Source organism: Amycolatopsis sp. (assembly GCF_035276945.1).
In the GTDB taxonomy this organism is placed as follows: domain Bacteria; phylum Actinomycetota; class Actinomycetes; order Mycobacteriales; family Pseudonocardiaceae; genus Amycolatopsis_E.
Genome location: NZ_DATELF010000153.1, coordinates 1 through 57,671 on the forward strand (window position 1 = coordinate 1; position 57,671 = coordinate 57,671).

The 57,671-nt window shown below is 67.3% G+C and carries 56 protein-coding genes and 2 tRNA genes (1 of these 58 running past the window's edge); 27 read left to right on the forward strand and 31 right to left on the reverse strand.

The annotated features are described in order from the left end of the window. Nucleotides 1-493: 493 nt before the first annotated feature. Both VJT49_RS27295 and VJT49_RS27300 read right to left on the reverse strand, forming a co-directional pair. Nucleotides 494-569, reverse strand: a tRNA-Ala gene (locus tag VJT49_RS27295). A gap of 25 nt (nt 570-594) precedes the next feature. Continuing rightward, nucleotides 595-780 carry a DLW-39 family protein gene (locus VJT49_RS27300; protein WP_324167793.1) on the reverse strand — a complete coding sequence of 62 codons (186 nt, stop codon included), beginning with the start codon at nt 778-780 and terminating at the stop codon, nt 595-597. Between the two features lie 139 nt (nt 781-919). Here VJT49_RS27300 and VJT49_RS27305 point away from each other — a divergent pair, with 139 nt between their 5' ends. The 3 genes from VJT49_RS27305 to VJT49_RS27315 all read left to right on the forward strand — a co-directional run bounded on the left by VJT49_RS27305 (nt 920) and on the right by VJT49_RS27315 (nt 2,343). After that, nucleotides 920-1,153, forward strand: coding sequence for a CsbD family protein (locus VJT49_RS27305; RefSeq protein WP_324167794.1), 234 nt, complete (start codon nt 920-922; stop codon nt 1,151-1,153). A 146-nt stretch (nt 1,154-1,299) separates the two neighbouring features. Next, a complete protein-coding gene (locus tag VJT49_RS27310) occupies nt 1,300-1,965 on the forward strand; it encodes a helix-turn-helix domain-containing protein (protein WP_324167795.1) in 666 nt (221 codons plus the stop codon). Between the two features lie 252 nt (nt 1,966-2,217). Then, entirely contained in the window at nt 2,218-2,343 is a 126-nt protein-coding gene (locus VJT49_RS27315; protein ID WP_324167796.1) for a hypothetical protein, read from the forward strand. On the opposite strand, the gene VJT49_RS27320 is transcribed toward VJT49_RS27315, so the two are convergent. The 5 genes from VJT49_RS27320 to VJT49_RS27340 all read right to left on the reverse strand — a co-directional run bounded on the left by VJT49_RS27320 (nt 2,340) and on the right by VJT49_RS27340 (nt 6,924). Next, on the reverse strand, nt 2,340-3,188 hold the full coding sequence (locus VJT49_RS27320; RefSeq protein ID WP_324167797.1) for a YceI family protein: 849 nt from the start codon (nt 3,186-3,188) through the stop codon (nt 2,340-2,342). The two genes, VJT49_RS27315 and VJT49_RS27320, sit on opposite strands and share 4 nt — an antisense overlap. Nucleotides 3,189-3,464: 276 nt before the next feature. Beyond that, on the reverse strand, nt 3,465-3,734 hold the full coding sequence (locus tag VJT49_RS27325) for a hypothetical protein (protein WP_324167798.1): 270 nt from the start codon (nt 3,732-3,734) through the stop codon (nt 3,465-3,467). Nucleotides 3,735-4,406: 672 nt separating this feature from the next. Next, nucleotides 4,407-5,063: a hypothetical protein gene (locus VJT49_RS27330; RefSeq protein WP_324167799.1), complete on the reverse strand. Its 657-nt coding sequence runs from the start codon at nt 5,061-5,063 to the stop codon at nt 4,407-4,409. Between the two features lie 102 nt (nt 5,064-5,165). After that, a complete protein-coding gene (locus VJT49_RS27335; RefSeq protein ID WP_324167800.1) occupies nt 5,166-6,395 on the reverse strand; it encodes a helix-turn-helix domain-containing protein in 1,230 nt (409 codons plus the stop codon). 40 nt (nt 6,396-6,435) lie between these two features. Then, a complete protein-coding gene (locus tag VJT49_RS27340; protein WP_324167801.1) occupies nt 6,436-6,924 on the reverse strand; it encodes an NUDIX domain-containing protein in 489 nt (162 codons plus the stop codon). A 183-nt stretch (nt 6,925-7,107) separates the two neighbouring features. Here VJT49_RS27340 and VJT49_RS27345 point away from each other — a divergent pair, with 183 nt between their 5' ends. The 4 genes from VJT49_RS27345 (at nt 7,108) to VJT49_RS27360 (ending at nt 9,045) form a co-directional block, all read left to right on the forward strand. Continuing rightward, the gene (locus VJT49_RS27345; RefSeq protein ID WP_324167802.1) at nt 7,108-7,350 is read left to right on the forward strand and encodes a hypothetical protein; all 243 of its coding nucleotides are present in this window, start codon (nt 7,108-7,110) and stop codon (nt 7,348-7,350) included. 80 nt (nt 7,351-7,430) lie between these two features. Continuing rightward, complete coding sequence (locus VJT49_RS27350) at nt 7,431-7,766, forward strand: winged helix-turn-helix domain-containing protein (protein WP_324167803.1); 336 nt, start codon at nt 7,431-7,433, stop codon at nt 7,764-7,766. A gap of 22 nt (nt 7,767-7,788) precedes the next feature. Then, the gene (locus tag VJT49_RS27355; RefSeq protein ID WP_324167804.1) at nt 7,789-8,112 is read left to right on the forward strand and encodes a hypothetical protein; all 324 of its coding nucleotides are present in this window, start codon (nt 7,789-7,791) and stop codon (nt 8,110-8,112) included. A gap of 33 nt (nt 8,113-8,145) precedes the next feature. Further along, on the forward strand, nt 8,146-9,045 hold the full coding sequence (locus tag VJT49_RS27360; RefSeq protein ID WP_324167805.1) for an aminoglycoside phosphotransferase family protein: 900 nt from the start codon (nt 8,146-8,148) through the stop codon (nt 9,043-9,045). Here VJT49_RS27360 and VJT49_RS27365 read toward each other — a convergent pair. Next, on the reverse strand, nt 9,004-10,434 hold the full coding sequence (locus VJT49_RS27365) for a hypothetical protein (RefSeq protein ID WP_324167806.1): 1,431 nt from the start codon (nt 10,432-10,434) through the stop codon (nt 9,004-9,006). The two genes, VJT49_RS27360 and VJT49_RS27365, sit on opposite strands and share 42 nt — an antisense overlap. Before the next feature lie 162 nt (nt 10,435-10,596). On the opposite strand from VJT49_RS27365, the gene VJT49_RS27370 reads away from it, so the two are divergent. Next, nucleotides 10,597-10,785, forward strand: a complete 189-nt coding sequence (locus VJT49_RS27370) for a hypothetical protein (RefSeq protein ID WP_324167807.1) — start codon at nt 10,597-10,599, stop codon at nt 10,783-10,785. Here the strand turns inward: VJT49_RS27370 and VJT49_RS27375 are convergent. After that, a complete protein-coding gene (locus VJT49_RS27375; RefSeq protein ID WP_324167808.1) occupies nt 10,782-11,132 on the reverse strand; it encodes a winged helix-turn-helix domain-containing protein in 351 nt (116 codons plus the stop codon). The genes VJT49_RS27370 and VJT49_RS27375 overlap by 4 nt on opposite strands. Nucleotides 11,133-11,278: 146 nt before the next feature. Between VJT49_RS27375 and VJT49_RS27380 the strand changes: the two genes are divergently transcribed. From VJT49_RS27380 to VJT49_RS27415, 8 genes are all read left to right on the forward strand, one after another. Continuing rightward, on the forward strand, nt 11,279-11,518 hold the full coding sequence (locus VJT49_RS27380) for a hypothetical protein (protein ID WP_324167809.1): 240 nt from the start codon (nt 11,279-11,281) through the stop codon (nt 11,516-11,518). Nucleotides 11,519-11,609: 91 nt separating this feature from the next. Next, entirely contained in the window at nt 11,610-12,395 is a 786-nt protein-coding gene (locus VJT49_RS27385) for an ABC transporter permease (RefSeq protein ID WP_324167810.1), read from the forward strand. Next, nucleotides 12,395-14,599 carry a cell division protein FtsK gene (locus VJT49_RS27390; protein WP_324167811.1) on the forward strand — a complete coding sequence of 735 codons (2,205 nt, stop codon included), beginning with the start codon at nt 12,395-12,397 and terminating at the stop codon, nt 14,597-14,599. Before VJT49_RS27385 ends, VJT49_RS27390 begins: the two co-directional genes overlap by 1 nt. Nucleotides 14,600-14,720: 121 nt before the next feature. Next, nucleotides 14,721-15,002 (forward strand): hypothetical protein, encoded by a 282-nt coding sequence (locus tag VJT49_RS27395; RefSeq protein WP_324167812.1) that lies wholly within the window; start codon nt 14,721-14,723, stop codon nt 15,000-15,002. A 33-nt stretch (nt 15,003-15,035) separates the two neighbouring features. Further along, nucleotides 15,036-15,548: a hypothetical protein gene (locus VJT49_RS27400; RefSeq protein ID WP_324167813.1), complete on the forward strand. Its 513-nt coding sequence runs from the start codon at nt 15,036-15,038 to the stop codon at nt 15,546-15,548. Beyond that, entirely contained in the window at nt 15,548-17,125 is a 1,578-nt protein-coding gene (locus VJT49_RS27405) for a DUF3631 domain-containing protein (protein ID WP_324167814.1), read from the forward strand. The genes VJT49_RS27400 and VJT49_RS27405 overlap by 1 nt, the downstream gene beginning before the upstream one ends. Beyond that, a complete protein-coding gene (locus VJT49_RS27410; RefSeq protein WP_324167815.1) occupies nt 17,122-17,355 on the forward strand; it encodes a helix-turn-helix domain-containing protein in 234 nt (77 codons plus the stop codon). The genes VJT49_RS27405 and VJT49_RS27410 overlap by 4 nt, the downstream gene beginning before the upstream one ends. Nucleotides 17,356-17,644: 289 nt before the next feature. Next, complete coding sequence (locus VJT49_RS27415) at nt 17,645-18,511, forward strand: site-specific integrase (protein WP_324167816.1); 867 nt, start codon at nt 17,645-17,647, stop codon at nt 18,509-18,511. A gap of 61 nt (nt 18,512-18,572) precedes the next feature. Here the strand turns inward: VJT49_RS27415 and VJT49_RS27420 are convergent. From VJT49_RS27420 to dnaN, 8 genes are all read right to left on the reverse strand, one after another. Beyond that, a tRNA-Ile gene (locus tag VJT49_RS27420) sits at nt 18,573-18,646 on the reverse strand. 30 nt (nt 18,647-18,676) lie between these two features. Further along, nucleotides 18,677-19,381 carry a DUF3566 domain-containing protein gene (locus tag VJT49_RS27425; RefSeq protein ID WP_324167817.1) on the reverse strand — a complete coding sequence of 235 codons (705 nt, stop codon included), beginning with the start codon at nt 19,379-19,381 and terminating at the stop codon, nt 18,677-18,679. Between the two features lie 86 nt (nt 19,382-19,467). Continuing rightward, complete coding sequence (gene gyrA / locus VJT49_RS27430; RefSeq protein ID WP_324167818.1) at nt 19,468-23,184, reverse strand: intein-containing DNA gyrase subunit A; 3,717 nt, start codon at nt 23,182-23,184, stop codon at nt 19,468-19,470. A gap of 44 nt (nt 23,185-23,228) precedes the next feature. Further along, nucleotides 23,229-25,196: a DNA topoisomerase (ATP-hydrolyzing) subunit B gene (gyrB, locus tag VJT49_RS27435; protein ID WP_324167819.1), complete on the reverse strand. Its 1,968-nt coding sequence runs from the start codon at nt 25,194-25,196 to the stop codon at nt 23,229-23,231. A gap of 189 nt (nt 25,197-25,385) precedes the next feature. Further along, nucleotides 25,386-25,880: a DciA family protein gene (locus tag VJT49_RS27440; RefSeq protein ID WP_324167875.1), complete on the reverse strand. Its 495-nt coding sequence runs from the start codon at nt 25,878-25,880 to the stop codon at nt 25,386-25,388. Between the two features lie 247 nt (nt 25,881-26,127). Next, nucleotides 26,128-27,285, reverse strand: coding sequence for a DNA replication/repair protein RecF (gene recF / locus VJT49_RS27445; protein WP_324167820.1), 1,158 nt, complete (start codon nt 27,283-27,285; stop codon nt 26,128-26,130). A gap of 3 nt (nt 27,286-27,288) precedes the next feature. Beyond that, complete coding sequence (gene gnd, locus VJT49_RS27450; protein ID WP_324167821.1) at nt 27,289-28,179, reverse strand: phosphogluconate dehydrogenase (NAD(+)-dependent, decarboxylating); 891 nt, start codon at nt 28,177-28,179, stop codon at nt 27,289-27,291. 57 nt (nt 28,180-28,236) lie between these two features. Then, complete coding sequence (gene dnaN, locus VJT49_RS27455; RefSeq protein ID WP_324167822.1) at nt 28,237-29,370, reverse strand: DNA polymerase III subunit beta; 1,134 nt, start codon at nt 29,368-29,370, stop codon at nt 28,237-28,239. Between the two features lie 1,235 nt (nt 29,371-30,605). Here dnaN and VJT49_RS35480 point away from each other — a divergent pair. Further along, on the forward strand, nt 30,606-30,764 hold the full coding sequence (locus VJT49_RS35480) for a hypothetical protein (protein WP_414636101.1): 159 nt from the start codon (nt 30,606-30,608) through the stop codon (nt 30,762-30,764). A gap of 59 nt (nt 30,765-30,823) precedes the next feature. Here VJT49_RS35480 and dnaA read toward each other — a convergent pair whose 3' ends face one another. Then, nucleotides 30,824-32,419, reverse strand: a complete 1,596-nt coding sequence (gene dnaA, locus VJT49_RS27465; protein ID WP_324167823.1) for a chromosomal replication initiator protein DnaA — start codon at nt 32,417-32,419, stop codon at nt 30,824-30,826. A 512-nt stretch (nt 32,420-32,931) separates the two neighbouring features. Between dnaA and rpmH the strand changes: the two genes are divergently transcribed. The 8 genes from rpmH to VJT49_RS27505 all read left to right on the forward strand — a co-directional run bounded on the left by rpmH (nt 32,932) and on the right by VJT49_RS27505 (nt 38,200). Further along, nucleotides 32,932-33,075 (forward strand): 50S ribosomal protein L34, encoded by a 144-nt coding sequence (rpmH, locus tag VJT49_RS27470; RefSeq protein WP_324167824.1) that lies wholly within the window; start codon nt 32,932-32,934, stop codon nt 33,073-33,075. Between the two features lie 24 nt (nt 33,076-33,099). Continuing rightward, a complete protein-coding gene (rnpA, locus tag VJT49_RS27475; RefSeq protein ID WP_324167825.1) occupies nt 33,100-33,492 on the forward strand; it encodes a ribonuclease P protein component in 393 nt (130 codons plus the stop codon). Further along, nucleotides 33,489-33,794 carry a membrane protein insertion efficiency factor YidD gene (yidD, locus tag VJT49_RS27480; protein WP_324167826.1) on the forward strand — a complete coding sequence of 102 codons (306 nt, stop codon included), beginning with the start codon at nt 33,489-33,491 and terminating at the stop codon, nt 33,792-33,794. The genes rnpA and yidD overlap by 4 nt, the downstream gene beginning before the upstream one ends. Before the next feature lie 4 nt (nt 33,795-33,798). Continuing rightward, on the forward strand, nt 33,799-34,881 hold the full coding sequence (gene yidC, locus VJT49_RS27485) for a membrane protein insertase YidC (protein ID WP_324167827.1): 1,083 nt from the start codon (nt 33,799-33,801) through the stop codon (nt 34,879-34,881). A 30-nt stretch (nt 34,882-34,911) separates the two neighbouring features. Beyond that, nucleotides 34,912-35,457 carry a protein jag gene (locus VJT49_RS27490; RefSeq protein ID WP_324167828.1) on the forward strand — a complete coding sequence of 182 codons (546 nt, stop codon included), beginning with the start codon at nt 34,912-34,914 and terminating at the stop codon, nt 35,455-35,457. Between the two features lie 165 nt (nt 35,458-35,622). Then, on the forward strand, nt 35,623-36,309 hold the full coding sequence (rsmG, locus tag VJT49_RS27495; protein WP_414636102.1) for a 16S rRNA (guanine(527)-N(7))-methyltransferase RsmG: 687 nt from the start codon (nt 35,623-35,625) through the stop codon (nt 36,307-36,309). Next, nucleotides 36,306-37,208, forward strand: a complete 903-nt coding sequence (locus VJT49_RS27500; RefSeq protein WP_324167829.1) for a ParA family protein — start codon at nt 36,306-36,308, stop codon at nt 37,206-37,208. The genes rsmG and VJT49_RS27500 overlap by 4 nt, the downstream gene beginning before the upstream one ends. Further along, nucleotides 37,205-38,200, forward strand: coding sequence for a ParB/RepB/Spo0J family partition protein (locus tag VJT49_RS27505; RefSeq protein WP_324167830.1), 996 nt, complete (start codon nt 37,205-37,207; stop codon nt 38,198-38,200). Before VJT49_RS27500 ends, VJT49_RS27505 begins: the two co-directional genes overlap by 4 nt. Nucleotides 38,201-38,284: 84 nt before the next feature. On the opposite strand, the gene VJT49_RS27510 is transcribed toward VJT49_RS27505, so the two are convergent. Together VJT49_RS27510 and VJT49_RS27515 are read right to left on the reverse strand one after the other, a co-directional pair. After that, entirely contained in the window at nt 38,285-39,235 is a 951-nt protein-coding gene (locus VJT49_RS27510) for a D-alanine--D-alanine ligase (RefSeq protein WP_324167831.1), read from the reverse strand. A 34-nt stretch (nt 39,236-39,269) separates the two neighbouring features. Beyond that, complete coding sequence (locus VJT49_RS27515) at nt 39,270-40,583, reverse strand: PLP-dependent aminotransferase family protein (protein ID WP_324167832.1); 1,314 nt, start codon at nt 40,581-40,583, stop codon at nt 39,270-39,272. 184 nt (nt 40,584-40,767) lie between these two features. On the opposite strand from VJT49_RS27515, the gene VJT49_RS27520 reads away from it, so the two are divergent. Then, a complete protein-coding gene (locus VJT49_RS27520) occupies nt 40,768-41,415 on the forward strand; it encodes a GNAT family N-acetyltransferase (protein ID WP_324167833.1) in 648 nt (215 codons plus the stop codon). A gap of 168 nt (nt 41,416-41,583) precedes the next feature. Here the strand turns inward: VJT49_RS27520 and VJT49_RS27525 are convergent, their stop codons facing one another. From VJT49_RS27525 to VJT49_RS27565, 9 genes are all read right to left on the reverse strand, one after another. Beyond that, on the reverse strand, nt 41,584-42,729 hold the full coding sequence (locus VJT49_RS27525; protein ID WP_324167834.1) for an N-acetylmuramoyl-L-alanine amidase: 1,146 nt from the start codon (nt 42,727-42,729) through the stop codon (nt 41,584-41,586). 215 nt (nt 42,730-42,944) lie between these two features. Beyond that, on the reverse strand, nt 42,945-43,268 hold the full coding sequence (gene trxA, locus VJT49_RS27530) for a thioredoxin (RefSeq protein ID WP_324167835.1): 324 nt from the start codon (nt 43,266-43,268) through the stop codon (nt 42,945-42,947). Between the two features lie 37 nt (nt 43,269-43,305). Beyond that, the gene (gene trxB, locus VJT49_RS27535; protein WP_324167836.1) at nt 43,306-44,304 is read right to left on the reverse strand and encodes a thioredoxin-disulfide reductase; all 999 of its coding nucleotides are present in this window, start codon (nt 44,302-44,304) and stop codon (nt 43,306-43,308) included. Nucleotides 44,305-44,393: 89 nt separating this feature from the next. After that, complete coding sequence (locus tag VJT49_RS27540; RefSeq protein ID WP_324167837.1) at nt 44,394-45,173, reverse strand: hypothetical protein; 780 nt, start codon at nt 45,171-45,173, stop codon at nt 44,394-44,396. Continuing rightward, nucleotides 45,170-45,796: an RNA polymerase sigma factor SigM gene (sigM, locus tag VJT49_RS27545; protein ID WP_324167838.1), complete on the reverse strand. Its 627-nt coding sequence runs from the start codon at nt 45,794-45,796 to the stop codon at nt 45,170-45,172. Before sigM ends, VJT49_RS27540 begins: the two co-directional genes overlap by 4 nt. A gap of 100 nt (nt 45,797-45,896) precedes the next feature. Further along, the gene (locus tag VJT49_RS27550; protein WP_324167839.1) at nt 45,897-47,507 is read right to left on the reverse strand and encodes a protein kinase family protein; all 1,611 of its coding nucleotides are present in this window, start codon (nt 47,505-47,507) and stop codon (nt 45,897-45,899) included. Nucleotides 47,508-47,586: 79 nt separating this feature from the next. Next, on the reverse strand, nt 47,587-49,419 hold the full coding sequence (gene murJ / locus VJT49_RS27555) for a murein biosynthesis integral membrane protein MurJ (protein ID WP_324167877.1): 1,833 nt from the start codon (nt 49,417-49,419) through the stop codon (nt 47,587-47,589). 367 nt (nt 49,420-49,786) lie between these two features. Next, nucleotides 49,787-51,913: a DUF6049 family protein gene (locus VJT49_RS27560; RefSeq protein ID WP_324167840.1), complete on the reverse strand. Its 2,127-nt coding sequence runs from the start codon at nt 51,911-51,913 to the stop codon at nt 49,787-49,789. A gap of 80 nt (nt 51,914-51,993) precedes the next feature. Beyond that, nucleotides 51,994-52,509: an NUDIX hydrolase gene (locus VJT49_RS27565; RefSeq protein WP_324167841.1), complete on the reverse strand. Its 516-nt coding sequence runs from the start codon at nt 52,507-52,509 to the stop codon at nt 51,994-51,996. A gap of 131 nt (nt 52,510-52,640) precedes the next feature. Between VJT49_RS27565 and VJT49_RS27570 the strand changes: the two genes are divergently transcribed. After that, nucleotides 52,641-54,083 (forward strand): CCA tRNA nucleotidyltransferase, encoded by a 1,443-nt coding sequence (locus tag VJT49_RS27570; RefSeq protein WP_324167842.1) that lies wholly within the window; start codon nt 52,641-52,643, stop codon nt 54,081-54,083. A gap of 437 nt (nt 54,084-54,520) precedes the next feature. Here VJT49_RS27570 and VJT49_RS27575 read toward each other — a convergent pair whose 3' ends face one another. Beyond that, nucleotides 54,521-56,365 carry a TNT domain-containing protein gene (locus VJT49_RS27575; RefSeq protein ID WP_324167843.1) on the reverse strand — a complete coding sequence of 615 codons (1,845 nt, stop codon included), beginning with the start codon at nt 56,363-56,365 and terminating at the stop codon, nt 54,521-54,523. An 85-nt stretch (nt 56,366-56,450) separates the two neighbouring features. Then, nucleotides 56,451-57,671, reverse strand: the 3' portion of a protein-coding gene (locus VJT49_RS27580; protein ID WP_324167878.1) for a TNT domain-containing protein. The gene runs 300 nt beyond the window's last position; only the last 1,221 of its 1,521 coding nucleotides appear in the window; its start codon lies off the right edge, out of view — the gene reads right to left on this strand; the stop codon is at nt 56,451-56,453.

The window sequence follows — 57,671 nt, forward strand, 5'->3', positions numbered from 1 at the left end:
GAGCTGCATGCGTTGGACGCCAAGGAAAACAACCTGCTCGACCTGGGCTTCGGCGACCTGACAGCCAGCGCCAAGGCGAAGATCAAGGCCAAACTGCATGAGATCGAGATCCAGCGCGAACGTCTCACCGAACGGCTCGGCCAGACCAAGGACGACCTCACCTACAGCGTCGAGCTGATCAAAACGTGTCTCACGCTGCTGGAGAATCCACAGGAGCTCTACCTCCGTTGCGACGACGAACAGCGACGCCTACTCAACCAGGCGTTGTTCACCAGCCTCTACCTTGAAGACGACCACGTCACCGACAGCGACCTGGTCAGCCCCTTCGCGCAGCTCCATGCGCTCCAAGACGCCGAACACGATCCAGGCGTCAGAGATCCCCAAGACGCAGATCGGGCCGCTCCCCGCGAAGGGAACGGCCCGACTGTGTCGAATAACCTGGAAGACCTGCTATGGGGCATTGCTTTGGCCCCGTGTTCTAGTAAGCCTTCCGTGGTGGAGCTGAGGGGAATCGAACCCCTGACCTCTGCCTTGCAAAAGCAGCGCTCTACCAATTGAGCTACAGCCCCCGCCGGGCGTTGCCGCCCGGAAGTCTCAGTTGTTCTGGCCCGCTTCGGCGGTCTTCGCCGGCGCGCTGCCGTTGGCCGAGGCGCTGCCGAACTTCTCCGTCGGAGCGGTGGCCTCGCGCCACAGGTCGGCTTCGGCCTTCGCGTCCTTGTTGCGCTTGATCACGAACAGCACCCCACCCGCGACAACTGCGAGCGCCAGCAGCTTCTTCACCTTGAGCCCCTCCTCGACGGTCCGGCTTGATTTCCTGATGTTACTGCACGGCGTTCGGACCGATTCGGGCGGAGCGCGATTATTCGTGGTCGCACCGGGTACGCGAATGGTGACGCCGAACCGACAAGGAGGGGCGACAGTGAGCGACAAGGAAGATCGCCAGGAAGGCCTCAAGGGTGCCGTCGAGGACCTCAAGGGCCGGGTCAAGGAGGCCGCCGGCACGGTGGTCGGGCATGACGCGACGCAGCGTGAAGGCAGGGCCCAGCAGGCGAAGGGCACCGCGCAGCAGGAAGTAGCCGAGCGGGAACAGGAGGCCGACCGGGCTCGTGAGCGGGCGGCAGCCGAGGAGGCGCGCCAGCGCTCCCAGCAGTAACCCCAGGCCAGGCCAGGGTCGGCGCGGCGGAGTTCCCCGCCGGCTCTGGCCGTTCCACGTGGAACAACGTCGACTTGACCTTGCCGTTGGGGGAAGCCGCAGAGTAGCCCCTGCCGGGTGAGTGACCCGGCATGAGGAGGGCAAAGGTGCTGACGATCGGGGCGTTCGCCCGGGCATCGCACTTGTCGCCGAAGGCGCTGCGGTTGTACGACGAACTTGGTTTGCTCAGGCCGGCCGCGGTGGATCCGGTGTCCGGTTACCGGTACTACGAAGCTGAGCAGCTCGAGCGGGCAAGGCTCGTGGCGTGGTTGCGCCGGATCGGGATGCCGCTGGCCAGGATCAAGGTGGTCTGCGAACTCGGCGGCGTGGCGGCCGCTCGAGAAGTCGATGCGTACTGGCGCCGGATCGAGGCGGAAACCGAGGTTCGTGGAAAGCTCGCCGCCTTCCTCATCGACCATCTGTCGAGGAAGGAAGTCGACATGTCCACGCTGGCCCGTCGCTACGCCGTCCGGTCCGATCGAGGACTCGTCCGCGAGTCGAACCAGGACATCGCCTACGCCGATGCACGCCTGTTGACGGTCGCCGACGGGTTCGGGGCGGCCGCGAACACTCGCCCCGCCAGTGCCGCCGCGATCGACGCGCTCAAGGCCGTCGATACGGCCGTCCCCGTCGGAGATCTGCTCAATGTGCTGGACGGTGCCGTGCACCGCGCAAGCACAGCGGTCGGTGAACTGGCCGAAGAAGGCATCGGCACCACGTTTGACCGCCATGCTGTGGTCGGGTTCGCAACTCGCGCTCGTGCACATCGGTGATTCGCGGGCCTATCTGCTCCGCGGCAATGAGCTGTTCCAGATAACCCACGACCACACGCTGGTGCAATCGATGATCGACGAAGGCAGGCTCACGCCGGAAGAAGGCGAGTCACACCCGCAACGAGCGCTGCTACGAAGGCGCTGCATCCGGGCGGGAAAGCCGAACCGGACATCGAGCTGCGCCAAGCCGAAGCGGGCGACCGCTACCTCCTCTGCTCCGACGGCCTGTACACGTCGGTCACTCCGGAAGAGTTGCGAGCCGCACTGGCCACGATCGACGAGCTCGCGGACGCAGTGCGTGAGCTCGTCGATCTCGCCAACGGCCAGGGTGGCCCGGACAACATCGCCTGCGTCGTCGCCGACGTGACGGCCGGTTAGGCGCGAATCGCCTGGACGTCGAGCTGGATCTCGACCGTCGAGCCGACCACGACCAGGCCCTTGGCCAGAGTCTGCTGCCAGTTGATGGTGAAGTCCTCACGGTGCAGCTGAGTCGTGGCGACGGCACCGAGCCGGTCGCCGTTCCAGGTCCGCAGCCCAAGATAGCCGACGTCCAGTTGAACCCCGCGGCTCGCGCCGTGGAGGTTCAGCGTGCCGTCGATGACCCAGCGGTCACCGGCCGTCCGGCGAAACCTGTTGCTGAAGAAGTGGAGCTGGGGAAAGCGGGCCACATTGAGGAAGTCGTCCGACCGGAGGTGGTCGTCGCGCTTGGCGACCCCGGTGTCGATGCTCGCGGCGTCGATGACCACCTCCACCGTCGAGTTCTCGATCGGCTCGGCGATCCGGATGCTTCCCCGGAACCTGGTGAATCGCCCGTGCACCTGGGAAAGCGCGATGTGCCGGGCGACGAACCGGATCGAGGTGTGGTCGGCGTCGAGCACCCATTCGCCGGGTTCCGGCAGGTGCAGGGTGGTATCGGGCTGGAGCCGGATCTCGCCGAGCGCCGTGTGATCCCCGCTGGACACCTCGACGGTACGGCTCACCTCGCGATAGGCTCCCGCCTTCACGGTCACCAAGTACGTGCCCGCCACAACTGTGCTGACCGCCAGCCCGAATTCGTCGGCCGTGACGCGTGCCTGCCGCTGCATCCGCTTGTGCCGCATCACCATTTCCGCGCCGGCCAGTGGGCGGCCCTTCTCGTCACGCACGCGGGCGCTGAGCAGTCCGGCGTTGGCCTCGAACGTGACAGGCTCACCGTGGCGGCCGCCCCTTCGTACGCCGAACATGTTCTCTCCATTCTCGTTGCCGGTTTCTCCGAAGAGATTAAGCAGAACGTCACGGCGAACAGCGCCTGCGTAACGTACCTCACGTCGCACCGATGACCAGCGTAAGCACCCGTAGCCCGGGCAAAAACAAGTGCGCCCGAGATTATTTGAAACTTGTTTTCAACACATGCTGGTACACAAAAACCAACAGCGGAAAAAACATGCGTGTGAATTTTGCCAGACCCGCTCAGAAAGCGGAGACCGGCTGTGCGCGCTCGACGCGGGTCAACGTACGGATCAGCGCGGGCTGGCCGTGCCGGCGCAGGCCAGCCGTACCAGGAGGTCGCGTACGGGTGCGAACACCTCGGGCGGGAATTCCGGCGTGGGCACGCCGACGCTGACCGCGAGATCGTCCGTGTGGACGACGATCTCGAGCGCGCGGGTGTGCAAAAAGTCATCGCGGCGCAGGGACCAGCCCTGCCAGGGAATCAGCACGACCTCATGGGCACTGCCGACCGCGAGCAGGCCGCGCACCATATCCGCTGCGCGGGCGGTCCGGTCGAGCAATGCCCCTACGCCAAGCGCCGCCAGCCCTGATCTTTGGTGGGCCCAGGAGGACTTGAACCTCCGACCTCTTCGTTATCAGGCCAAGATCACGATTTCCTGATCTTGGGTTGTACCTGGTCACCTTCGGCTTTGCTGTCCGTGGACGTCCACGGAGGTCTCCGGCAGTACGGGGCGACTGTCAGGCTGTTCGTCAGGCTCGGCTCAAGCTTGGCCAGGGGAAACGTGCTGCAACGCGGGTTCCGCATCGGGTCCCGGTCTCGACGGGTTGTCACAAAGATCGACGCTCGCAAGCCCCCCTGGGTATAGCCCCAGTGGGGCTTGCTTCGCGGTTGCTTCGTGGATACAAAGCGGAGCGGGCCCCGAAGGTTCTGCCTCACCTGATCTTTCAAGGTGAGGAGTGTGCAATGTGGGCCTGGATCATCCTCGGCGGCTACGCCATGTTCGTCGCCGTCCTGGTCTCCTGCGTCGCGCACGCCGCACTGTCCCGAGACAGCACCCCCAAGCGCCGCGAGACGGCCTACAAAGATGTTCCGAATCATCTGGCCTACCAGCCTGACCGGCCTAGCCGCAGCACTGGTCAACCTCCACACGGCCGGACTGCTGGGCCAGGGATCATGCCCAGGCTCAGTCACCAGTGGCGCCGTCCGTCCACACGAAACCCCTCGCCGCGCATCACGTCCAGTGCTTTGGATCGTGCAGGTCATACGGGCGCACGAAGGAGTGGTGGTTTTCGAAGCCGTCCGGCTCGAAGCTGAACGTTGTGCCAGCACGAAGTTGGGGCCACACGACGGCGTCCATGTCCTTCTCCCGTTGGGTCCAGAATTGGACAGTCCGCCACCTTCCGCCGTTCATGCGCAGTTGAAGGTCCCACCGAACGTGCTCAAGCCGAGCCTCATGATCCCACCGCGTGCTGAACATCAGCAGCTTGCTGACTGTGTCTTTAGGGAGCACGACGAACGGAATGCCAGCGTCGACGTACGCCTCGGAGAACAAGTCCCTGCGCGACTTCAGCCTGTGATACTTACTGGGGTCGAGTTCGCCGACGAGGAAGAAGGTCTCGTGCGCACCCTCCACCGGGTGGTCGGGGTAGTGGGCGACCACCCGCGCATCGGTGACCACCCCGGCGCGGGCGCCAGCGTTGGTGACGTTCACGGTGACAACGACCCGCGCCACGTACCACCACTCGCTCTTACTCGTGATCTGCTCGACGAACAGGGTCAGCCGGCCAATGGCGGGGATCGGCGAGAACGGCGCTAAGTGGGTGCGCCACAACGACGCAACCGCGACGATCAGCGCGGCCACTGAGACGAGTGCTGTCGCAATCTGCACAGGATCCCCCCTCCTCCGAATCATCTAGCCCACCAGCCTCACTGGCCTAGCCGCGGCACCGCTCAAGCTCCACACCGCCGGACTGCTGTGAGAGCTGCCCCGCTATGGCTGTGGCGGCATGTCGACTACACCGAAGTGGGCCGCCAAGTGGGCGAACTCGGCACCTCGTCGGCGGGGGGCGCGATCAACGAGCCTCTGCATCGTGGCCTTGCCCAACGGCTGGTAGCGCACCCAGTCCGGCGCGAGGTCCTTAGCCTCGACCAGGTAGCCGAGTGCACGTTCGTAGGAACGCAGTTCGAAGGACGCAGCGGCCAGCCGCAACCGGTGACCCGCTTCCCAGAAGGCAGGCACTTCGCCCTGAGCGGGAGGCATGGCCTCAGCGAGTCGCAACGCCGTTTCGGGGTCGCCCGCTCGCGCCGCGTGGTCGACCTGCTGAAGTGCGGCAACGCGCGGACCGAAGATCGCCGCTTCGGTTGCGCTGTCTCCTCGTGACCGCATGGCGGCCGCTTGCGCCTCTGCCAGCAGGTCTTCCGCCCGATCCGGACGGCCGGCGGATAGGGCGGCAGAGGCCGCGTTGAACAGCAGGTTTCCGAAAACTCCGGCGCGGGCAGGGTCGCGGTCAAGCATCGGGGGCTGTACCTGTTCGGCGGCCGTCACGGCAACCCGCTCGGCGTCATCGAGTCGCCCCTGTCGGACCAGCGTCCAGGCGAGATAGCGCAGAGAGATCGCGGTCTCCAAGTCTGGCGCGTCAGACTGCCGAGCTGCGTCGAGTGCGCGTTCTGCCGAGGTCCACGCGAGATCATCGAACCCGGCCCGGCCGGCCATCCCGGCGCCGAGCCGGTATGCCGTCGAGAGTGCGCGCTGTGCTCCCGCCTGCTCTGCTCCGGTTGCCGTGCGGACGAGCCGACGAGCGTCGATCAGTACGGCAGGCAGCCCATGGAGCAGTTCGGCGTGTCGACCGTCGACGTAAGCACGCCACGCCCAATGGGCAGCGCGGTTCAGCTCGTCCAGCCGAATCAACTCGTGGGGTTCGGCGAAGTCTTCCAGACCGGGAACGTGTTCCCCCGCCGTGATCGCCTGGCGCAGCGTCCCTACGTCGATCTCTGTCGGTTGGCCTGCGGAAACTTGGCCGAGCAGACGTTCAACGGTGACGCCGAGGGCAGCGGCAAGCTTGCGCAAGGTCGCCGGTCGGCTGGTCTGCCGGATGCCTTGCTCTATCCGCGCGACCGTGTCCACACCCACCCCGGCAGCGTGCGCAAGTTCGTACTGCGACATGTCTCGAGCCTTGCGGAACCGAGCAAGGTTCTCGGCCAGGCTGCCCCCAGCCCTCATAGTGCCCTCCTCAGCGGCGCATGCGCTGTATCCAGGGTATCTATCCGTTCATGCGCTTGCCGTTCTCACAAAGAGCGAGTTCACCCGTTTGAACGACGTCCAGCGCAACGGCTAGTCTCCGAGCCAATGAAGGCTTCAGCATCTCGCCAGCTTCCTCCAGGACGACGAGGCGAGCCGCGACGATCTCAGGATCGGTGAGCTCCAGGTCCGCTACTTCCTGCTCGCTGATCAACCCGCCGTCGAAGACGAACGCGATGCCTTCCGGCATTCGCCCCTCATCCGGTTGGTAGTCGATCACCAGCATGGGACCCAGCGGCCGATCAATGCCGATCTCCTCGCCCACTTCGCGGGCCGCCGTCGTCCACGGTGGCTCTCCCGCATCGACGGCGCCACCAGGGATGTCCCAGTGTGGCTTGTACGACGGCTTTACCAGGAGAACACGTCCAGTTGGGTCACGGAACAGCACTCCAGCAGACATGCGCTTGCGATCAAGCGACCGTACGTACTCGTCGAACGGGAGTAGATCCACGTCCAAGAGGCTACCGGCCAGTGCTGAAGATCTCGTGTTCTCTGCTCAAGAGGCATAGAACCAGCAAGCGCCGACGCCGAGAACATTGATCAACGCTCTGTTTTTCCTGCTCAGATAGCCCGAGTATCGCGTCATGGCACGCCATGGCGGCAACGGCTACTCCCCGACTGACCCAGGAGCGATATGACGACTTCTCACCAGGTGTGCGGCAGTGCACCCACGCCGCAAGACGATGAGCAAACCCGCGCGCTCATCACGGCTCTGGCCAGTGTGAACGGACATATTCCGCTGGTCATGGCGAAGCTGATCAAGGACGAGTTGCCTCGGGCGAAGCAGCGGGAATTCGCCGAGCTGCTGATCAGCCTGGGCGAGTTGCTCAGCGAACATGCCGGGAGCCGCGTCGAGACGCGGCCTGATCGGCAGTAGGTCTCACGACGAGATATAAGAGAGTTAGCTTTCTCGCAAGTAACGCCGATTCATCCAACGACAAACAAAGGAAACATATCGTGTCCGCGAGGTACCAGCTCGACGATTCGCTCGGCTACGTTTACAAGAAGATGGCGGAGCATCTTGAGTTGCGCATCGATTCCGGCGAACTGCAACCCCAATCGCCCTTGCCAGCCGAGCGGCGCTTGGCCCTGGAGTACGGCGTTTCCCTCGGTACCGCTCGGCGGGCAACCGAATTGCTTCGCGAACGAAAGCTGGTGGTCACACTGCGCTCGAAAGGCACGTTCATCGTGGACCGCAGGAAAACGACCGCGCAACCAGTCAAAGCTAACGCGGATAACCGCGGAGTCACAGCTGAGAGTTTGGATCACCGTGATGTTTCCGACAACAGCTAATCAGGTGGAAGACTCGACATTCTTGACCGAAGCGTACGAGGAACAATGCGAGCGCGTGGGACGACTACTGGCGCAGTTCGAGCCGGTCTATGACCGGCTCGACGCAGTCACCGACACCGCCGAAGAGACGATTCAGACCGAGGATGTCACATTCGGCGAGTTCGGCGAGCTCGCCGAATCGGAGAAGCGCGACCTTCGACGGCATCTCGACCAGGCCGCCGAGTCTCTTCGGTCCGCTGAACGAGTCGCTCGGATATACCTCTCCGCACTGCACTCAACCCTGAACAGGTTCGCAATCACACAACCCCCTGAGGCAGCCGAAGTGCCGCCCTGCTCGGCTCCGTAACCTGGCAACAGAGTCGAGCAGAGGGAGAGGTGCATGACCGAGGGACCTGCGACCTTCACGCCAGAGCGAACGCAGGCCGTCCTTGAGGCGGCCTGCCAGGCGCAAGGTCTAGACGCATCGGATGCGGCCTTGCTCCGGTTCGGTGAGAACGCGATCTACCGGCTCCGTCAGGAGCCGGTAGTTGTTCGCGTGGGTCGTTCTGTGGAGGCGGCCAGCAAGGAGGTTCACGTGGCCAGGTGGCTTGACCTGCACGGCTTCCCTGCTGCACGCTTGGCCCTGGATCAGGATCCGGTTGTGGTCGGCGGCATACCGGTGACCTTCTGGGAGTACATACCTGAGAACCCGACGCCGATCACGCCAGCGGAGTTCGGGAAGCTGCTTCACGACCTTCACGCACTACCCGCACCTACCGATTTCCGCTTGCCCGATTTCCAACCGATGCCGAAGACTAAGGATCGCCTGGAAAACATCCCGACCGGCTACCTGTCCGAATCTGATCTGGCTTTCTTTCAAAGCAGATATGACGAGATATCAGCAGAGTTCGAGAAGCTCGATTTCGTGTTGCCACCTGGGCCGATCCATTGCGACGCGCATCCCGGCAACCTTCTGCGCGGACCAGATGGGACGCTAAATCTGATCGACTTCGAGGACTTCGCTTACGGCCCAAGAGAGTGGGACGCGGCCGTGTTGTCTGTCCGGCACCAGGCTTTCGGTTGGGCTTCCGAAGCGGAGTACCGCGCGTACGTGGACGCGTATGGTTTTGACCCGATTTCCTGGCCCGGCTTTCCTGTGATCAGGGCGGCACGTGAGCTGAACATGACCACGTGGCTTGCGCAGATGGTGGGCGATTCGCCGGAGATTGAAGCCGAGGTGCGCAAGCGCGTCGCCGATCTACGCGACGAGCAGGGTCCTCGAAACTGGCGCGCCTTTTGAGGGTAGATGCAGCGTGGCGAAGTCGAGGAAGTCTCGCACGAGTGGATCGTTTGAAAACGCGCCAAGTCGTGAGCGGAACTCGTCTAGGTAGGAGACAACGCGCAGTGACTTCAGGCTCGCGGCTGTCTTGACCACGGACCGTGCGACGTACAGTGCCTCGTCCAGGTTTCCGTCTTGCAGGTGGGAGGTTGCGAGCACGGTCCGCACGAACGACAGGCTACGAACGTAGGTTGATTCTGACTCCCGGATCGAGGCGGCCGCGTGGTGGTTGGCCAGCTCGGCGTTGCCGAGGTCGCGGAAGCAGTGCGCGAACTCGGCGTGCAGCTCGGCGCGGTCGAAGTAGCGAATCCACTCCGGGTCGTTCTCGCGGTTCCCTTGACCATGCCATCGCTCGGCGGTGAGCAGAGCCGCGGTTGCCTCTTCCTCCCGGCCCAGCGACGCCAGGGCTCGCGCTTCCATCGCCGAGAAGAGAGCCATCGTTGTGGGGGTGGCGTAGCCGTTCGCGCCCTTGGACGCGGCGCGCGCCAAGTCGACGGCGCGCTGGTAGTGGCCAAGAAAGTTCGCCTGGTGCGACATGCCGGCCAGGATGCGGCCGCATAGAGGCTTGTCCCCTGCTGCCTTGGCCAGCCGAAACGCCTGAGTCAGATACCTTTGCGCGAGTCCGTGTGCCCCGGTGTCGTAGGCGGTCCATCCGGCGAGTCGGGTCAAAGCGGCGACTTCCCGGAAGTACTCGCGCCCGATCGGGTCGTGCGGTGACACGTGCGGGATGTTCGGCAAGACCTCCTGGTCGAGAAACGACGCGACCAACATCTTTGGCCGTCCGCCGCCGTACTTGTAGTCGAAGCTGCTGAACATGGCGGTTGCCTCGCGGACCGCTTCGACATCGACAAAAGTGATCCGCCGTGGTTCGGCTGGCGGCCGCGACCGGTCGCTGTCGGAGTCCGTGAGCCACCGGACCACGAGATCGCTCCATGCCTGTGGAACCACGGTCAGTGGTTCCGCCTTCTTCGGTGTTCTCAGCTCAAGGTCGGTGATCGCGCCCAGCGTCGCGACGGTTTGGGCGACTTCTTCGGGGTAGTCCAGCCCGATGTCTCCGCCGTCGTTGTCGTCCTCGCCGGCCGTTTCCGCGTAGCCGATCTCGGCAAGGGTCACGGTCCGGCCGAGCATCTCCCCCAGGACGCGGGCGATCAACTGGCAGGTTCGGGGGTGCGGTTGCCGGGTGGTTCCGTCCAGCCAGCGCTTAACGGAGACGTGGTCACAGCGGACCGGTTCTCCCCCGTCCTGCTCACTGAGCAGGCGCACCCGGCGCGCCAGGCCCTTGTTCGTCGCTCCCGCCTGCTTCATTACCCCAGCTAGGAGCGTGTTCGGCTGCTTCCCCGTGTCGATCACGCATACCTCCGTGATCGATTAAAGCACCCCCATGCACCCCCCGGTGCACAAATGCACCCCCCGCCGCACCCTGATGCACCCCCGCCCCTGGCCGGTTTCCTTGGCTCATCAACGAAAACACCGGATCGGAACCCGAACCGGAAGCCAGAAAAGGAGACGGCAATGGCGAAGAACCCCTACCCCATGATGAACGGCGGCGGCGGACTGATGTCCAAGGTGATCGGCACGCTGGTCCTGATCGCGATCCTCGTGCTGGTCATCAAGTACCCGGCCGACGCCGCGCGGTGGGTCCATGGCTTGGGCAGCGTGATCGACGGCGTGGTGAACTTCTTCCGGGCCCTGTTCGGCTAGCGCTGGTCCAGACGCCGCTCAATGTCGGTAAGGCGCCGGCGAATCTCGGCAATGGCCTGCCACACGCGCTCATCCCCACCGCCGTCGCGGCTCGGAGACTCGCCATCGGCAGGTTGGGTGCGCACGAACGACCCCTTGCCATGCCGAGTGACCACCAGGCCCTCATCGCGCAGCAGCGTCACGGCCGCCTTGGCCGTGTTGATCGCCACCCCCCAGGAGTCGGCAAGTTCCTGGTACGTCGGCAACTGCGCGCCGGGGCTGTACTCCCCCGACCGAATCGCGGCACGCAAACCGCCCGCCACTTGCAGGTAGGGCGCGCGCGGGTCGTCTGGGTCCAGGGAGGCCATACAGACAAGGGTAGGCGAAGCAACTCAGTTAAGTCAGTTCCAGCAACTCTATTGACAGAGTTGATAGATAGGTTCTACGTTCGTTCTCGGCCCCAACGGGGCCGCCTCCCGAACGGGAGACCTACCAACACCAGGGAGTTTCAGTCATGGATGACCTCATTCCCCCGTTCAGTTACGCGCCCGATGGTCTGTACGAGTCGGACGTTGACGCGCTGATCGCCGAGTACTTCCCCGCTGACGAGTTCGACGCCAAGCGGCATGCGGTCACGGATCGGGTTGCCGAGTATCGGCACGTCCGGCGCCTGGACTGTCAGACGATCAACGCCGCTCTCCGGTCCGTCCGCACAGACCCGGCCAGCACGGACGAGGACGGCGCGGCGGCTTGAGTTCGCCCCGGCCCGGCGCACGGAACCGCCAAGAACCAGTCGCCGGACCGGGTTTCTCCCAACCTTCACCTAGCCAGTCAGGAGAGTCCCAATGGTAGGGCTGAACATGCCCAAGAACACCGGGAGCGCGTATCCCGCGTCGGTGGATGCGCTGCTGCCCCGAGTCCGTACCTGGGTCGCGGACCTGGGCGCCATGCCATCGCGGAATCGGATCATGGCCGAGTTCCGGGTGGGTGCCCCGAAGGCGCGCGCCATCTTGGCCGCGCTCAAGAACGAGACCGAGACTGGACCGGTCCGGGCGCTGCACGCTGTCCCGGAGGCCTGTACAGACGCGGACTCGGAACCGGGTTCGGACACGCCGAGCGAACCGGAGCGTTTCGAGACGGACGAGCAGGTCACGGCGGTCACGGGCTCAGGTCCGGAACCGTCGCGGTCGCGGCCGGTGAAGTCGTGGCCGCTGCTGCTTCTGGCGTTGCCCGCGTTCGTCGCGATCTGGGGCGGCTGGGTCGGTCTGGGCCGGTTGACCGGGTTCGGGCCGATCGAACTGCTCCCCGGGATCTGGGACGGCCTGTCGATCAACTCGGCGATCACGTTGCCGATCGGGGTCGAGACCTACGCCGCGTTCGCTCTGCGGGTCTGGCTGTCCGACTTCACCCCGAAGCGGGTGCGCGAGTTCGCGAAGTGGTCCGCATTCGGCTCCCTCGGCTTGGGCATGGCCGGTCAGGTCGCCTACCACCTGATGTCCGCCGCCGGGGTCACCCGCGCCCCGTGGCCGATCACCACGCTCGTGTCGTGCCTGCCAGTGGTCGTGCTCGGCTGCGGCGCGGCCCTGGCTCACCTGCTGCACACCGCCCGCCACCAGGAGGTGAACGACTGATGCCCATCACCGAAGACTTCCGCGGCGACGACCCCGAGTCCGGCAAGGTGATCGCCTTCCCGACCGCTCCCGCCCCGAATGCGCCGGAGATCCTCGACACGGAGGTAGTCGAGGAGTCGGGGGAAAGCGCGCCGGCCGTTGCGGTCGACACCCGCGCAACCGATGATTCGTCCTGGTTGGACCGGTTGCGGTCCCAGCAGCGACAGCCGATCCTCCCGGCTTACATCAAGTCCCTGGCGGAGGCCAGGGAGGCGGCGAGGTGGGTGGGCAAGCACTACGCCCACAAGACCAGCTATCACCTGGCCCGCTCCCCGCTCTACGCGCTGCGGTTGGCCGCGCGGTCCCCGCGCGGGCTGCTGCTCCTGCTGGTGGCCACCGGCCGCTACGTCACCGACGCGGAGGGACGTCCGGCCCGGTCGGAGACCGCGACCGGCGACAAGGCCGAGCTGTACCTGAAGCTGTCCCAGCAGCGGGACCGGCGCGTGGTGCTGCGCTGGATCCAGCTCGGCTTGGCCGCCACGCTCGGCCTGGTCATCATGCTGGTGCTGCCGAACGCCCTGCCGGAGTGGGTGATCTGGGCGTGCGGTGCGCTGGCGGTCGCCCTGCTCGGCAGGCTCGGCACAACACGGGACAACCCGGTGATCTCGACCCGTGCCGTGATGTCGGCCCAGGTACAGAAGCTCACCAGTGACAACGTCGTCCAGGCGCTCACGGTGCTGGGTATTGCCGGGATCAACCAGGCATTGGCCAAGAACCCGGACGCCATCGGCTTCACCGCCCCGATTCAACGGGACGGCCCCGGCTGGCGGGCGGATGTCGACCTGCCGCCCGGCGTGACGGTCGGGGAGGTGATCGAACGGCGCCCGAAGCTCGCCTCCGCGCTGGGCCGCCCGCTGGGGTGCGTGTGGCCGGAAGGCAACGCCGAGGTACACCCCGGTCGGATGGTGCTGTGGGTGGGGGATGAGGACATGTCCAAGTCGCGTCAGCCGGTGTGGCCGCTGCGCAAGACCGGCACCGTGGACCTGTTCAAGCCGCAACCGTTCGCCACCGACCAGCGCGGCCGGTGGGCCGAGATCACCCTGATGTTCGTCTCCATGGTCATCGGCTCGATTCCCAGGATGGGCAAGACGTTCACCCTGCGCGAGTTGCTGCTGATCGCGGCCATGGACCCCAGGGCCGAGCTGCATTGCTTCGACCTCAAGGGAACCGGTGACCTCTCGCCCCTGGCGCCGGTCTCGCACCGCTACCGCGCCGGGGAGGAACCGGACGACATCGCCTATGCCGTGGCCGACCTGCGCGCCTTAGCGGCGGAGTTGCGGCGGCGGGCGAAGGTGATCCGCGACCTGCCCAAGGATCTGTGCCCGGAGAACAAGGTCACCCCGGAACTGGCATCCAAGAAGTCGCTCGGCTTGCATCCGATCGTGATCGGGGTGGACGAGTGCCAGAAGTGGTTTGAACACCCCGAGTACGGCGCGGAGATCGAGGAGATCTGCACCGACATCGTCAAGCGCGGTCCCGCGCTCGGGTTCGTGATCATCCTCGCCACGCAGCGGCCGGACGCCAAGAGCATCCCGACCGGGATCAACGATAACGCCGTCATCCGGTTCTGCCTCAAGGTCCGGGGACAGCCGGCCAACGACATGGTGCTCGGTACGTCGTCCTACCGCAACGGCATCCGCGCCACCACGCTGTCCTTCCGGGACAAGGGAATCGGCATCCTGCTCGGCGAGGGCGACGAACCACGCATCACGCGCGGCGTCTACATCGACGGCCCGGACGCCGAACAACTCGCCGCGCGGGCCCGCACCGCGCGGATCGCGGCCGGACGGCTCACCGGCTACGCGGCCGGACTGGACCTCACCCCCGAGCAGGACGAGGAGGACGGCGGCACGCTGTTCGCGGACGTCCTGACCGCGATCGGGGACGCGGACAAGGCGTGGTCCGAGACGATCGTGGATCGCCTTGCCGAGTTGCGCCCGGCCGCCTACGGCCCGTGGGCCGAGCTGCCAACCGGCACGGCCAAGGCCACCCAGTTGTCCTCCGCGCTCAAGCCGTTCGGCATCTCCACCAAACAGGTATGGGCCACCGACCCGGCCACCGGCAAGGGGGCCAACCGCATGGGCATCAAACGCGACTGGATCGCCGATGCTCTCACCAAGCGTGACCAAAGCAAAGGTCGCGGCAAGCCCGCCGTGAGGCTCTAGGTCAAGGGCCTGCTCCCTCTAGACCTAGAGCCTCCCCTAGACACCCAAACACCCGCTGATCAGCGCCCTAGCCCCTAGAGGCGCTACCCCAAGACACCCAAAACAGCCCAGGAGACACCCTGTGAACCCCCTCGACACCCTGACCGCGCCACTCGTCTTGACCCTCATCGTTGTCACGCTCGGTTACACCTTCTCGTGCGCGGTCTACCCCTACAAGCCGTGCCGATCCTGTCGCGGCATCGGCCACTTCCGGTCGCCGTTCCTGCACGCCATCCGGCTCTGCCGCCGCTGCGGCGGCACCGGCCGCACCCTCCGTGCCGGACGCCGCGCCTACAACGCCGCCGTCCGCACCCACCGCGCCGTTCGCAAAACCCAGGACCGCGACCGCCTCGACGACCACTGACCCCTCCCGCTCCGTTCGCTCGAAAGGTGATCGATGACTTCCCCTGTCCTGAACACGGAACGGCAGTTCCTCGGCTGTCTGATGCGCTTGCCCACCGACCCGGCCCGGCGCGTGCTCGCCGGGATGCGTCCCACCGACCTCGCCAACCCCACGGCCGCGTTCGTGCTGCACCTGGCCATCCGCGCCCTCGCCGACAACGTGCCACCAGCCCCGGCCGTGCTGTTCGAGCACGCCCACGAGATCGCCGAACGGCCCCGCACCGCGCGGTTGCAGCAGGTGGGCTTGTGGATCGTCGACACATACCAACAGGCGCCGCTCGCGCCCGAACAGCACACGCTCTACCTCAAGGCCGCCGTACTCAAGGCCGCGTGGCGACGCGCCGTCGCCGAACACGCACAACGGCTGCTCCAGGCCGCCGCCGAATCCTCCACCGACGAGCTGCGCGAGCTGACCGACGACACCAGCACGGCAGACGAACTGTGGAGCCGCTACCAAGCCGCACGCAACCACAACAGCGTCTCGGCACGACTGGAGGTGGCCGCCTGATGCCCGACTTCACCGACGCCCTGTCCGCCATCGACGCGGCCATCGCCGACGAACCCGCCGCCAACTGCCTAGAGTGCGGACGCCCGCGCGGCGACTCCCCTTCCGCCGACTTCTGCTCGGAGAACTGCCAGGGCATCTGGACCACCCGGCAAGCGGCAGCCAAGGAAGTGGAAGACCGGGGGATCACGCCGAACCGGGATCTGCCGGAGGTTGCGCCGGTCCGGCCGCTGACGTGGCTTGGTCCTGCCCCGGCCGGCGCGTACCTCAAGCCTGGTCATGAGGTGTTGGACGCGGTCGTGGCGTTCGTGTCGCGGTTCTCGGCGTTCCCGAACGAGCATTGCGCCCCAACGCTGGCGATGTGGTACGCGCACAGCCACATTGCCGACCGGCTCTACGTCACGCCCCGGCTCATCCTGGACTCCGCCGAACCGGGCAGCGGCAAGACGCGGGTGCTGGAAGTCGGTCAGTACCTGGTCGCCAAGCCCGAGATGACGATCAGCATCACCCCGGCCGCGATCTTCCGGATGCTCGTCGAGGGCCCGATCACGCTGCTCTTTGACGAGATCGACGCCGTGTTCAACCCCAAGACCGGCGGCAACAACGAAGACCTCCGCGCGCTACTCAACGCCGGGTACAAGCGCACCGCCACCGTCGCCCGGTGCGTCGGGGACGCCAAGAGCATGAACGTCACCCGGTTCCCGGTCTATGCGCCGGTCGCCCTGGCGGGGATCGCCGGGGGCATGCCGGACACGATCACCACCCGCGCCATCACGATCCACATGCGCAAACGCCGCTACGACGAAACGGTCGAAGAGTTCATCGAGGAAGACGTAGAGCGCGAAGCCGCGCCTGTGCGCGGGGACCTGGAGGCATGGACGCGCCGGGTGGCCGATGACATCGCGCGGGCACGGCCCGACAGGCCGGACGGGGTGCGGGATCGGGCGGCGGAGATCTGGCGGCCGCTGCTGGCCATCGCGGACGCGGCGGGCGGCCAGTGGCCAGAGACCGCGCGCAAGGCATGCCGTCACTTCGTGGTCGACGCCGGACCGCAGAACGTCTCAACCGGTGTCCGGCTCCTGTCCGACATCCGCGAGATCTTCACCACCCACGGCACCGACCGCATGGTGACCGCCGAGTTGATCCGCGAGCTGCACGCCGTCGAGGACGGACCGTGGACCGACCTCCAGGGTAAGCCCCTCGATAGTCGGCGGCTGGCCAAGGAACTGGAGCGCTACTCGGTCCGGCCCAGGGACGTGAAGGTCAACGGCAAGACGCTCAAGGGCTACCGCGTGGACGGAGACGGCGGGCTCGCCGATGCATGGAGCCGCTACCTCCCACCCATCGAAACAGCCGCGACCTCCGCGACCAACGCGACCGGGGAGGTCAACGACACGTCCGACACCGAATCGGTCGCGCGACCATCCGCGACCAACGCGACCCACACCCGCGACCCGGTCGCGGAAGTCGCGGACAGTCGCGGCACCCAAAACCCGGCCGCAACCCTTCTGACCAGCACGGTCGCGCAGGTCGCGGCAGTCGCGGACGAGACACCCGACACCCCTGGGGAGGCACGATGACGAACCCGATACCCATGCCGGTCGCGGTGCCCGAACGGCACCTGTACCGGATCACGGAGGCCATGCGCCTGCTGTCCATGAGCCGGTCATTCATCTACGAGCAGATTCGCGCCGGACGACTGCGCTCGGTCAAGCAGGGACGCGCCCGGCTCATCCCGGCAACCGCCATCCAGGAGTACGTCCAACTGCTCATCGACGAATCGGAGGTCAGCCTTGACGAAACGGCGTAGCAAGGGTGACGGCGGCATCCGTTGGTCGGAGCCCCGTCAGCGCTGGCTTGCAGAGGTCACGGTCGGCTACACCGCAGCGGGGAAGCGCATCGTGCGCTCCGCGAACTGCAAGACCAAGACCGAAGCACAGCGACGGCTAAAGGAGATGCTTCGCGACCTGGACGACGGTTTGCCGACGGAGGACCGGCTGTACACCGTTGCCCAAGCCGTCAGGGACTTCCTCAAGTACGGCCTGCCCCGGCGCTCTGAGTCGACGGTCGAGAAGCTGACGACCCTCGCGAACCAGCACGTGATCCCGGACCTCGGCGCGCGCAAGGTGCGCGAGTTGAGCGCGGATGATGTCGACAAGTGGTTGGCCAGCAAAGCAAAGATCCTCTCCACCCGGACACTCCGCGACCTGCACTCAATCCTTCGAAGGGCGGTAGCTCGGGCGCAGAAACGGGATAAGGTGAAGCGGAACGTCGTGTTGCTGTGCGAGATCCCGGAAGGTAAGCCGGGACGGCCGTCGAAGTCGCTCACGTTCGAGCAGGCGGAGGCCGTCCTGACGGCGGCCGAGGGGACACCCATGCGCGCCTACATCGTGGTGTCCCTGCTGACCGGCGCGCGGACAGAAGAGATGCGCGCACTCACCTGGTCGCATGTTGATCTGGTCGGCAAGCCGGACGCGGATCCTCCGGTAAAGCCGCACATCATGGTGTGGCGGTCAGTGCGGGAGGGTGGCGACACGAAGACCCGGAAGTCCCGCCGGTCCCTCGCTCTCCCGCAGCGCTGCATTGACGCTCTCCGAGCACACCAGACAAAGCAGGCGTTCGCGCGACGGCTTGCCGGGAGCCGGTGGCAGGAAACTGACCTTGTGTTCTCGTCGGCGGTCGGGACCGAGCTGGACGCGGCCAACGTCCGGCGCGCGTTCCGAAAGGTCGCCGAAAAGGCGGGGCTGGTCGCGAAGGACTGGACGCCACGCGAGCTTCGGCACAGCTTCGTGTCCCTGCTCTCCGACAACGGAATGCCGATCGAACAGATCTCACGCCTGATGGGTCACAACGGCACGGCCGTAACAGAATTGGTCTACCGCCATCAATTGCGGCCGGTCATCGAACACGGCGCTGAAGCAATGGATCAGATCTTCAGGGGCCCGGACGAGGACCGAGCAGCATAGTCAGGCTGATAGTCAGGCTGGGCCCGTTTCCCACTATCGGGAGACGGGCTCTGACCTTGGGTGGGCCCAGGAGGACTTGAACCTCCGACCTCTTCGTTATCAGCGAAGCGCTCTAACCGCCTGAGCTATGGGCCCCGGGAACGGAAGAAGACTACACGATGCCCTCTACTCGCGTTCGGAGAGGGTGACTTCCAGCCCTCCGGCCAGGTCGGCGGACACGTTGTAGATGAACGCGCTCACCGTCGCCAGCGCCGAGAGCAGCACGATGTTGATCGCGCCGAGGATCGCGGCGATGCCGAACACCCGGCCGGCGCTGATCAGCGGCGACGCGGGCGCGTTGCCGCCCTCGCCCGAGACCAGCGACGAGTAGGTCCCGTTCAGCTTGTCCCACACCCCCATGCCGTCCAGCACGGTGTAGAGCACGCCCACGGCGACCAGCCAGACGAAGAACATGGCGACGCCGAGGACGAGTGAGAGTTTCAACACCGACCACGGGTCGAAGCGCTTGACCTGCAGGCTGGCGCGGCGCGGCCCACGGCCAGGCCGGCGCAGGGCACTGGGCGTGCCCCGGGTCTTGGTGGCCGCCGGACTCGCCAGGTTCACCGTCGGGTGCTCCGACGACTTCGCGTCGCCGGCGGGTGGCTGGACCGGATTGCCGAACAACCCCTGCGCCGCGCTCCCGGTGACGACGGGTTTTTCACCGCCGTCGCCGTCCGAGTTCGGCGCCTTCTCGGTGCTCTCGCCGCTTGGAAACCACCCTTCGGGCGAAGACTCGGTGGTGCCGTTACGGGAGGCGTCCTTGCCCAGCCGCTGCCACGGTGGGGCCGCTTGGTCGCCAGTAGGCCGTTCTGGGTTTTCGGGTGAAGTCACCACTCAATCCTTACCGCGCCTTGCCCGCGAACGAGCGTGGCCGACGGTTCTGCCGCCGCGCCACGTGTCCGCACAAGTCATCGTCCTCATCCGGCGTCCCCCGGCTGCTCGGCCGGCGCGCCGCTGTCGTCTCCTCCATTGCCTTCGCCATTACCGACGTCTGAGGGCTCATCGGCGTTGCGTGCCACGGCGAGCAGGGTCGTCCCCTCGCCGAGGTTCATCAGCCGCACGCCCTTGGTCTGCCGGCCCGCCTTGCGCACCTGCCCGGCAGCGGTCCGGATGACCCCGCCGCTGGAGGTGATGGCGTAGAGCTCGTCGTCCGCGTCGACGATGAGCGCTCCCACCAGCCTGCCACGCCGCTGGTCGTGCTGGATGGTCAGCACCCCCTTGCCGCCGCGGCCCTGCACCGGGTAGTCCTCGATCGGCGTGCGCTTGGCGTACCCACCGTCGGTGGCGACCAAAACGAACTTGTCCGGCTTGACCACGTTGAGCGCGAGCAGCTCGTCACCGTCGTTGAACCGCATGCCGAGCACGCCCGAGGTGGGGCGGCCCATCGGCCGTAGTGTCTCGTCGCTGGCGTGAAAGCGGATGGACTGGCCCTCGGCCGAGACGAGCAGCAAGTCGTCGTCGGGGCCGGCGAGCACCGCGCCGACCAGCTCGTCGCCCTCGCGCAGGTTGACCGCGATCAGGCCGCCCGACCGGTTCGAGTCGAAGTCGGTCAGCTTGGTCTTCTTCACCAGGCCACGCCTGGTGGCCAGCACCAGGTAGGGCGCGACCTCGTAGTTCGGGATCTCGATGACCTGGGCGATGGTCTCGTCCGGCTGGAAGGCCAGCAGGTTGGCCACGTGCTGACCGCGGGCGCTGCGGTTGGCTTCCGGCAACTCGTAGGCCTTCGCCCGGTACACGCGGCCCTTGTTGGTGAAGAACAGGATCCAGTCGTGCGTGGAGCACACGAAGAAGTGCTGCACGATGTCGTCCTGTTTGAGCTGTGCGCCCTGCACGCCCTTGCCGCCGCGCTTCTGCGAGCGATACAGATCGGTCTTCGTCCGCTTGGCGTACCCAGTGCGGGTAATCGTGACCACGACGTCCTCGACCGCGATCAGGTCCTCGACCGAAACATCCCCATCGAACGGGATGATCTGGGTGCGCCGGTCGTCGCCGTACTTCTCGACGATCTCGGTGAGCTCTTCCTTGATGATCAACCGCTGCCGCTCGGGCTTGTCCAGAATGTCCTTGAGATCGGCGATCTTGAGCTCGATCTCGGCAAGCTCGTCGATGATCTTCTGCCGTTCGAGTGCGGCCAGCCGCCGCAGTTGCATCTCGAGGATCGCGTTGGCTTGGATCTCGTCGACGTCCAGCAACTCGATCAAGCCGGTCCGCGCGTCATCGACGGTGGGCGATCGCCTGATCAATGCGATGACTTCGTCCAGCATGTCCAGGGCCTTGACGTATCCACGCAGGATGTGGGCCCGCTCCTCGGCCTTGCGCAACCGGTACCGGGTGCGCCGGACGATGACTTCGATCTGGTGCCTGACGTAGTGCCGGACAACCTGGTCCAGCCGCAACGTCCGCGGCACGCCGTCGACCAGGGCGAGCATGTTGACGCCGAAGTTGTACTGCAGCTGGGTGTGCTTGTAGAGGTTGTTCAGCACCACCTTCGCGACCGCGTCACGTTTGAGCGTGACCACGATGCGCATGCCGCGGCGGCTGTTGCTTTCGTCGGCGATGTCCGCGATGCCGGTGACCTTGCCGTCGCGCACGAGCGCCGCGATGTTCTCCACCAGGTTGTCCGGGTTGACCTGGTAGGGCAGCTCGGTGACGATCAGCGTGGTGCGCCCCTTGACGTCCTCTTCGACCTCGACGACCGCGCGCATCCGGATCGACCCGCGGCCGGTGCGGTAGGCCTCCTCGATTCCGGACGTGCCGAGGATCAGGCCCTTCGTGGGGAAGTCCGGGCCCTTGATCCGCTGCAGCAACGCGGCGAGCAGTTCGTCCTCGCCCGCCTCCGGGTTGTCGAGCGACCAGACGACCCCTTGGGCGACCTCGCGCAGGTTGTGCGGCGGGATGTTCGTCGCCATCCCGACCGCGATCCCGGACGTGCCGTTGACCAGCAGGTTCGGGATGCGGCTCGGCAGGACGTCCGGCTCCTGGGTCCGGCCGTCGTAGTTGTCGGAGAAGTCGACGGTCTCCTCGTCGATCTCCCGCAGCATCTCCATCGCCAGCGGGTCGAGCCGGCACTCGGTGTTGTGACTGACGAAACCGTCGGTGATGAAAGCGTGGTCGTCGGTGTCGACACGCAGGCTGTACACCGGTTGGACTCCGGCGTCCTTCACCGAACGGACCTCGGCGTAGTAGAAGCGCCCGTCCACCAGCGGCTCGACGATGTCGAGCACCTCCGGATCGGTGATGTGCCGGGTGATTTCCTCCCGGCGCAGCCGGTCACGGTCGGTCCAGCGATCGGCACCCCGGGCTCGCACGTACTCGCCGACGAACGGCACGTGATCCGACGACGTAGGCCGTGAGTCGACCGGCAATGCGTCCACAATGGATTCGAGCTTGCGCTGCTTCGCATTGTCGAACCCGATCCGTGTCGCGAAAAGCCGTACGTCGCGCCGGCTGGTGATGACCACCTTGCGTTCGCCGCTCTCGTACCGGACCAGCTTCGAAACGATGCCGAACTCGAGCAGGAGTTGCTGCACCTCACGGGCGAGCCGGTCGCCGCGGGTGGAACAAGTGATCTGTACGGAGTCGTTGGGCAGCGCGGAAACGGAACCATCGCCGGTGAACAGGCCGACCAGGAAGGCCTGTTTGATCGTCCTGCCGGACGACCAAACGAACTCGGGCACCCGCTTGTCCGCGCTGCGCAGGCCGATCAACTCCCCGAGCACGCTCTCCCGGAGCGCGGACAGATCCTGGATGTCCAGCTCAGGCGGCCCGCCAACGACGTGGTCGTAGACGTCTCGGACGTAGTTGAAAAAGTGCTCGTCGACGTTGTCGAACCCCGCTCGGTTCTCCGAAACGAACCCTTCGGCGACGAACGCACCGGCCAGAAGCGCTTCCACCCACTTGCGGACTTCGGTCACGCCGTCGGTGGGCGCTTCGGTGCGCTGCAGAACGACGCGGTCGCCGGGCTGAATCTCCTCAAGCAGCTTCCAGAGCAGCGTTGGCACGCCGAGCACGTCGACCAGGCACAGCAACGGGTGGTTGTGCGTGCCGGTCACCTCGAAGCCCTCACGCGTCGTGAGCTTCAGAGTGGGATGCTCCCCGGAATGGAACAGCCTTGTGGCGCGAACCGGGTCACCGTTCCGGTCGAGCACCTTGAGATCGATCGGGTTGTCGCTGTTGGGTTTCGCATCCGGGACGACGTCACCCAGCATGACAGTCGACCCGTTGGCCAGCTTCACCCGCGTATTGGCGGACAGACAATAACGCATCGCGGCTGCCGGGTCGTTGCCCGGCGAGCCGAAGTTGCCCTGGCCGTCGATCAGCGGGTACCGCATCGCCCACGGCTGGGCGAGCCGCACGAGCGCGTCGTAGATCGCCGAGTCACCGTGCGGGTGGTAGTTGCCCATCACGTCGCCGACCACACGAGAACACTTGTTGTATCCGCGGTCCGGCCGGAAACCGGAGTCGTACATCGAGTAGAGCACGCGGCGGTGCACGGGCTTGAGACCGTCACGCACGTCCGGCAGCGCCCGCGACACGATCACGCTCATCGCGTAGTCGATGTAGGAGCGTTGCATCTCCTGCTGGATGTCGACCGGCTCGGTGCGGTCGTGATCCGGCGGCATGGTTTCCGTCATGGGGTCCTTCAGGTGGGTCGACGACTATGTCTGGGCGGGGGCGGCTACACGTCGAGGAAGCGGACGTCCTTGGCGTTCCGGGTGATGAACGACCGGCGAGCCTCGACGTCCTCACCCATCAGCACGCTGAACAGTTCGTCCGCGGCCGCCGCGTCGTCGAGCGTGACCTGCAGCAGGAGGCGGCGCGCGGGATCCATCGTGGTCTCCCACAACTCCTCGGCGTTCATCTCGCCGAGCCCCTTGTACCGCTGGATCGCGTCGTCCTTCGGCAGCTTGCGGCCGGCCTCGACACCGGCGGCGATCAGGCCGTCCCGTTCCTTGTCGGAGTAGGCGTACTCGGGTTCCGACCGCGGCCACTTGATCTTGTACAGCGGCGGCTGCGCCAGGTAGACGTGGCCGTGCTCGATCAGCGGTTTCATGAACCGGAACAGCAGGGTCAGCAGCAGGGTGCGGATGTGCTGGCCGTCGACGTCGGCATCGGCCATCAGCACGATCTTGTGATAGCGCAGCTTCGAAAGGTCGAAGTCGTCGTGGATGCCGGTGTTCAGCGCGGTGATCAGCGACTGGACTTCGGTGTTCTTCAGCACCCGGTCGATGCGGGCCTTCTCCACGTTGATGATCTTGCCGCGGATCGGCAGGATCGCCTGGAACCGGCTTTCCCGGCCTTCCTTCGCGGACCCGCCGGCGGAGTCACCCTCGACGATGTAGAGCTCGCACTCCTCCGGGTTGGTGGACTGGCAGTCCTTGAGCTTGCCCGGCAGGCCACCGATGTCCAGCGGGCTCTTGCGGCGCACCAGATCCCGGGCCCGGCGCGCGGCCAGCCGCGCCTGCGCGCTGGACAGCGCCTTGTTGATGACCGTCTTGGCTTCGCCGGGGTTGCGCTCGAACCAGTCGGCCAGCCACTCGTTCGTCTTGGTCTGCACGAACGATTTCGCCTCGCTGTTGCCCAGCTTGGTCTTGGTCTGCCCTTCGAACTGCGGTTCGGCGAGCTTGATCGACACGATCGCGGCGAGTCCCTCGCGCACGTCCTCACCGGAGAGATTCTCGTCCTTCTCCTTCAGGAGTTTCTTGTCCCGCGCGTATGCGTTGACCACCCGGGTCAGCGCCGCGCGGAAGCCCTCCTCGTGGGTTCCACCCTCGTGGGTGTTGATGGTGTTGGCGAAGGTGTGCACGGACGCCGTGTACGAGCCGTTCCACTGCATCGCGACCTCGATCTCGAGGCCGTCTCCCTTGGCGTCGAACGAGATCACGCTCGGGTGGATCGGTTCCTTGCTGCCGTTGATGTGCTTGACGAAGTCCCCGAGCCCACCCGGATAGTGGTAGACGCGCTCCGGCACCCTTGCCTGCTGGCCGCCGGCGTCGGTCTCCGCGTCCTCCTCGCTGACCCGCTCGTCCCGGAGCACGATGGTCAGCCCCTTGTTGAGGAAGGCCATCTCCTGGAGCCGCCGCGCCACGGTCTCCGCGTTGTAGGCGGTCGTCTCGAAGATTTCCGGGTCGGCCCAGAACGTGGTGCTGGTGCCGGTCTTCTCCGTGGCGCCGACTTCGACGAGTTCGCCCGGCTCCGAGTGCTCGTAGTGCTGGCGCCAGATCTTTCCGTCCCGGCAGACCTCCACGTCGAGTGCGGTCGACAGCGCGTTCACGACGGAGACGCCGACGCCGTGCAGGCCACCGGAGACGGCGTAACTCTCGCTGTCGAACTTGCCACCCGCGTGCAACACGGTGTGCACGATCTCCAGGGTCGACTTCTTGTGCACCGGATGCTCTTCGACCGGGATGCCGCGGCCGTCGTCGACGACCCGGACGCCGCCGTCGGCGAGCAGCGTCACCTCGACCCGGGTCGCGAAGCCGGCCATGGCCTCGTCGACCGAGTTGTCGACCACCTCCTGGATCAGGTGGTGCAGGCCGCGCTCGCCGGTGGAGCCGATGTACATGCCCGGGCGCTTCCGGACGGCCTCCAAACCCTCGAGTACCGTGATGGAGGACGCGTTGTAGTCGTTCTGCTTGGCTGCCACAGGCCTGCTTTCTCCTCAGTCTCGCCCAAGGGATCCCCACTCGCTCGCCATTCTACTTGGCCGCGTCCGCTGGCATACGGCAAGGACACCCCTCATTCGGTCACAGAGCCACGAACTCGAACCCGGACGAGTGCCGGGGTGGCTCTGCGTCATCCCGAGGCATCAGGGCGCTTTCGCGGGTCTGGGTACCTAGCCGTAGGTGTCCCGGGGCCCGCGTCCCGGAATGTGCCGCGTACCCTTTCGCCAGCTCGGTGCCGCCGGCCCGTGGATACGCATCCGCCTCACGACCCCGTGCCCGACCCCCGCGGCGATCTTGGTCAGCAGTTGTCCCTGGAGTAACCGAAGCTGGGTGGCCCACGCGGTGGAGCTCGCCTGGACCGTCAGCTCCCCGTCCTTGAGCGCGACCGGCTGGGCGTGCTCGGCGACCTCCTCGCCGACCAGCCGTGCCCACTGGCCGAACACCCGGCCGCCGTTGAGCCGGTCCGCCCAGCCGCGCTCGTTCGCCATCCGGGACATGAGGCGGCCCAGTGGCTGTGGATCACGCGGGTCCGAGCCAGGGCCGGACCACCTCCGGCGACGCGGGTTCTGGCCGAATTCCCCGGCCTTCCCCGGTTTGCGGACACCGGGCTCGGCACCCCTGGCCTCCGCTTTCGCGCGAACGGCGGCCAGCGCGGCACGGGCCAGATCGCGTCCTGTAGCTTGTTGCTCGTTCGGCCCAGCAGGCGGCTCACTCTGAGTCGCTGAAGATGTCTCGCCCGTGAGACGATGCCCGGCATGTGACCCCACAGGTCCCCCGTTCGGCCGCTTGATCACCGGCCGCGATAACCCGTCCACCGTGTTATCCACACTATCCACAGGTTTGTCCCCAGATCGGTGGGTAACTTCTGTGGCGCCCGTCACCAGGCGTAGAGGAAGACCCAGTGGCTCTTCGTCAGACATGTCTGACCTCCCCGTTCGACACGGCGAACCTTGTCCCGGACAGTTCTTCGGGCACGTCCTCGTCCACCGCGGCCGTCACCAGCACCTGTTCGGCCGCCGAGGCGACCTCGGCAAGCCGGGACCGCCGGCGCTTGTCCAGTTCGGCGAACACGTCGTCGAGCAGGAGCACCGGTTCCCCGGCCTCGCTTCGCAGCAATTCATACGAGCCGAGCCGCAAAGCGAGCGCGAAGGACCACGATTCGCCGTGACTGGCGTATCCCTTCGCGGGCGTCTCACCGAGGATCAGCTCCAGCTCGTCACGATGCGGGCCGACCAGGCTGACACCTCGTTCAAGCTCGGCCTGCCTGGCCGCGGCCAAGGCGTCGACCAGGATAGCCGCCAACTTGTCCGCGTCGGCCCGTTCTCCCTCCGGCGTGCCGTATCCCGCCGGCAGCGCCTCGCCGAGGCTCGACCGGTACGCGACCTTCGCGGGCCACGAGTCCGGCGCTACTCCCGCATAGGCCGCGGCCACGTGTGGCGCCAGGTCGGCGACGAGGTCGAGCCGGGCGGCGAGCAGTTGGGAACCCGCGGCCGCCAAGTGGCTGTCCCACACTTCGAGCGTCGACAGGGCGTAGGGATCCTGTGCCGTCTGTCCTTTCCTTTTCCCCCCCGTTTTGAGCAAAGCGTTGCGCTGACGCAAAACCCGTTCGTAATCCGAGCGCACTCCCGCGTACCGAGGTGCGCGCAACACGAGCAGTTCGTCGAGGAACCGCCTGCGCTCGCCGGGATCGCCACGGACCAGCGTCAAGTCCTCAGGTGAGAACAGCACCGTACGCAGGATGCCGAGGATGTCGCGCGGTTTGCCGACCGCGCCCCGGTTGACCCGCGCCCGGTTCGCCTTGCCCGGTGTGATCTCCAGTTCGATGGTCAGCTCGCGGTCGTCGTTGACGACGGCGGCGCGAACCAGCGCCCGCTCGCAGCCGTGCCGCACCAGGGGGGCGTCGGTGGCGACCCGGTGCGACGAGAGCGTGGCGAGGTAGCCGATCGCCTCCAGCAGGTTGGTCTTCCCCCGGCCGTTGGGGCCGACCAGCACCGTGGGCCCCGGTGTCAACGGCAGGTCGGCGTGCTCCCACGACCGGAAGTCGGTGACCTGAAGGTGACGGAGGTACAAGACCTACTGGCCGGCCTTCTTGACGGCGTGCCCCCCGAACTGGTTGCGCAGTGCGGCGACGGCCCGCATCGCGGCGGAGTCCTTCTGACGCGAGGAGAACCGGGCGAACAGCGCGGCGGAGATCACCGGCGCGGGCACCGCGTTGTTGATCGCTTCCTCCAGCGTCCACCGGCCCTCGCCGGAGTCCTCCACGTAACCCTCGAGGTCGTCGAGCTCGGGGTCGTCGTCCAGCGCGCGGACCAGCAGGTCGAGCAGCCAGGACCGCACCACCGTGCCGCGCTGCCAGCCCTTGATCACGGCGGGCACATCCTTGACGACCTTCGCGGCTTCGAGCAGTTCGAAGCCCTCGGCGAATGCCTGCATGAGGCCGTACTCGATGCCGTTGTGCACCATCTTCGCGTAGTGACCGGCACCGACCGAGCCCGCGTGCGAGAACCCTTCCTCCCGCGGCCCCTCCGGACGCAGCGCGTCGAAAATCGGCATGGCGCGCTCGACGTCCTCCGCCGGGCCGCCGACCATCAGGCCGTAACCGTTCTCCTTACCCCACACGCCACCGGACACCCCGCAGTCGAGGTAGGAAATCTTGCTCGCCGCGAGCACCTCGGCGTTGTGTTTGTCGTCGGTGTACTTGGAGTTGCCGCCGTCGATCACCAGGTCGCCCTCGGAGAGCAGCTCACCGATCTCGGCGATGGTCTCCCGCGTGGGGTTGCCCGCCGGCACCATGACCCACACGATCCGGGGAGCGGAGAGTTTGGAGACCAAGTCGGCGAGCGAGCTCGAGTCGCTGACAGCCTCGTTGCGGTCGTAACCGACCACCTCGTGCCCCGCGGCGCGGAGCCGCTCCCGCATGTTGAAGCCCATCCTGCCGAGGCCGACCAGTCCCAGTTGAACCATGGAATTCCCCTTTTTCGCTTCTCGCTCTGCCCTACGGTGTGCCCCGTGCGGGGACGCTCAGCCAGGTAGGCGGACCGGCATCAGCAGATAGAGGTAACCCGGGATGACCTCGCCCTGCTCGTCCGCCGGTTTGATCAGCGCTGGCCGGCTGGGCGTGGTGAAGGTGAGCTCGGCCCGCTCCGCGTGCAGCGCGCCGAGGCCGTCCACCAGGTATCCCGGGTTGAACGCGATCGTCACCGGCTCACCCTCGTAGTCCACCCGCAGCTCTTCCTCGGCACTGCCCTCGTCGTCGCCGCCGGCGGAAAGCCGCAGCGTGCCGTCGGCGAACTCCAGCCTCACCTGGGTACCCCGCTCGGCGACCAGCGACACTCGCTTGATCGCGTCGGACAGCGGCCCGACCGAGACCACCGCGCGTGACGCGTGTTGTGCGGGGAGCAACTGGCGATACGGGGGGAATTCGGCGTCGAGAAGTCGCGTGGTGGTGAAGCGGCCGGACCCGGACAGTCCGAGCAGGCCTTCGCCGCTGGCCAATCCGACCGACACCTTGCCGCCGCCGGCGCCGAGTGACTTGGCCGCCTCGGCAAGCGTTCGGGCGGGCACCAGCACGGCGGCATCGGCCAGTCCCTCGGCGGGTTCCCAGGCGAACTCGCGCATCGCCAGCCGGAACCGGTCGGTGGCCACCAGGGTCAGCGAGCGGCCGGAGATCTCCAGCCGCATGCCGGTGAGCATCGGCAGCGTGTCGTCCTTACCCGCGGCCACCGCGACCTGCGTCACCGCCTGGCCGAACGCGTCGCCGGCCACCTCACCGGCGAACGCGGGCTGGGCCGGCAGCTGGGGATAGTCCTCGACGGGCATGGTCGGCAGGCTGAACCGGGCATTGCCACAGTTGATCGACGCGCGGGCGCCGTCCACCGCGATCTCGACCGGCTGGGCGGGCAGCGACTTGGTGATGTCGGCGAGGAGCCTGCCGGACACCAGCAGGCGGCCGCCGTCGGCGATCGTCGCGGGGACACCGACCGTGGCCGAGACTTCGTAGTCGAACCCGGAGACGGTCAGTGCGTCGGTGGCGCCGTCGGAACCGGCATCGAGCAAAACACCACCGAGCACCGGCACCGGAGGCCTGGACGGCAGACTTCTGGCCACCCACGCGACGGCGTCGGCCAGCCCGTCGCGCTCGACGCGGATCTTCATGTGCTCATCCCTTCGACAGCCGAGCCCCAGCTCGTGAAGATCGAAATCGCCCTGGATGGCACGCGAGAGGCGCGGACCAGGGATCTCGTAGGTGTGTGGCCCGGCGCCGGTGTCGCCAACGGCGTGCGGGCTGCGGTGCGGATACCAACGTTAGAACGTGGCGCCGTCGGCCGTCACTCGGGGCATCCCATCGACATGTCGACAAGTCGCTCGACCTCGGTGATCCATCCCCAAGTCCACAGCCGCCTGTTTTCCGTTAGGAACATCTCTTGGGAAAAACAAAGGCAGTAACAGTAATAGGGGCTGTGGGTTGTGTGGACAGCCGCTGTCGTCGCAGGTCCGACCGCGCGGCGGGATGTGGACATCTCATGGTGACAGCGGTGGATGGTTGGGCCCGGCCCGTGGACAGTTTTCGGCTCCCCACAATTCGTCCACATCCATCCCCAGTTGTCCACACGATCATCCCCAAGTTGTGGGCCAAGTTGTCCTCAGACGCGGTTGACCATGAGTGCGCCCGATCGAGCGACCGGAGACGTACTGTCGCCGTTTTGTCGTAACGGGGATCACATCCCTACGCGACTGCACGGCGTCCGCGACGATCACGTAACCAATGCCGCACCATGCCGCGAAAGACAATTGCTCGCCGAGGACTACGGCGCCCGCGAGACCGGCTACGGCCGCTTCGGGGCTTCCCGGAACTCCGACGACCCGCGGCGACATCCGGCGCGGCGGGCGCGTCGCGACCGTCCACAAAGCACAGCCAACACCTGCGCCGGCGAGCACGACCCAACCCAGATCGCCCGTCGCGAGGTGAAAACCGCGACCGTGAGCGGCCCCGGCAACTGCCGAACCCCAATACCGGCAACACTTCGCGCGGGCCGGTACGCGGCGAGAAGCACGATCGCGGCGAAACCGAGCCGCAGCGCGACAACGTCGCCCGTGCCGGCTTGGCCGAACAGTCGCCTTCCGAAGGACTGGCCCGCCTGCACGCTCACCACGCCGCCGACGCGAGGGTTCAGGAAGCGTCCGCACACGGCCAGTCTCAGCCGGAAGCCAGGTTGCTTCCATCGAGCTTTCGTGCGCCTGACTGTTTGGCCTCGACTACATGATTGATCTGCGACGGTTACGGGTTCTCCGCCTACTGGCCGAGCAGGGCACCGTCACGGCAACGGCACAAGGCCGCCGAGTAAGACTGACACCGGCGGCGGCTCGTACTACTCGACCACGCCGATTCCATGTTCGCGCAATGGGAGCGAGCCCGCGCCGACTTCGAGGCGAGTAAGGGCGGGGATTCGCTGCTACGACTCTGCGGAGTCTCGCCGGTCATCGCGGCATTGCTTTCCCCGCCGCCACACGTCGCCGAAAACCGGTATCCACGGACGACAGCGCAGTGAAGACCACCCGGTGATCGCGCGAGGACTCGCGGCGGTGGAACAAGTGTGCGCGGACCGGCTTACTGGCGGGCCCGCTGTTTGATCCGGGAGGTGAGTTCCTGGACCTGGTCGTAGATCCGTCGCCGCTCGGCCATCTCCTTGCGGATCTTCTTGTCGGCGTGCATCACCGTGGTGTGGTCGCGGCCACCGAAGGTCTGGCCGATCTTGGGCAGCGACATGTCGGTCAGCTCCCGGCACAGATACATCGCGATCTGCCGCGCCGTCGCGAGCGCCTTGGTCTTACCCGGGCCGCACAGGTCGTCGATCGTCACGTCGAAGAACTCGGCGGTGGTCGCCATGATGACCGCGGCACTGATTTCCGGGGCTTGAGAATCGGGCACCAGATCGCGCAACACGATCTCGGCCAGGCCGACGTCCACCGGCTGCTGGTTCAGTGACGCGAACGCCGTGACCCGGATGAGCGCGCCCTCCAGCTCGCGGATGTTCGCCTCGACCCGTGAAGCGATGAACTCCAGGACGTCGCCGGGCACCGCCAGCCGGTCCTGAGCCGCCTTCTTCCGCAGGATCGCGATCCGGGTCTCCAGCTCGGGCGGCTGGATGTCGGTGATCAGGCCCCACTCGAACCGCGTGCGCAGCCGGTCTTCCAGTGTTTCCAGTCGCTTCGGTGGGCGGTCGGAGGAGACCACGATCTGCTTGTTCGCGTTGTGCAGCGTGTTGAAGGTGTGGAAGAACTCCTCCTGGGTGCCTTCCTTGCCTTCGAGGAACTGGATGTCGTCGACGAGCAGGATGTCGATGTCGCGGTAGCGGCGCTGGAAGGCGACCTTGCGGTCATCGCGCAGCGAGTTGATGAAGTCGTTCGTGAACTCTTCGGTCGACACGTACCGCACCCGCATGCCCGGAAAGAGCCGCTGGGCGTAGTGCCCGACCGCGTGCAGCAGGTGGGTCTTGCCCAGACCGGACTCGCCCCAGATGAACAACGGGTTGTACGCGCGCGACGGTGCTTCGGCGACGGCGAACGCGGCGGCGTGCGCGAAGCGGTTGGACGCGCCGGTGACGAACGTGTCGAAGTTGTACTTCTCGTTCAGCCTTGTCTTGGAGGTCTGTGGCTGGGCCGGTGCCGTGTAGGGCTGGCCGGCCGCGGGCTGACCGGAGAACATCGGCCAGATCTCGTGGGCCGCGGCCAGGGCGTCGCCTTCTTCGTCGACTTCCTCTTCGCCGTCCTCTTCCGGAACCGGCGGTTTCACGGGCTCGGCGGCCTGTGCGAGCGCGTGCCGCATCGGCGGCATCAGTCCGTTGTCCAGCGACGGCATCTTGGGCGGCAGTTCGGCCGGACGGCGTTCCACCCTGGCGGGCGCGGGTGCATACGACGGCGGACCTGGCGGCATGCCGACCTCGGCGGTGTCGACCTTGACCGCCAGTGAGATGGGCCGGCCGAGGCGGCGGGACAGCGCGCGGGTGATGGGTTCGCGGAGCGCCCGCTCGATGGCTTCCTTGGCGAAGTCGCTCGGCGCGGCGAGCAGCGCGGTGCCGTCGAGTAGCCCGATGGGGCGGGTGACCCGCATCCAGGCCCGCTGTTGCGGCGAGAGCGTGCCGTCCGACAGTTCGCGGACCACCTGGTCCCAGACGACACCGAGATTCACCTGGTGCTCGGACACCGCCTTTGCTCCCCTCCCCTCGACGCCCGGGACGAATCACCCTCACCGGTTGCGGTGCCACTCCATGGAGTGGTCACGCTGCGCAGCAAGTATCCACAGAGTTGTCCACAACTGTGCACTAATGTACGGCGACCCTCAGGGACTCCTCCTGCGGGTGCAACCTACGCCAGTCAGAGCCTCCACACCTGCCGACGGCAGCGCCTAGCCCCTCAAACGTGTGACAGGTTGTCTTCTCCAGGGCCGGAGGGGACACGCTAACAAGCCTTGGGCCGTCCCACAAGACGCCTGCGCGGCAAGGATTCCATGCTCCCGAACCGGCCTGCATACGGGTCCTCGGTAGCGACAAGCGGGGGGCGGTTACGCCTGCCGCCGAGCGAGTGCGTACCCTCGTAGGGTCTCCCGCTGGCAGTGGGCATCTTCGTGTGTCCACACTTCGCGTGGCGTGCGGGTGGACACCAAGACCTCATGGCGGCCCGGTGCCGCCGGGTACGTCGAGACCAGGAGAAGCAGTCGTGAGCAAGGGTAAGCGCACCTACCAGCCGAACAACCGCCGCCGCGCCCGGACCCACGGATTCCGGCTGCGCATGCGCACCCGTGCCGGCCGGGCCATCCTGGCGGCTCGTCGTCGCAAGGGCCGCGCCAAGCTGTCGGCCTGATAGCGCCATTCCACCAGGCGCGCCGTGCTGCCCCCCGCCGCCCGCCTGCGGCGCAGCGAGGACTTCCGCGAAGTGATGCGGCGGGGAGCGCGCGCCGGCCGGCGGCGTCTCGTCGTGCACGCGGTGAAGCCCACCGACCTGTCCGCGCACAGCGCCAACCTCTCGGCGCCGACCGTGCGGGCAGGTTTTGTGGTGAGCAAGTCCGTCGGTAATTCGGTCGTCCGGCACCGCGTCAGCCGACGCCTGCGGCATCTGGTCGCGGCGCGGCTCGGAACCCTGCCCGACGGCGCTACGTTGGTGGTAAGGGCGCTTCCGCCCGCGTCCACCGCGTCCAGCGCCGAACTCGGTGCCGATCTCGATGGAGCACTGAAGCGGTTGAGCCTGCTCCCGAATCCTGACGAGGGGCCCGCGCTGTGAACGACTCCACGAGTGTGATCGACGAAGTCTCCCGGCCCGGGCCGGTCGCCTGGCTCCTGCTCCAGCCGCTCAAGTTCTATCGCAGGTTCATTTCTCCCTACCTCCCGCCCAGCTGCCGCTTCTATCCGAGCTGCAGCACCTACGCGGTTGAGGCCCTGACCCGGTTCGGTGCCGCGCGAGGTTCCTACCTCGCCGCGCGCCGGCTGCTGCGCTGCGGTCCGTGGACCCCGCCCGGCCGCGATCCGGTGCCTGAGACCTTCTCCTGGCGCCACACCAGACCTGGCATGTCAACCGAGGAGTAGCTCAGTGCTCGACTTCATCTACTACCCCGTGTCCTTCATCCTGTGGTGTTGGCACAAAGTCTTCGGGTTCGTCCTGGGCGAGAACAATGCCATCGCCTGGATCCTCGCGATCATGTTCCTGACGTTCACGGTCCGCGGCATCATGTTCAAGCCGTTCGTGAACCAGGTCCGGTCGATGAAGAAGATGCAGGAGTTCGCGCCGGAACTGAAGAAGGTCCAGAAGAAGTACGCGAACGACAAGCAGCGGCAAGCGATGGAGATGCAGAAACTCCAGCGCGAACACGGCGTGAACCCGCTGGGCAGCTGCCTGCCGATGCTCCTGCAGATCCCGGTGTTCATCGGCCTGAACTGGGTGCTCCGCGCGTTCTCGATCCACCCCGCGGGCGGCGGCCCGAAGACCGAGAACTACTTCTTCAACCAGCAGGGCGTGGAGTCCTACGTCAACGCCAAGCTGTTCGGGGTCAACATCGGCGACGCGATTTACCACGCGAGCGTGCTCGGTGGTCAGGGCGGTGCCGTGAACTGGCATGTCGCACCGGTCGCGATTCCGCTGATGATTCTCGCGAGCGTCCTGACCCACCTCACGGCCCGGCATTCGGCGGCCCGGCAGGACCCGGCCTCGGCCACCCAGCAGACCGCGATGATGCAGAAGCTGACGATGTACATCTTCCCGCTGGGTGTGCTCGTCTTCGGCGCGTTCTTCCCGATCGGTCTGCTGGTCTACTGGCTGTCCAACAACGGCTGGACGCTGATGCAGCAGCGCCTCGTCTACAACAAGATCGACAAGGAAGAAGAGGCGAAGAAGGCCGAGGCCAAGGAGAAGCGTGACGCGCTCGCGCCCCGCCCGGGTGCCAAGCCGAAGCCAGGCCAGAAGCCGGTCCAGCAGCAGAAGAAGACCGACCAGCCTGACTCCCCCACCGACGAGAAGCCGTCGTCGAACGGCAAGGGGAGCACGAAGGCTGGTTCGCCGCACAAGTTCGCCCGGCAGCCCGCCCGCCCGCAGAACGGCACGGCGCAGCAGCGGAAGAAGCAAGGGTCGGGCGGCAAGAACTCAGGACAGAAGGGCTCGGGGCAGAAGCGTCGCTGACGCTCCCCGGGCTGGGAGAGGAGAAGAGGTATGTCGGAGACGGTCGAGGCGATCGAAACCGTGCGGGATGAGGACGTGTCCGTGAACGGCGCGGAGGCCGGTGTTTCCTCGACGGCCGAGCTGCTCGTGCGCGAGGGCGACATCGCCGGGGACTACCTGGAGCGCCTGCTGGACCTGCTGGACTACGACGGCGACATCGATCTGGATGTGGAGGCCGGCCGCGCGGTCGTCAGCATCGACGGCGGTGAGGATCTGGAGAAGCTGGTTGGGGGTCGCGGGCAGGTACTGGAGGCGCTGCAGGAGTTGACCCGGCTCGCGGTGCAGCAGGAGACCGGCACCCGGAGCCGGCTGATGCTGGACATCGCCGGCTGGCGAGCTGGGCGTCGCGAAGAACTCCGTGAACTTGGCCGGACGACGGCGGAGGCTGTGCTGTCGACTGGCGAGAAGGTTCGCCTGCAGCCGATGAGCCCGTTCGAGCGCAAGGTGGTGCACGACGCTGTCGCTGCCGTTGACGGGGTGCACAGCGAGAGCGAGGGCGAGGAGCCCAAGCGTCGGGTCGTGGTGATCCCCGACTGACAAGGCGATTTCCCGACGGCCCACCGGTTCCGGTGGGCCGTTCTTTTTTGCACGGGTCATCGTTTCACGTGAAACGGTGCACAGGATCGCGTGGCGTACCGACGTCCGGGGAGGCGTCAGGGACAATCGGTTTCACGTGAAACAAGACGGAGAAGGGGGTGACGAGTGGAAGACGTCGATGGCTCGGTTCCGGTGCCCGAGATCGCTGGGCCGGTGTTCGGTGATGGCTTCAAGGACGCCGTCCGGTTCGCCGGTCTGTTGGAGCGGTACGGCGTGGAGCGCGGCCTGATCGGGCCGCGTGAGGTCGAGCGGATCTGGGACCGCCACCTGCTCAACTCGGCTGTCGTGGGCGAGCTGATCCCGGCTGGCGCACGAGTGATAGACGTCGGGTCGGGTGCCGGTCTCCCGGGGATCCCGCTCGCGCTGGCTCGGCCGGACCTGGACGTGATCCTCGTTGAGCCGATGGCGCGGCGGGTCGAATGGCTCACCGAAGTCGTCGAAACGTTGGGCTTGAATCTCACGATTGTCCGCGGGCGGGCCGAGGAGCGAGCCGTCCGGGCTGAGGTCGGCCAGGCCGACGTGGTGACATCCCGGGCTGTCGCGCCGCTCGGCCGATTGACGGACTGGTGTCTACCATTCGTCCGCGAGGATGGCATGATGCTCGCAGTGAAGGGAGCCAGCGCTCGCGACGAGATCGTGCGCGACGCCGCCGCGGTCGCCCGCGCTGGCGGGAGCGCCCCTTCGATCTCCGAGTGTGGGGCCGAGGTGCTGGAAACCCCGACCACGGTCGTGATCGTCAGGCCCGTGTTTCACGTGAAACCGTCAACAAGAAAGAGAGGGCTCGGCAGGTGACTCCGCCTTCGTCAGACTGGACGCCCATCGCCGAAGAGGCCGTGCGAGCGGCGCGCGTTCTGCACCCCGAACCCAACATGCTGCCCAAGCCGGACCATCGCCGCGTGCTGACGGTTGCCAATCAGAAAGGCGGGGTCGGCAAGACCACCAGCGCGGTGAACATCGCCGCTGCCCTCGCCGTCCACGGACTCAAGACGCTCGTAATCGACCTCGACCCACAGGGCAACGCCAGCACGGCGCTCAACGTGGACCATCGCTCGGGCACTCCGTCCGTCTACGAAGTGCTCCTCGGTGAGGTGTCGCTCGCCGACGCGGCCGCGGTCAGCGAGCAGTCCCCCAACCTGCTGTGCGTGCCCGCCACGATCGATCTCGCCGGCGCCGAGATCGAGCTCGTCGAGATGAGCTCGCGCGAGGCGCGGCTCAAGGAAGCGCTGTCCTCCGAAGCGATCGACCAGCTCGGTGTCGACTATGTCTTCATCGACTGCCCACCCTCCCTCGGGCTGCTCACGGTGAACGCGATGGTCGCCGCGCGCGAGGTGCTGATCCCGATCCAGTGCGAGTACTACGCGCTCGAAGGGCTCGGCCAGCTACTCAGCAACATCGATCTCGTCCAGAAACACCTGAATCCCAGCCTGTCGGTGTCCACCATCCTGCTCACCATGTACGACGGTCGCACCAAACTGGCCGACCAGGTGACGGCGGAGGTGCGTGGACACTTCGGCGAGGTCGTGCTGAAGACGGTCATCCCGCGCAACGTGAAGGTCTCGGAAGCCCCCAGCTACGGACAGACGGTGCTGGCCTATGACCCCGGATCGCGCGGCGCGATGAGCTATGTCGACGCGGCGAAGGAGATCGCTGAGCGAGGCAGCACCAACGGATCGAGGAGGGGCACCCTATGACCGAGCGGAGAGGAGGACTCGGCCGGGGCCTGGCCGCGCTGATTCCCACCGGCCCGGCTGCCGACGGTGCCGCCTCGGAAGCTCGCTCGGAAGGGGCCCGCAACGGCGACAAGGACCGGCGCTCGGTCCGTACCGCGGTTAAGGACCACGGCGGTGAAGTGGCCGGTGCCGTCTACCGCGAAGTCCCGATCAGCGCGATCAAGCCCAACCCCAAACAGCCGCGGCAGGTCTTCGACCAGGATGCGCTGGCCGAACTCGAGCATTCGATCCGCGAGTTCGGCCTGATGCAGCCGATCGTCGTCCGCGAACTGCCGGGCAACGAGTACGAACTCGTCATGGGCGAGCGGCGGCTACGCGCGTCGCAGCAGGCCGAGCTGGAGACCATTCCGGCGATCGTGCGGCAGACCGCGGACGAGGCAATGCTCCGCGACGCTCTTCTGGAGAACATCCACCGGGTTCAGTTGAACCCGCTCGAGGAAGCGGCCGCCTATCAGCAGCTACTCGACGAGTTCGAAGTGACGCACGAGGAACTGGCCTCACGGATCGGCCGGAGCCGGCCGGTCATCACCAACACCATCCGGCTGCTGAAGCTTCCCCTCCCCGTTCAGCGACGCGTGGCCGCGGGTGTGCTGTCGGCGGGGCATGCCAGGGCGTTGTTGTCGTTGGATGAGGCCGACGCGCAGGAGGACTTGGCCGCACGGATCGTTGCTGAAGGGCTTTCGGTTCGCGCTACCGAGGAGGCGGTCACGCTCAAGAAGAGCGAGGCGCCGGCGAAGCCCAAGGCTCAGCCGCGTAAGCCGATCCAGGCCCCCGGCTTGCAGGATCTGGCCACCCGGCTCTCGGACACCTTCGACACTCGGGTGAAGGTCGACCTCGGCCGGCGCAAGGGCCGGATCGTCGTCGAGTTCGGATCGGTCGACGATCTGGAGCGGATCGTTGCGATCATGGCGCCGGAAGCGGCAAATCGGACACCTCTGACCGATGAGCAATGACACCAGGTCGTTTCGTCACGGTGATGATATTGGTTGGGCCCGCGCTTTCCCGAGAAAGCGCGGGCCCAACCAATATCCGGCGAGTTACGACGATCGCTGGATCGCCCGTGCGACGAGATCGGTGAAAACGACTCCGAGGTTCGTGCCGGAGCTCTCGATCGCCATCGGCACGGTCGAGGTCTCCGTGAGTCCCGGCGAGGAGTTGACTTCCAGGAACTGGACCGTGCCGTCGTCGGCGACGATCGCGTCGGTGCGTGAGATGTCGCGTAGGCCGAGCAGGCGGTGCGCGGCAACGGCCAGTTCGCCCACCGCCTTGGCGGCGTCTTCGGAAACCCTGGCCGGTGCGAAGAAGTCGGTCAGTCCGGCCGTGTAGCGCGCGGTGTAGTCGTAGACCCCACTCTCGGGCACGATCTCCACGGCGGGCAGCGCCTGCGGTCCACCGTCGCGCTCGACAACGGCAACTGCCACCTCGACGCCGGCCACGAACCGCTCCGCCAGCACGGTGTCCCCGTAGGCGAAGCAGCCGACCATGGCGGCGGGCAACTCGGCTGCGTCCCGCACCACCTGTGTCCCCAGCGCGGAGCCACCCTGATCCGGTTTGAGGATGAGCGGAAGGCCGAGATGCTCGACGATCGCGTCAAGCACGCCCTGGGCACCCAGCTCGCGGAACGTGCTGTGCGGCAAGACGACCCAGCCGGGCGTGGCGAAGCCCGCCTTGGCCAGCAGTGCCTTGGCGGTCGGCTTGTCCCAGGCGCGGCGGCAGCCCTGGGAGCTGGTACCCACGTAGGGCACCCTCAGCATTTCCAGGACGGTCTGCACCGAGCCGTTTTCTCCCTCGCCGCCGTGCAACGCGACGATGGCTGCGTCCGGACGCTCCTCACGCAGCCGGGTGAGCAGGCCCGCGTCGGTGTCCCACTCTTCGACGGTGAGCCCCTGTGCGCGCAACGCGGCGGACAGTCGGCGGCCGGAACGCAGGGAGACGTCGCGTTCGTGCGAAAGCCCGCCTGCCAGAACCGCGACGGTAGGCAGAACCACGCCGGTCCTCTCCTTGCTGGTCGATTTTCTACGGTCAGGCCGTGTCCGGTGACGGGTTCTCCGGCCCGGAGATCGGCCTCATGTTGACGTTACCGAACGTGCGGACAAGGTCCATTTCGGACTCGAGTACCCCGGCCAGCCGCCGCACGCCTTCCTTGATCCGCTCCGGGGTCGGGTAGCAGTAGGACAGCCGCATCTGCCTGCTGCCGAGACCGTCGGCATAGAACCCGGTGCCCGACGCGTAGGCCACGCGCGCGGTGACCGCCCGGGGCAGCATCGCCTTGGTGTCGACGCCTTCCGGAACCGTGACCCACACGTAGAACCCACCGTCGGGGTAGGTCCAGGAACACCCGGCGGGCAGGTACTGTTCCAGCGCCGAGATGATCGCGTCGCGGCGCTCCCGGTAGTTCTCCCGGAACGTCTTGATCTGGCCTTTCCAGTCGTGCGTGCTCAGGTAGCGCGACACGATCAGCTGATTGAGCGTCGGCGGGCACAGTGTCGCCGACTCGGCGGCCAGCACCAGCTTTTCTCGCACCGCATGTGGCGCGAGCACCCAGCCAACCCGCAGGCCGGAGGCGAATGTCTTGGAGAACGAGCCGAGGTAGACCACGTTGTCCGGATCGGTCGACCGCAGCGCCGGGTAGGTTTGGCCGTTGAAGCCGAGCAGGCCGTACGGGTTGTCCTCGACCACGAGCACGCCGTGCGAACGGCAGATTTCCAGGATCTCGGCTCGCCGGGCCACGGCGAGGGTCACTCCGGCCGGGTTGTGGAAGTTCGGGATCGTGTAGAGGAACTTGGCCCGCCTTCCCGCCTTCGCCACGTGATCGAGAGCGGCTCGCAACGCCTCCGGCTGGAGGCCGTCGTCGTCCATCGCGACATGCACGACCTGTGCCTGGTAGGCGGCGAACGACCCGAGCGCACCGACGTAGGAGGGGCCTTCCGCGAGCACGACGTCGCCAGGGTCGCAGAACAGCCGGGTCACCATGTCGAGGCCCATCTGCGAACCCACGGTCACCACGACGTCGTCCGGGTGGGCCGAGATGCCCTCCAGCGCCATGATGTCGCAGATCTGTTCCCGGAGTACCGGAATCCCGTGCGCGGACCCGTACTGCAGCGCTACCAGCCCGTCCTCGGCGATCAGTTCGGCGATCTGGGTGGACAGGGTGTCCAGCGGGAGCGCGGCCAGGTTGGGCATGCCGCCCGCCAGCGACACCACCTCGGGCCGGCTCGCCACCGCGAACAACGCTCGGATCTCCGATGCCGTCATCCCCGCCGTACGCGCGGCGTAGCGGGCGAGATGCGGATCGAGGTTGTGGCGGCCGGTTCTTTCGGGCGGTGAGGCAGTCATGGGCTCTTCGCAAAGGTGTCGGCGGTCAGTCCATCGAGTGTAACCACCGGTCGTTGTGACCTATGCGGCCTTTCGGCACGAGTCACAGCGGCCTATCCTCGGACATGGTCATCCTGGCAGGTGTGATTAATCATGCTCCCGGACGGGTGACCGTGGGTGAATAAGCGCGATCCAGGGAGGTCGGGTGTCGCGTCGCGTCGTGGGCGTCACGCTGGACAACCTGGAGTTGCTGCCGAAGCACTGCCGGCGTTGCGTCTACTGGGAACTGGCGCCCCATCTGGAGGCACAGGCCGAGGAGTTCGGCCAGACGGAGGTCGAGAAGGAGGCCTGGGTCTCCGGCGTGCTGCTGGAGTGGGGTTCCTGCGGCCGGCTGATCTACAGCGACAACCTTCCCGTCGGCTTCGTGCTCTACGCCCCGCCGAACGCGGTGCCGCGCGCCAACGCCTTCCCCACCTCCCCGCCCAGCGCGGACGCGGTCCTGCTGACCGGCTTCCACGTGTTGCCCGAGTTCCGCGGCGGCGGGCTCGGCCGGATGCTGGTGCAGGCGGTCGCGAAAGATCTGACGCGCCGGGGTGTGCGCGCCATAGAGGCGTTCGGCGACGCGAGTCCCAACGAGGCCGAGAGCGACGCGGTCGGGCACACCTGTGTGGTTCCCGCGGACTTTCTCACCGCGGTCGGCTTCAAGACCGTGCGCCCGCACCAGAAGTGGCCCAGGCTTCGCCTGGAGCTGCGTTCGGCGATCTCCTGGAAGGAAGACGTCGAGGCGGCCCTCGAACGCCTCCTCGGCCAGGTCACCATCACGACGGCCGAACCGAGCGCCGTCAGGGCCTGATTATCCACACCCTCTGTGGACAACCTGGTCAAGTTGTCCACAGAGGTGCGTCACGCCAACAGTTCACATACGTCGTCGGCGTCCAGGGCGGGGTCGGCTGGCGCAGGGGCGGGACCATACCCGTCCAGTACCGACACTTCTTGCCCGACATTCCACGGCGGTGGGGAGTTACTCGGCCTTGGCGAGTTCGTGGGCGAGAACGTCCGCGAAGGTGAAGGTGCCGGTGGGCTGGTCGCCCTCGCCGAGCAGGTAGAGGCGCTTGACGGCGACGAGGATGCCTTCCGCCACCACATCGCGGAAAGCCGGATCGGACAGCCACGCGCGATCGTTGGCGTTGGTCAGATAGCCGATCTCGATGCGGACGGCGGGGCATCGGGTGAGCCGCAGGATCTCCCACGTCTTGGCATGGGTCCGGCAGTCCAAAAGACCGGTGCGGGCCGCGAGTTCGCGCTGGATGAAGCCGGCGAGCAACTCGCCGACCGTCGACGTCGTGCCGTAGCCGTTGCCGAAGTGGAAGGTGGCCACGCCCTGGGCATGCGGCGACTGGTTACGGTCACAGTGCAGCGAGAGGAACAGGTCCGCGCTCGCATCGTTGGCGAAGGTCGCCCGCTCGGCCTCGCTCGGGCCCTGGTCGGGGCCGCGCGAGATCAGCGCCTCCATACCGGTGGCCTTCATCCGGCCTTCGAGACGCCGTGCCAGGTCCCAGGCCAGGCCGGCCTCCCGGACGCCGGAAACCACGATACCGTGGTCCACGCCGCCGTGCCCGGGGTCGATCACGATCCGCTTACCGCGCAGCCGTGGGCCCGCCTGCCGGACCTGTTCCTGCTCACGCAGGAACACCGGGCGGCCGCCACGGGCGCGGGGGGACAGCTGGCGTAGGGCGCGCACGGTCGCCGGGCCGCAGATGCCGTCCACGGTCAGACCGTAGTCCCGCTGGAAGTTCCGCAGCGCCTGCTCGGTCTTGGCGCCGAACAGCCCGTCGGGCCGGCCCGCGTCGTAGCCCAGCTCGGTGAGCCGGTCCTGCAGTGCGAACACGTCGTCACCGTGCACCGGCGAGGAAAACAGGTAGGCCAGTGGGCGGCTACCGAGGTGGAAGGTCGCCCCCCTGAGCACCTGATAGGTGGCCGGGCCGACGACCCCGTCGGTGATCAGACCGCGCCGCTGCTGGAAACCCCGGACGGCGCGTTCGACATTGTGGTCGAACAACGTCCGGCCGTCTTGCTCCCCCTCCGTCCTGAGCAGGCCCAATGATCCCAACATCGACCTGATCTCGGCGACGTCTTCCCCGGCGTCACCGCGGCGGAGTACCCGCATGCACTCCTCGCTCTTCGTTGGGCACCGGACGTGGAATCCGGTGCGGCGCAGACAAGTCCCGGGCTCTGGCCCGGCTTCCTATTCTGCCTTGTGAACTCTCCGTTACCACGTGGGCCCGGTCGGTGTGTTCTGGTCACCGAACGCGAGCAGCAAGAAGCCCGGAGAGTCTGGTGGAAAGACGGATACCCTCCGGGCTTCGTTACTACTCTCAGGTCTCAGAGAACATCGGAAAGGTCCGAAAGGAGCGCCGCCTTCGGCTTGGCGCCGACGATCTGCTTCACCGGCTTGCCGCCCTGAAACAGGATCAGGGTCGGGATGGACATGACCTGGTAGTCCCGCGCCGTGCCCGGGTTCTCGTCGATGTCGAGCTTGGCGATGGTCAGCTTGTCCTTGTTCTCCGCGGCGATCTCCTCGAGCACCGGCGCCACCATCTTGCATGGGCCGCACCAGGTCGCCCAGAAGTCGACCAGAACCGGCTTTTCGCTGGTCAGCACGTCATCCGCGAAGCTGGCATCGGTCACCTTGACGGTGTCGGACATGTTCTCTCCTCAGTGTTGTCAGTGTTGTCTCGAGCCTTCACGTTCGCTTGGTCTGTGAGTACCCGCCGCCGACGAGTTCGGGAGCCACTTCGGCGGCCTCCGTGCCGGCGTGCTCGGCCAGCCAGCGTTCCGCGTCGATCGCGGCGGTGCAGCCCGAGCCCGCGGCGGTGATCGCCTGGCGGTAAGTGTGGTCGACCAGGTCGCCGGCCGCGAACACCCCGTCGAGGTTGGTGTAGGAGGTGCGACCCTTCGTGAGCACGTAACCGTGCTCGTCGACCTCCACCTGGTCCCGCGCCAGCCCGCTGCGCGGGTCGTGCCCGATGGCCACGAAGAACCCGGTCACGTCAAGCCGCGATTCCTCGCCGGTCATGGTGTCGTGGAGCTTGACGCCCTCGACCTTGTCCTTGCCGAGCACCTCGATGATCTGCGAGTTGAGCTTCCACCGGATCTTCTCGTTCGCTCGCGCACGCTCCAGCATGATCCTGGAGGCACGGAACTCCTCGCGGCGGTGCACGATCGTCACCGAGCGGGCGAACTTGGTCAGGAAGGTGGCCTCCTCCATCGCCGAGTCACCGCCGCCGATCACGGCGATGTCGTGGTCGCGGAAGAAGAACCCGTCGCAGGTGGCACAGGACGACACGCCGCGCCCGAGCAGCTCCTGCTCACCGGGGACGTTGAGGTACCGGGCGGCGGCGCCCATCGCCAGGATGACGGCCTTGGCCGCGTAGCGGACGCCGTTCGCGGTGACGTACTTGACGTCTCCGACCAGCTCCAGTTGCTCGACGTCCTCGGCACGCAGTTCGGCCCCGAACCGCTCCGCCTGCTTGCGCATCTCCTCCATCAGGTCCGGGCCCTGAATGCCGTCCCGGAAGCCGGGATAGTTCTCCACCTCGGTGGTGGTCATCAGCGCACCACCGAACTGGGACCCCTCGAACACCAGCGGCTCCAGCTGGGCACGCGCCGCGTACACGGCCGCCGTGTAGCCCGCCGGCCCCGATCCCACAATGATCAGGTTGCGAATACCTTCCGCTGCCACCGATGACCTCCGCTCGTCGTGACCTGCGTACCACGGTCAACACGATCGTAGGGTCAGGTGTTCCCAGGGCCGGACCGGTGTGTCGGTGGCTACTTACCAACGACCTTGTCCAGCAGGACACCGGCGTTTCCGGCGCCACAGCCCGGGGCGAACGCGACGAGCCGGAACCGCGCCAGCTGGCCCGTGGTCAACAGGACGAGGACTGCCTGCTGTCCGTCGACGGTCCCCGGCCGCACGCCGATCGGATCGGCGGTCGGCGCGAAACCGGCGGCCCGCAGGCACGCGTCGAGCCTGTCGGCACTGCCCAGCGGGCCGTAGTCCATGGTTCCCGACGACAGCTGCCCCACCGCGGCTTCGGGATGGTCGCTGCGCAGCGCCAGCGGTGCCTGCTGACCAACCTGGGGCGGCGCGGCGGACGAGGGGCCGTCGGAGGACCCCTTCGGCAGTGCGATCGCGACCGCCACCACCGCCGCGGCCGCGACGGCGATCACGCCGGTGATCCATCCGGCCCGCTTGTTGCGGCGACGTCTGGCCGCTTCGATACCGACTACGGGAGCGAGACCGGCACCAGCCGCGGGTTGAGGCGCGAAGGTCGACAGAGCCTGACCGGCTTCCCGCACGAGCGCCGCGTCGATACGGGCGGCGACATCGTCGGGCATCCGCGGGGCGGGCGCCGAAGCCAGCGAGGCGAGGTCGGCCCTGGTCGCTTCGAGAGCATCGATGACCGCGCGCCCTTCCGGGTCGTCTTGCACGCGCGACCAGAGCTGCTCCGCCTGCGTGTCCTCGAGCACCCCCGCGTGCAGTTCGGCGAGCAGGTCGACAGACCACGACGGACCGGCAGCCTCGATCCCCCGACTCTCGTCCGTCATCGTCCCTCCCTCTCGCCCGACGGCGACCGCCGTGAGCGTTTGCTTTCGGAACCTGGGACGTTCGCAATCGCATCGGGGTTCCGCAGATGCCCGAGAACTTTGGCGAGTTTGGCGCGGCCTCGGGCACACCGGCTCTTCACGGTTCCCTCCGCGATGCCGAGCAGCTGGGCCGTCTCGCTCACGGAGTATCCTTCGACGTCGACCAAAACGATCGGCGCCCGTTGATCCTCGGGCAACTTGTCCAGCGCCTCGGCGATGACCAGCCGGGTCTCCCGGTCGGACATCGAATCGCGTGGGGTCGCGGGCTCGTTGAACCCGGTTTCCGGCAGCGGCACGGTCGGCCGCGCCTGCCGGCGGCGGACCCGGTCCAGGCAGGCGTTCACCACGATCCGGTGCAGCCAGGTGGTCACCTGGGACTCGGCGCGGAAGTTACCGGCGGCACGGAATGCCGAGATGAAGGCGTCCTGCAGCGCGTCCGCCGCCTCTTCCGGGTCGCGCAGCGTTCGCAGCGCGACCGCCCACATCCGGTCTCGATGCCGCCGCACGAGTTCACTGAACGCCTGGGGATCTCCGGACGCGTGCCGCGCGATGAGATCTGCGTCTGTCGGTACAGCTGCGGTCACGCGACGGAGCCTACTGATATCTCTCCCCGGCCTGCGCGGGCCTTCGGCTGAGCGCGCCCCGGAGCGTCTCGACGGGCGGGGAGCCGACCCTGGGCGGATGTCACCCCGCGGGCAGGAAGGTCAGCTCACTGATCTGGGACTGGTACTTGCCGCCGTTGCGGCCGAGCTGGGAAATCCAGACGATCACGTACTGGGCCCGCTGGGGCTGCTGGAGGGTGATGTCGGTGGTCCCGTCGTTCAGCGTGGCCGTGCCGACCACCCGGGTCGACGTCAGGTCCGGGTCCGCCGAGTCGGCCAGCCTGATCTCGACCACGGTGCCGGGACTGCTCGCCGTGACGGTCACCTTCGCCAGGTTGACCGGGTCGTCGAAGCTCGCGACCAGGCCGACTCCCTCTTTGATCGTGGGGAACTGCTGGTTGTACTGGTCGGTGCGCCAGAACGAGTTCGGGTCACCGTCGACGGTCTTACCCGCGCGGCTGGTGTTGTCGCCGCTGCCGTCCGGGTTGTACACGCCGATGTCCGACGGTTTCACGGCGGCGCCGAGCTGTGCCTGGCCGGGCGGCGAGGAGGCCGGCGGGGGCGCTTGGCTGGGCGGCGGCGCGGCGGTGGTGGTGGTGGTGGTGGTGGTCGGGGCCGCTACGTTGATCGCCGGGCCGGTGGATCCCGAGTCGTTCTGGAAGAAACTGATCGCCAGCATGCCCAGCCAGGCCAGGATGCCGACGGCGGCCACCACCAGCACGGTCACCCCGAGCGCCAGCTTCCGCCGCCGGGCCTTGTCCTTGACCGGCCGCTTGGTGGTCCAGATCGTCTCGTCGTCCTCGGTCTTGACCCCGGCCGCGGCCTGTGCCTTGATCAGCTGGGTGCGTTCCTCGGCCTCCGCGGCCAGCTCCAGCGCCCGCAGGATCGCCGAACTGGTCCGGATCCCGCCGTGGCCGCCGTCCTCGATGGTGCGGACCGCGAGCGCGGACAGCTCGGCGGGCACCTGCGGATTCAGGGAACGGGGCGGCACCAGGCGGCCGTTCGGCGCGTGCGGCGCGGCGGGAATGGCGGCCGGACCGCCCGGCAACGCCCACCGGCCGGTCAGCAACAGGTACAGCACCGCGCCGATCGCCTTGACGTCGTCGCGCAGGGTGGCGTCGGGCAACGGGCCGGGGAAGGCCAGGCGGAGCGTGCCCTCCGCGGTCACGCGGAGCCGCTGGGGATGGTCGAGGCCGAGCACCAGGCCGGAGTGGTGCGCGAACTCGACCGCTTCGGCGAGTTTCTGCACCATGCGGGCCGCCGGCAGCGGTGCGACCGGACGCTCGGCGACGACGTCGATCAGGTCGGTGCCCTTGGTCCATTCGGTCACCACCACGCCGAGCAGGCCCTCGCTGGAGGTGATCCCGCTGCCTAGGCTGAGGACGTCGAGCACCTTCGCTATGGCGTCGTGGTGGAACTTGGCGGCGTGCGTGGCGCGTTCGAGCGTCTTGCGCGCCAGCCTCGCCGACTCGGCGTCGGCCGGGTCGCCGACCAGCAGGGTCAGCGCGACATCACGGCGCAGCTGACCGTCGCGGGCTCGCCACAGATGTGCGCCCGCGCGCTCGTCGATGCCGAACTGGGCAAGCAACCGGTACCTGCCGTCGCCGACGACACTGCCCGGCGCAAGGGAACCTCCCCGCGCGCGAACGCCTACCCGGGCAGTACCGGGCTGCTCGTTCCGCTTCTCGTTCACCCCAAGCCCTCTTTCGCGCACTTGCAGTCGAGGGTACGGGAACACGACACAAGTTTCCGAGCCAGCCGTGTGTTGATCGTTACCTGCGCTTGACCAAACGGGTGAATCTCTTCGTCGCGGGCGCGAGTTCCTCGACCTTCAGCGCGGCGAGCACCCCGAACGACACGCCCAAGCCCACGAGACCCTGCAGGATCAGCTTGATCCAGGCGGTGATCCGCACCCCGAAGTCCGGCACGATCGTCCCCGCCAGGATCGCCGTGACCACGCCCAGCCCGCTGGCGACGACGGTGAACAGGATGACCCCCAGCACCCGCTTGCTGCGCAGGTTGCCCAGGCTCACCCACAGCCAGACCTGGCCCATGATCGCGCCGATCACGAAGGTCAGCGAGTTGACCATCATGGTGCCGAGCACGATCTGCCTGCTGTCCAGCAGCACCGGGCACAGGTAGAGCAGCGGGATCTTGACCAGGGTCATCACGACCATGATCAGCGTCGGCGTGCGGGCGTCCTTCATCGCGTAGAAGACCCGCAGTTGCAGCATCACCAGCGCGTAGGGCAGCAGCCCGAACGCCGAGATGGCCAGCGCCTCGCCGAGCCGGGCGGCGTCCGTGGCGGAGTTCTCGCCGCCGCTGAACAGCGCGATCCCGATCGGTTCGCCGATCAACGTCATCACGGCGGCGATCGGCACCAGCATCACCGTCGAGATCCGTGAGGCATAGGAAAGGTCGGCGACCACCTTGCGGGTGTCGCCGTCCGCGGCGTTACGGCTCAGCCGCGGCATGATCGCGGTCAGCAGCGACACCCCGATCACGCCGTAGGGCAGCTGGAACAGCAGCCAGGCGTTGGAGTAGATGGTGACCCCGCCGGGGTCGCCGGTGGTCAGCACGCGAGTGTTGATGGTCAGCCCGATCTGGCTGACCGCGACGTAGCCGAGGATCCACAGCGCGAGTCCGCCGAACTCCTTCATCCGGCGGTCGATGCCCCACCGCCAGCGGAACCGGAAACCGGTCCGCAGCAGCGGCGGCACCAGCAGCAGCGCCTGTACCACGATGCCCAGCGTCACGCCGATCCCGAGCACCAGAAGTTTCGGCTGTCCCATTCGCACCGGGTTGAGGCTGACCTCCCCCGGCAGGATCATGAACAGGGCGAGCGTCACGATGACCACGACGTTGTTCATCACCGGCGCCCATGCGGTCGGCCCGAAGATGTGCTTGGCGTTGAGGATCGCCGACAGCAACGCGAACACGCCGTAGAAGAAGATCTCGGGGAGCAACAGCCGGGCGAACGCCGTGGTCAGCTCCGGGTTGGCGTGGTCACCGGGTTCGATGTACAGCGACGTGAGCGCCGGGGCGGCCATGACCGCCACGACCGTGCCCACCAGCAGCAGCACGAGCCCGACGGTCAGCATTCGCTGCGTGTATTCCTCGCCACCGTCGGGATCGTCCTGGGAGCGCACCAGGAGCGGCACCACCACACTGCTCAGCACGCCTCCGAGCAGCAGTTCGAAGAAGATGTTGGGCATCGTGTTGGCGATGTTGAACGAGTCGTTCACAATGCCCGTGCCCACGGCCCAGACCAGCATGATCTTCCAGAAGAACCCGGTGATCCGGCTGACCAGCGAGGCGATCGCCATCTTGCTGCTGGACCTGGCCAGCGACGGCGCCGCCGGCGTCTCCGTGACCCGCGGCAGGAAGCCCGTCGCGTCCAGCCCGGGACCCTCGCCGAACGAGTCGGCCGACGTGACGCTGGGTTGCACCCGCGGCATGAACCGGGTCGCCAGCGTGTCGTACGGGCGCAGCACGTCCGGGTCCGCGAGCGGCCATTTCGAACTGGCCGGCACTCCGCCGATACGCGGGATGAACACCGTGGCGTCCGGGTCGTTCGGCTGCAACGGTGGCGCACCGAACGGCATGCTGTCCTGCTGCTGTTCCCGCTGCCACGGCCGGACGGGCTGGTGGTGCGACGGAGCTGGCGCCGGTGGCGGTTGGGCGTTCACCGGCGGCTGTTGCCGAGGTGGTGGCTGCCGCGCCGGCGGGGCAGGCTGGGCCCTCGGCGGCAGTGGCTGGCGGCGCCCGTTCACCGGCGGGACTCGCCGGGTGGGTTGTTCGGAAGGTGCTGTCCGGCCCGGCGGCCGCCGAGCGGTGCGTTCGGCGGGACGCTCGGGTGGCCACCCCGGCTCTCTGTCCAACGCGTGCCCAATCCTCGGCGGTCGACTCGGTTACACCAGGGTAGTCACTCCCGTCACGACGAATCGCGTGACGCCCGTCGCTGGTGGGCGCTCATCCGGCCTTCCGCGCTTTCAGCCGGCGGTAGATCTGCCGGCCGGAGAGCAGGACCAGCGCCGCGCCACCGGCGATGGTGAGCACGAGGGTGACCACGCCGTACTCGTTCGAGCGAAGCTCGAAGCGCGCCGGGTTGCCCAGCGGCGTCCCGTCCGGTGTGCTCAGGTTGACCGTCACGCTGAACTTCCCCGCGCGCAGCGCTTCTGCCTCGATCTGGACCGGCCGCCCGAGTGCCGCGGGCAGCAGTTGGATCCCGGTGTCGCCGACGCGCAGGCCGGCGTTGTTGTTCACGCTGATCCGCACCGCGATCTGCACCGGCAGGGTGTTGCGCAGGAACACCGGAAGCGGTGCGGAACCCGATGCCATCGAGATCGGCACCGCCGGCGTGTCCACCGTGACACGGCGGAGCAGCGCGTCCAGTTCGGTCCGGGAATCGTTGGCAGACATCTCCGCCGCGCCCCTGGTCGTCCGCCAGGCCGTCGAACAGTTGCGAACCAACGCGTACCGCAGGGGCAACAGCAACTGTTCCGGATCCACCTGGGCGGTCGAGTCGACCGTCATCGCGCCGCGCAGGTCCGCCATCGTGTTCTCGATGGCGGCCATTTCGTCGGTCACCGCGGCCGGGGTCGCGGTGGCGGCATCGTCGGTGGTGTAGTTCATCGTCGTGTCGCCGGTGGTGTTCGCCGCGAGCAACTGGGTGAGCGGCGCGGCGGTCAGCATCCGGCGGTCGAGGAAGTCGTTGAACGTCTGCAACAGCCGGGTGAGTTCGGCTTGTGGCACATCCCACCGGCGAGGCGGTGCGACGAGCACCGGCTTGCCGGAACTCGCACTGGTGCCGAGCCCGCCCCGGAAGGCGAGCGCGGCCAGGCCGTTCTGCGCGCCGATGGCGGGATCGTCCACCGGGGTCGAGGCCGTCGGCGCCGAGCCGGTGGCACCACCCAGGCCGGTGCTCACCAGCGAGTCGACGGGCTCGGCGCGCACGTTGCCGCCCACGACGACTCCGCCGCTGACCTGGCTCTCGAGGTCGGAGGGGTTGGCGACGACCGTGGTCACCCCCGCGCCGGCCAACGCGTTCAGCGCGGCCGCGCTGAGGGAACCGTCCGCCCAGATCACCCCGGACATCGGCCGCACCCCGAGGATCGGCTGCACGCGCTGGCCGAGCGCGTAGGTCATCAGGTCGCCGTTACGGACCTTCGCCAGTGCCGACAGGTCGGCGTCCGCGTAGGGCAGCTGGATCACACACTGGTTGGCGACCAGCGTGCGCAGGGAGGCCAGCCAGGTCTTCGCCACCTCGACGCCGCTACCCGGCACGTTTCCGGCGGGGGTACGGACGTCATAGCCACGGCTCATCGCGTCCACGGTGTCCAGCAGGTCCGGGTCGATGGCGTAGCAGAGCGAACGGGCCAGCTCCGGGTCGTTGCGCACGCTCAGCGCCGACGAGACGAGCGCGTCCAGCCGTCCACCGGGCCGCAGCTCGCCGGCGAGCACGTCGTCGCCGAGTACGGTGGTTCCGCTGTAGGGAGCGGCGACGACGCGCGGCCGGGCATCGGCGATCGGCCACAGCATGGTGACCGGCGCGGGCTGGCTGGGCGGTTGCTGCGTGGCCGTCCTTCCCGGAGCGCCTACCACGGGCAGGAGCAGGCTCAGCGGGGACAGCCGGGCGGCACGGCCGTAGTCCGGCGTGCCGTTGACGTTGACCAGCAGGGGATAGATCCCCGCGCTGCTGATCCGGAGGTTGTTGGCCGACCCGTCGAGCTTGACGGTGACGTTAAGCTGACCGGTCTGCCCCGGTGCGAGCACGGAAGGCTGGATCTCGACGAACTTCGACATCGACTCGGGGCTGGCCACCGCGCCTGTCATGGCGGACCTCAGCTGCCGCTCGGTGGTCAGTTTCGACCCGAGCTCCAGCCGCACCTGGAGGTCGCTGATCCGCCGGTCGCCGATGTTGGTCACGGTCCCGGCGATGGTGAGCGTGGTGGCGGAGTTGTTGATCACGCGCGGGGTCAGCTGCGTGATGTTCAGCTTCAGGCGCTGGCTTTCCCCGTTCTGCTGGGCGATGGCCGGCGGAGCGCTCAGCCCGGCGAAGAGCACTGTCAGCGCCAACGCGGCGAGCCGAGTCAGCACGCCCCTGGGCCGCTCCGTCCTGCGGAGGGCCGGACCCCCACGGGTCCCCGCTGGGGGCAAGCCCCCAGACCCCCTCGTCACTACTTCACCGCCGTCTGGTTCTCGTCTCCGAACAGTTGCCGGGCCTTGCGGACCAGCGCGCGCTCGTCGGTGTACGCGAGTCGTTCCTCGAGGTCGGCGATCGGCATCCAGGCCACCTCGGTGACCTCGACGTCTTCGTCGGACAGTTCACCGCCGACCGCCTCCAGGAGGAAATGATGCACTGTCTTGTGCACCCGCCTGCGTTCGGCCACGAACCAGTAGTCGATGGTGCCGAGGAATTCCAGCACCCGCGCCGAAATCCCGGTTTCTTCCTTCACTTCACGGATCGCCGTCTGCTCGATCGTCTCGCCGTCTTCGATGTGGCCTTTGGGCAGTGACCAGAGCAGCTTGCCGTGCCGGTCCAGCCGGCCGATCAACACCGCGCGCGACCGGTCCTGATCAACCACCAACCCGCCGGCCGAGGTCTCGTCGACCGTGTTCATCCGCCTGCCGCGGCGGCGTCGTGACCGGCGTCGCGGCCTACCCGCGGCGGAACGACCGGCCGATCCAGACATGCTGTGATGCTAGTGCTTCGGCAAGCTCGATGGTTACGAACGCGTAGCTGGCCCTTCACTTTCAGTGGATCGGTAGGCTGGTTTCTCGTGTCTGTACTCTTCAAGTGGACTTCTCGGGTGGTTGGGTCCTGGTGAACGAGCTCGCCGCGAAGCGGAACGCCGTGGCTGAACTGATGCGGATCTCCCCGCTGGCCGACGAGCTCGCGGGGCTGTTCGCCCGCGCCGGTCATCGGCTGTACCTCGTCGGCGGCAGTGTCCGGGACGCGCTGCTCGGACGGCTGTCCGCCGACCTCGACTTCACCACGGACGCGCGGCCCGGTGAGGTGTTGAAGATCGTCTCCGGCTGGGGCGACGGCGTTTGGGAGACGGGCATCGAGTTCGGCACGGTCGGGGTCACCAAGCGGGGCGCCACGCTGGAGATCACCACGTTCCGTGCGGACAGCTACGACCGGGTGGGCCGGAATCCGGAGGTCACCTTCGGTGACACCATCGAGGGCGACCTGTTGCGCCGGGACTTCACCGTGAACGCGATGGCCATCGACCTGTCGACAAAGCAGTTCGCCGACCCGCACGGAGGGCTGGCAGCCGTGCGCGCCCGGGTCCTGGACACGCCCGCCACCCCGCAGGAGTCCTTCGCCGACGACCCACTGCGGATGCTGCGGGCGGCCCGGTTCGTCTCGCAACTCGGGTTCAGCCCCGCGCCGAGGGTGGTGGCCGCGATGACCGAGATGGCGGGCGAGCTTTCGCGGATCACCGCCGAGCGCGTGCAGGCGGAGCTGTCGAAGCTGCTCCTCGGCCCTCGTCCACGGCCGGGTTTGGAGTTGATGGTGGACACCGGGCTCGCCGACATCGTGCTGCCCGAGGTGCCGGGCATGCGACTGGCGATCGACGAGCACCACCAGCACAAGGACGTCTACCAGCACTCGCTGACCGTGCTGGAGCAGGCGATCGCCCTGGAGCGGCGGGACGGCTGGGAACCCGACATCGTGCTGCGGCTCGCCGCCCTGCTGCACGACATCGGCAAACCGGACACGCGGCGTCTCGAGCCGGGCGGCGGAGTGAGCTTCCACCACCACGAAGTCGTCGGCGCGAAGATGGCGCGCAAACGGTTGCGGGCGCTGAAGTATCCCAAGCAGGTCATCGAGGACGTGGGGCAACTGGTGTTCCTGCACCTGCGGTTCCACGGCTACGGCCGCGGCGAGTGGACGGACTCCGCGGTCCGCAGGTACGTCACGGACGCCGGCGAGTCGCTGGAACGGCTGCACAAGCTGGTGCGCGCCGACTGCACGACCCGGAACAAGCGCAAGGCCGCGACCCTGCAGCGCACCTATGACGACCTGGAGGAGCGGATCGCCCGGATCGCCGTCGAGGAGGACCTCGCGAAGGTCCGGCCGGATCTCGACGGCAACGAGATCATGAAACTGCTCGGTCTCCCGCCCGGACCGCTGGTCGGCAAGGCGTGGCGGCACCTCAAGGAGATCCGTCTGGACCGCGGGCCGCTGACCCACGACGAGGCGGTCGAGGAGCTTTACCGCTGGGCGGAGGCGAACGGGGTCGAACCCCCGGAGCGGTGACGGGTGCCGGGCGGTGACGGGCTCCGCCGGGCGATGTTCTACGTGAAACAACCGTGCTACGTTACGCCGCATCCGCAGGTCAGAGCCCTCTTTGGGCTCCGTACGGTCGCTACCGTGGCCGAAGAAACGGAGAACCGAGTACCTCTTGCGGAGCAAACGCCCGCCGACGCGCTTGAGGTCGCCCATGACGCACGCGAAGATGGCCGGGTGGCTCGTGAAGACGCTGGCGTGGCGCCGCTCGCCGCTTCAAACGAAGTCGGGGACGTGAACGCCCGACTTCGCGCTCACATAAGATCCTTGGAGGCACGCCGCAAGACGTAACTCGAGCAGGGCAAGAGGCTTGACGGTCTCCAAAAGGAGATGCGGGAGGGCCTTGCGATGATGGCCGTCGGCTTGGCGAAGACAACCGCGCTGATCAAGAACGTCGAGCACGAGAGTCAAACCCGTTCCAGCGCTCCCGCTTCCAGATGCTGGGCGAGCGCGTGGGGCAGGAAGTAGCCGACCGCGCCGCCGGGCATCGGGCCCCACGGCAGCGTCACCCCGGTGAGCACGCGCAGCGGCCGCGTCACCCGGTAGGTCTGCCGCAACTGTTCCCGCTCCGGTGCCAGGGAAGCTTCCGGGAAGCGGGTCGAGGTGTCATGCACCAGGTTCCCCGCCTCGTTGCCGAAGCGCAAAACCGTTGTCTCGGCCCCCAGGACCATGAGCCGCTTCGAGCGGAAGAAGTTCAGCGGCGGCTCACCCCGCAGCGGCAAGATCGGCCAGTCGAGCGGCTCCGACGGCTCGTCCGGCACCCGCGCGGGATACAGCAGCAGCGAGCCGAACAGAAACCGCGCCGCCTCTTCCACATGGGCGAAGGCCGCGGGCTCGGCACAGTCCGGGCCGCTGACCTCCCAGCTTTCCTTCGTACGGTGGAGGCTCCAAGCGCCACCGGCCTGCTCGCCGATACGGTAGGCCGACTCCGGAATTCCGTACTCGGTGAGGCGTCGCCGCAGGACCCCCAGCACCTCACCGGCCCGCAACCCCATGGGCGGTTCTTCCCCACGGTCGACCAGGGTGACGGCGTCGAGATCAGGCACCGCTGGTGTTGGCGGGCGCGGCTGGCCAAGAACGTCCGCCTCGGCGGCGGCGCGTAGCTCCGGCCGCAGGTAGGGCACCCGGTAGCGGTTGGCGCGGATCCGGTCGAGCAGCTCCCCTTCCGGCGGGAGACCGTATTTGCGCAGGTAGTGCGGCACGGCCGCGGGCCAGATCCACAACCCGTCGGTGTGGAAGGCGTCCGGAACGTCGGGCGGCCCGGCGGGGGCGAAGGCATCAGGGAGACGGCCGGGCCGGGTCACGACCACCGGGGCGCGGTACAGGTAGTCCAGCACCGGGCGGACCTCGTCCGGCGGCAGCGGCTGCCGCTTGTCTCCGGGCACGGCTTGCCGGAACTGCACGTCCAGCGGCAGACCGGCCTTGGCGGCCAGCCACTCGGGAACCTGCTCGCGCTCACGCGGGAAGTACTCCAACTCGGCGTCGTAGGCGCGGGCCGTCAGCCTGCCGGGCCCTGGCGCCTGCCGCCAGCCGGGCTCGTTCTTGCTGTCGTAGTCGAAGTGGAACTGAGAAGGGGCCTCGAGAGTGAGGGTGCCCTTGACCCAGGTGCCCGTTCCAGGCTGGTACATCGCCGACCGCAGAGCCACGAAAAGCTGGCCGAGCTGGACCGATGCCGGCAGCGACACCGACAACCCGCCGCCCACCGACCGCACCTCGATCTCGGCGTAGTCGCCGATCTGCCGGAACTGCGCGGCGACCCGCTCCCAGCCGTCGGGCAGGCTTTGCCGGAGGCGGCGAGCGATCGAGCGGATCAGTTCTCCGGGATTGCCCGTGCCCGGTTCGGGGCGGGTGCCGCCGGGGAAGTCGTGCCGTTCCTGCCAGAGCGCGGTGATCTCGTCGGCGCTCGCGGCGGCGGTGAGTCCCACCAGGCCGAGCTGGCGGGCGCGGAACTCGTCCTGTCCGCTCCAGCGGAGGGTCAGTGCCTGGTCGTCACCACCCGGCGCGATCTGGAAGAGTTCGTCGTCGAACACGCAGTGCGTCTGCAGGCCGAACGTGCCGGCTTCAGCCGCTGGCACGACTTTCGCCGGCCGGGAGTCCCACTCGATGTCGAAGTCTTCGCCGGCTTCGTCGCCGGGCAGGGTCGCGAGCAGGACGGTGCCGTCGGCCGACGAGCGCTGGGCATGGAAGACCTGCCCACGCCAGACGGCGTACAGCCCGTCCGGCCGATCGGTCAACTCCACTCGGTACCGCACTGTTCCCCCTGCTCGGTCAAGACTCGGTAAATCTAGCCCACGGAACCCCTTGGATCCTCCCGGCTGGGCTTTCTTGTCCCCCGATCTACAACTTCTCGAGCGAGCCGTCCGCGAGGTGGTCGCGGATCACCTTCGGCAGCACGTAGCCCACCGCTCCGCCGGGCAGTCCCGCCCACGGCACGGCAACGCCCAGCAACACGGTCAGCGGGCGTCTCAACCGGTATCGCCACTCGCGACGTTCCCGTTCGATGGGCAGCGAAGTGGCCGGGAAGCGGGTTTCGTCGTGGTGCACGAGGTTCCCGGTTTCGTCTCCGAAACGCAGGACGACCGTGCCCACGGTGAGCCGGACGGTCCGCTTGTTGCGCAGCAAGGTCAACGGCGGTTCGCCGTCGGCGGGTTGGATGGGCCAGTCGGCGAGCTCGGGGGCGGTTTCCAGCGGGGTTTCCCGCCCGCCGGTCATCCGCCCGGGGTGCAGCAGCAGCGCACCGAGCAGGTGCTGCGCGGCGTCCTCGGCGCGCTCGAAGTAACGCGGGTTCACCGGCTCTCCACCGCAGTACCGGGCTACCTCCCAGCCCTGCTCCGTGGTGTTGAGGCACCACATCCCGTCCGCCCGGGCCGCGATCCGGTAGGCCCCGGCCCAGACTCCCTGCTCGCCCAGACGTTGAGCGAGTACGACGAGCACGGCGGCGTCTTCGAGCCTGGGGTCCGGTTCGGTCTCCAGGGCGGCGGCGATCTCCCCGCTGGTGGGTGTGAAATCCCGGGGGTCGGCCTTGGGACGTGGCCTGCCGAGGAGGTCCGCGGCCGCGGTACGTCTTGTCAACTTGTCCACATAGGGCGGCTGGAACCCTCGCCGGCGGATGTGCGCGAGAAAGTCCGGCTCCGGCGGAAGGCCGTATTTGCGCAGGTAGTGCGGCACCGCGGCGGGCCAGACCCAGGTGCCGTCGGTGTGGTAACTCTGCGGCACGTCGACGTCCGCGCCACCACTGAACGCGTCCGGCCCGAGTCCGCTGCTCACCAGGACTTCGGGCTGCCGTTCCAGGTACCGCAACAGGAGCGGCACTTCGGACTCCGGCACCTTCGGTTCGTGTTGTAAGGGGGTCTGGGGCCTGGGGGTTGCACCCCCAGAGGGCGCGGCCACCCGCGCGTGGCGGAAGGTCACCGCGAGTGGTAGCCCGGTGGCGCGGCGCCACCAGTCCGGCAGGTGCTCTTCTTCCCGGGGAAACGCTTTCCGTTCGGCTTCGAGCTCGGTTGCCAGGTCCGGTGGAGGACGCCGCCACCGAGGCTCCGCGTCCACGTCGAAGTCGAA

Bases quoted from the DNA above. Each gene is read 5' to 3' on its own strand.
- VJT49_RS27320 (WP_324167797.1), bottom strand. From the start codon at position 3,188: ATGTTCGGCGTACGAAGGGGCGGCCGCCACGGTGAGCCTGTCACGTTC.
- VJT49_RS27335 (WP_324167800.1), bottom strand. From the start codon at position 6,395: ATGAGGGCTGGGGGCAGCCTGGCCGAGAACCTTGCTCGGTTCCGCAAG.
- VJT49_RS27345 (WP_324167802.1), top strand. From the start codon at position 7,108: ATGACGACTTCTCACCAGGTGTGCGGCAGTGCACCCACGCCGCAAGAC.
- VJT49_RS27360 (WP_324167805.1), top strand. From the start codon at position 8,146: ATGACCGAGGGACCTGCGACCTTCACGCCAGAGCGAACGCAGGCCGTC.
- VJT49_RS27370 (WP_324167807.1), top strand. From the start codon at position 10,597: ATGGCGAAGAACCCCTACCCCATGATGAACGGCGGCGGCGGACTGATG.
- VJT49_RS27375 (WP_324167808.1), bottom strand. From the start codon at position 11,132: ATGGCCTCCCTGGACCCAGACGACCCGCGCGCGCCCTACCTGCAAGTG.
- VJT49_RS27380 (WP_324167809.1), top strand. From the start codon at position 11,279: ATGGATGACCTCATTCCCCCGTTCAGTTACGCGCCCGATGGTCTGTAC.
- VJT49_RS27385 (WP_324167810.1), top strand. From the start codon at position 11,610: ATGGTAGGGCTGAACATGCCCAAGAACACCGGGAGCGCGTATCCCGCG.
- VJT49_RS27390 (WP_324167811.1), top strand. From the start codon at position 12,395: ATGCCCATCACCGAAGACTTCCGCGGCGACGACCCCGAGTCCGGCAAG.
- VJT49_RS27400 (WP_324167813.1), top strand. From the start codon at position 15,036: ATGACTTCCCCTGTCCTGAACACGGAACGGCAGTTCCTCGGCTGTCTG.
- VJT49_RS27405 (WP_324167814.1), top strand. From the start codon at position 15,548: ATGCCCGACTTCACCGACGCCCTGTCCGCCATCGACGCGGCCATCGCC.
- VJT49_RS27410 (WP_324167815.1), top strand. From the start codon at position 17,122: ATGACGAACCCGATACCCATGCCGGTCGCGGTGCCCGAACGGCACCTG.
- gyrA (WP_324167818.1), bottom strand. From the start codon at position 23,184: ATGACGGAAACCATGCCGCCGGATCACGACCGCACCGAGCCGGTCGAC.
- gnd (WP_324167821.1), bottom strand. From the start codon at position 28,179: ATGGTTCAACTGGGACTGGTCGGCCTCGGCAGGATGGGCTTCAACATG.
- dnaN (WP_324167822.1), bottom strand. From the start codon at position 29,370: ATGAAGATCCGCGTCGAGCGCGACGGGCTGGCCGACGCCGTCGCGTGG.
- VJT49_RS35480 (WP_414636101.1), top strand. From the start codon at position 30,606: ATGTTCGCGCAATGGGAGCGAGCCCGCGCCGACTTCGAGGCGAGTAAG.
- VJT49_RS27490 (WP_324167828.1), top strand. From the start codon at position 34,912: ATGTCGGAGACGGTCGAGGCGATCGAAACCGTGCGGGATGAGGACGTG.
- VJT49_RS27505 (WP_324167830.1), top strand. From the start codon at position 37,205: ATGACCGAGCGGAGAGGAGGACTCGGCCGGGGCCTGGCCGCGCTGATT.
- VJT49_RS27515 (WP_324167832.1), bottom strand. From the start codon at position 40,583: ATGACTGCCTCACCGCCCGAAAGAACCGGCCGCCACAACCTCGATCCG.
- VJT49_RS27525 (WP_324167834.1), bottom strand. From the start codon at position 42,729: ATGCGGGTACTCCGCCGCGGTGACGCCGGGGAAGACGTCGCCGAGATC.
- trxA (WP_324167835.1), bottom strand. From the start codon at position 43,268: ATGTCCGACACCGTCAAGGTGACCGATGCCAGCTTCGCGGATGACGTG.
- VJT49_RS27540 (WP_324167837.1), bottom strand. From the start codon at position 45,173: ATGACGGACGAGAGTCGGGGGATCGAGGCTGCCGGTCCGTCGTGGTCT.
- murJ (WP_324167877.1), bottom strand. From the start codon at position 49,419: ATGCCGTTCGGTGCGCCACCGTTGCAGCCGAACGACCCGGACGCCACG.
- VJT49_RS27565 (WP_324167841.1), bottom strand. From the start codon at position 52,509: ATGTCTGGATCGGCCGGTCGTTCCGCCGCGGGTAGGCCGCGACGCCGG.